General features: G+C 70.8%; 25 protein-coding genes. 16 read left to right on the top strand and 9 right to left on the bottom strand.

Annotation, left to right across the window (positions count from 1 at the left end; genetic code table 11):
* The 6 genes from D7V88_RS04290 to D7V88_RS04265 form a co-directional block, all read left to right on the top strand.
* Positions 1-2,049: OmpA family protein (locus D7V88_RS04290; protein WP_504813514.1), on the top strand; the 2,049-nt coding region annotated here is incomplete at its 5' end.
* Positions 2,046-3,224, top strand: coding sequence for a FecR family protein (locus D7V88_RS04285; protein ID WP_244237977.1), 1,179 nt, complete (start codon positions 2,046-2,048; stop codon positions 3,222-3,224). The genes D7V88_RS04290 and D7V88_RS04285, both read left to right, overlap by 4 nt.
* Position 3,225: 1 nt before the next feature.
* Positions 3,226-4,680 carry a CHASE2 domain-containing protein gene (locus D7V88_RS04280; RefSeq protein ID WP_120539307.1) on the top strand — a complete coding sequence of 485 codons (1,455 nt, stop codon included), beginning with the start codon at positions 3,226-3,228 and terminating at the stop codon, positions 4,678-4,680.
* 174 nt (positions 4,681-4,854) lie between these two features.
* The gene (locus D7V88_RS04275) at positions 4,855-6,675 is read left to right on the top strand and encodes a GGDEF domain-containing response regulator (protein ID WP_244237976.1); all 1,821 of its coding nucleotides are present in this window, start codon (positions 4,855-4,857) and stop codon (positions 6,673-6,675) included.
* A gap of 174 nt (positions 6,676-6,849) precedes the next feature.
* Positions 6,850-7,470, top strand: a complete 621-nt coding sequence (locus D7V88_RS04270) for a hypothetical protein (protein WP_120539305.1) — start codon at positions 6,850-6,852, stop codon at positions 7,468-7,470.
* Between the two features lie 116 nt (positions 7,471-7,586).
* The gene (locus D7V88_RS04265) at positions 7,587-8,621 is read left to right on the top strand and encodes an LLM class flavin-dependent oxidoreductase (protein ID WP_120539304.1); all 1,035 of its coding nucleotides are present in this window, start codon (positions 7,587-7,589) and stop codon (positions 8,619-8,621) included.
* Here the strand turns inward: D7V88_RS04265 and D7V88_RS04260 are convergent.
* The 3 genes from D7V88_RS04260 to D7V88_RS04250 all read right to left on the bottom strand — a co-directional run bounded on the left by D7V88_RS04260 (position 8,572) and on the right by D7V88_RS04250 (position 10,979).
* Complete coding sequence (locus D7V88_RS04260; RefSeq protein ID WP_147448607.1) at positions 8,572-9,087, bottom strand: DUF6232 family protein; 516 nt, start codon at positions 9,085-9,087, stop codon at positions 8,572-8,574. The two genes, D7V88_RS04265 and D7V88_RS04260, sit on opposite strands and share 50 nt — an antisense overlap.
* Positions 9,080-9,445, bottom strand: coding sequence for a DNA-binding response regulator (locus tag D7V88_RS04255; RefSeq protein WP_120539302.1), 366 nt, complete (start codon positions 9,443-9,445; stop codon positions 9,080-9,082). Before D7V88_RS04255 ends, D7V88_RS04260 begins: the two co-directional genes overlap by 8 nt.
* 142 nt (positions 9,446-9,587) lie before the next feature.
* The gene (locus D7V88_RS04250) at positions 9,588-10,979 is read right to left on the bottom strand and encodes a sensor histidine kinase (RefSeq protein ID WP_158624990.1); all 1,392 of its coding nucleotides are present in this window, start codon (positions 10,977-10,979) and stop codon (positions 9,588-9,590) included.
* Positions 10,980-11,161: 182 nt separating this feature from the next.
* Between D7V88_RS04250 and D7V88_RS04245 the strand changes: the two genes are divergently transcribed.
* Positions 11,162-12,121 (top strand): M48 family metallopeptidase, encoded by a 960-nt coding sequence (locus tag D7V88_RS04245; protein WP_120539300.1) that lies wholly within the window; start codon positions 11,162-11,164, stop codon positions 12,119-12,121.
* An 84-nt stretch (positions 12,122-12,205) separates the two neighbouring features.
* On the top strand, positions 12,206-14,005 hold the full coding sequence (locus D7V88_RS04240) for an SLC13 family permease (protein WP_120539299.1): 1,800 nt from the start codon (positions 12,206-12,208) through the stop codon (positions 14,003-14,005).
* Positions 14,006-14,056: 51 nt separating this feature from the next.
* On the opposite strand, the gene D7V88_RS04235 is transcribed toward D7V88_RS04240, so the two are convergent.
* The 3 genes from D7V88_RS04235 to D7V88_RS04225 are packed head-to-tail and all read right to left on the bottom strand — an operon-like array spanning position 14,057 to position 18,150.
* Complete coding sequence (locus tag D7V88_RS04235; protein ID WP_244237975.1) at positions 14,057-14,626, bottom strand: HEAT repeat domain-containing protein; 570 nt, start codon at positions 14,624-14,626, stop codon at positions 14,057-14,059.
* 40 nt (positions 14,627-14,666) lie between these two features.
* Positions 14,667-16,040, bottom strand: coding sequence for a sigma-54-dependent transcriptional regulator (locus tag D7V88_RS04230; RefSeq protein ID WP_120539298.1), 1,374 nt, complete (start codon positions 16,038-16,040; stop codon positions 14,667-14,669).
* Positions 16,018-18,150 carry a two-component system sensor histidine kinase NtrB gene (locus tag D7V88_RS04225; protein ID WP_120539297.1) on the bottom strand — a complete coding sequence of 711 codons (2,133 nt, stop codon included), beginning with the start codon at positions 18,148-18,150 and terminating at the stop codon, positions 16,018-16,020. Before D7V88_RS04225 ends, D7V88_RS04230 begins: the two co-directional genes overlap by 23 nt.
* 200 nt (positions 18,151-18,350) lie before the next feature.
* Between D7V88_RS04225 and D7V88_RS04220 the strand changes: the two genes are divergently transcribed.
* From D7V88_RS04220 to D7V88_RS04200, 5 genes are read left to right on the top strand one after another with little or no spacing between them, the layout of a single operon-like run.
* On the top strand, positions 18,351-19,034 hold the full coding sequence (locus D7V88_RS04220; protein WP_120539296.1) for a TetR/AcrR family transcriptional regulator: 684 nt from the start codon (positions 18,351-18,353) through the stop codon (positions 19,032-19,034).
* Entirely contained in the window at positions 19,031-19,831 is an 801-nt protein-coding gene (locus tag D7V88_RS04215; RefSeq protein ID WP_120539295.1) for a CoA transferase subunit A, read from the top strand. Before D7V88_RS04220 ends, D7V88_RS04215 begins: the two co-directional genes overlap by 4 nt.
* Positions 19,828-20,577 (top strand): CoA-transferase subunit beta, encoded by a 750-nt coding sequence (locus D7V88_RS04210; protein WP_120539294.1) that lies wholly within the window; start codon positions 19,828-19,830, stop codon positions 20,575-20,577. Before D7V88_RS04215 ends, D7V88_RS04210 begins: the two co-directional genes overlap by 4 nt.
* 44 nt (positions 20,578-20,621) lie before the next feature.
* Positions 20,622-21,659, top strand: coding sequence for an alcohol dehydrogenase catalytic domain-containing protein (locus D7V88_RS04205; protein WP_120539293.1), 1,038 nt, complete (start codon positions 20,622-20,624; stop codon positions 21,657-21,659).
* A 40-nt stretch (positions 21,660-21,699) separates the two neighbouring features.
* Positions 21,700-22,953 carry a hydroxymethylglutaryl-CoA synthase family protein gene (locus tag D7V88_RS04200; RefSeq protein ID WP_120539292.1) on the top strand — a complete coding sequence of 418 codons (1,254 nt, stop codon included), beginning with the start codon at positions 21,700-21,702 and terminating at the stop codon, positions 22,951-22,953.
* A gap of 73 nt (positions 22,954-23,026) precedes the next feature.
* On the opposite strand, the gene D7V88_RS04195 is transcribed toward D7V88_RS04200, so the two are convergent.
* Positions 23,027-23,545 carry a hypothetical protein gene (locus tag D7V88_RS04195; RefSeq protein ID WP_244237974.1) on the bottom strand — a complete coding sequence of 173 codons (519 nt, stop codon included), beginning with the start codon at positions 23,543-23,545 and terminating at the stop codon, positions 23,027-23,029.
* A 336-nt stretch (positions 23,546-23,881) separates the two neighbouring features.
* Between D7V88_RS04195 and D7V88_RS04190 the strand changes: the two genes are divergently transcribed.
* On the top strand, positions 23,882-25,114 hold the full coding sequence (locus D7V88_RS04190; protein ID WP_120539291.1) for a methyltransferase domain-containing protein: 1,233 nt from the start codon (positions 23,882-23,884) through the stop codon (positions 25,112-25,114).
* 7 nt (positions 25,115-25,121) lie between these two features.
* Here D7V88_RS04190 and D7V88_RS04185 read toward each other — a convergent pair whose 3' ends face one another.
* Entirely contained in the window at positions 25,122-26,144 is a 1,023-nt protein-coding gene (locus D7V88_RS04185; RefSeq protein WP_120539290.1) for an isopenicillin N synthase family dioxygenase, read from the bottom strand.
* 848 nt (positions 26,145-26,992) lie between these two features.
* Here D7V88_RS04185 and D7V88_RS04175 point away from each other — a divergent pair.
* Entirely contained in the window at positions 26,993-28,048 is a 1,056-nt protein-coding gene (locus D7V88_RS04175; RefSeq protein WP_120539309.1) for an oxidoreductase, read from the top strand.
* 10 nt (positions 28,049-28,058) lie between these two features.
* Here D7V88_RS04175 and D7V88_RS04170 read toward each other — a convergent pair whose 3' ends face one another.
* Complete coding sequence (locus D7V88_RS04170) at positions 28,059-28,514, bottom strand: GNAT family N-acetyltransferase (protein ID WP_158624989.1); 456 nt, start codon at positions 28,512-28,514, stop codon at positions 28,059-28,061.
* Between the two features lie 292 nt (positions 28,515-28,806).
* Between D7V88_RS04170 and D7V88_RS04165 the strand changes: the two genes are divergently transcribed.
* Positions 28,807-52,288, top strand: a 23,482-nt coding sequence (locus tag D7V88_RS04165; RefSeq protein WP_244237973.1) for a non-ribosomal peptide synthase/polyketide synthase, incomplete at its 3' end; no start/stop codon positions are given.

Genomic DNA, 52,288 nt, shown 5'->3' with positions numbered 1-52,288 from the left:
GTCCATGTGATTCGGATCCGTTTCGTTCGTGTCGCGCGCGACCCCGACAGCGACAATGGCGGCCACCTGGACGGCGAGCTGGACGCGAACGCCCATGGCGCGCGCGACACGAACGAAACGGATCCGAATCACATGGACAGCGAGCAGGGCGGAGTCCGCGGCGGCATCGACATGAAGCGCGGCACCGGGCCGCTCGACGCCTCCGTGTCCCCTCCGGGTGGCTCGACGGGGAAAGACCGCGACCTGCGTCCGCGGGCCATGCCGTCCCTCGGACAGCGGCGCCCTGCCCTTCCGGGCCCAGGCCTGGCACTGATGGTGGCGGTGGGCCTGGCGCTGGGCGCGGCGTCGCGGGCGGACGCGCAGCCCACGGTGTCGCAGGCCATCGACGTGCAGCAGTACAAGCCGGGGCCGGGTGCCTACGACGTGCTCGGGCTGAACAGCGCGCGCGTCGCGCCGCACAAGACGTGGAACGTGGGCGCGTCGCTCAACTACGCGCACCAGCCGCTCAACTTCTACGACCCTCGCGAGGACGCGTTCGTCTACCACATCGTGGAGCGGCAGCTCTCCCTGGACCTGATGGGCGCGGTGTCCCTCTTCGACCGGTTGGAGATCGGCGTGGTGCTGCCGGTGACGACCACGGGTTCGGAGCCCGCGGGCGCCGTGTCGGAGTCGTTCGCCAACGGCGTGGGCAAGACGGGCCTGGGCGACCTGCGCGTGGTGCCCAAGCTGGCGCTGCTGTCGCGGGGCTCGCTGAACCTCGCGGTGCTGGCACCCTTCACCCTGCCCACGGCGGGCGGTTCGAACTTCCTGGGCTCGGACGGGCTCACCTTCCAGCCGCGCATCGCCGGTGAGTGGGCCACATCCCATCTGCGGCTGCTCGCCAACGTGGGCGTCAACCTTCGTCAGACGGAACAGCTTCGCAACCTGCGCGTGGGCAACGAGTTCGCGTTCGGCGTGGGCGCGGAGGTGCCGGTGACACAGGCGCTGTCCGCCCAGGCCACGCTCGCGGGCGCGGTGGGCCTGAAGGAGTCCAACACGGAGGAGGTCCCCCTGGAGGTCCTGGGCGCGGTGAAGTACCGCTTCGCCAACGGGTTCGCCGCGCATGTGGGCGCCGGCCCTGGCCTGACGCGCGGCTACGGCACGCCCGCCTTCCGCATCCTCGCGGGGCTGACCTTCACGCCCGGAGGCCCAAAGCCCGCGCCCACCTGCGCGCTGGGCCCGGAAGATTTCGACGGCTTCCAGGACGACGACGGCTGCCTGGATCCCGACGACGACCGCGACGGCATCCCCGACGTGAACGATGTCTGCCCCATGGATCCGGAGACGGTGAACGGCTACCGCGACGACGACGGCTGCCCGGACTCGCTGCCGGAGGTGAAGGCCCCGGAGGATGCCGCCACGCCCGCGAACGCGCCCCCGCCCGCGCTCAGCCTGCCGCCCGCGCCCGTGGATACGGATGGCGATGGCATTCCGGACACGGAGGACCGCTGCCCGACGGCGCCGGAGGACGTGGATGGCTTCGAGGACGAGGACGGTTGCCCGGATCCGGACAACGACCGCGACGGCATCCCGGACGCGAAGGATCAATGCCCGCTGGAGGCGGAGGTCATCAACGGCGTGAAGGACGACGACGGGTGCCCGGACAAGGGCGAGTCCAAGGTGCGCCTGGAAGGCTCGCGCATCGTCATCCTGGACAAGGTGTACTTCGCCACCGGCAAGGACGTCATCCTGCCGAAGTCCTTCCCGCTGTTGCAGCAGGTGGTGTCCATCCTCCGGACGCATCCGGAGCTGGAGCGGGTGCGTGTGGAAGGCCACACCGACAGCCAGGGCGACGACGCGAAGAACCTGGACCTGTCGCAGCGGCGCGCGAACAACGTGCGCGACTGGCTGATGAAGGGCGGCATCTCCGGCATGCGCCTGGAGGCGGTGGGCTTCGGTGAGTCGAAGCCGGTGGACACCAATGACACGCCGCTCGGCCGGGAGAACAACCGGCGCGTGGAATTCAACATCGTGAAGACCGCCGACACGGCGGAAGGAGTGGCGCCGTGAGGGCAAGCACCCCGTCGTTGATGCTGACCCTGACGCTGTTGGCGTCCCCCGTCGTGGGCTTCGCCGCGGAGGCGGACGGCCCCTGCGGGGGCCTGAGGTTCGACAACGGGCGGCTCGTGACGGGGCGCATCCTGGAGCCCCAGGGCGCCCAGACCGAGGCGTGCCTGCGCGAGGTGGCGGAGGCCGTGAAGGCCCGTCCCGCCATCCGGAGCCTCACCGTGGCCGCGAAGCTGCCGGACGCGCAGCGCCTGGAGGGTCAGGGGCTCGCCTGGGCGAAGGCGGCGGCGGAGGTGCTGGTGACGGCGGGGATTCCGCGCACGCGGGTGTCCTTCGTGGCGCCCCCGGGCATCCCCAACGCGCCGGGCCAGTTGCAGCTCGCGTACGTGGAGCGCCCCACCCAGCCGGCGGTGGCGAGGCTGCGCACGGCCAGTGGACAGGTGTCGGCGGGACCGGGGGACACGGCGCTGCGCTCTCGCCTCGCGGGTGACTCGCTGTACGCGGGCGAGCTCGTGACGACGGGGAAGAACGGCCGCGCGGAGCTGGCGCTGGCGGACGGCAGCGGCGTGTTCCTGTCGCCGGAGAGCGCGGTGCGGCTGGGCACGCTGGAGTTGACGGCGGAGCGCCAGCGCAAGGTGCTGTTGGACCTGGTGCGCGGCACGGTGGAGACAGAGGCGGCGCCCGGAGGCCGGGGCTCCGTCTTCGAGGTGCGCACGCGCGGCGCGGTGGCCGGCGTGCGGGGCACGCGCTTCCGCGTGGTGCAGCAGGAGGACGGCACCAGTCGCGTGGAGACGCTGGAGGGCAAGGTGGCCCTGGGCGTGGACGCGGCGTCGGTGGACGTGGGCGCGGGCTACGGTTCGCGGGCGAAGCCTGCCCAGCCGCCGGAAGCGCCCCGGGCCCTGCTGGCGGCCCCGACGCTGGAGCAGCCTCGCGGGGGCGTGTACCCGACGGTGCCCGCGCTCGTCTGGAAGGCGGTCGCCGGGGCGAAGGTCTACCGGGTGGAGGTGGCGTCCTCGGCGGACTTCGCGGGCGACGTGAGGGTCCAGGAGTCGGCCACGCCGACGTTGGCCGGGGCGGCGCCGGGCCCGGGCAAATGGTTCTGGCGGGTGCTGGCGGTGGACGCGGACGGCTTCGTAGGCTACCCCTCGAAGATCTTCAGCTTCGACATCCCTGGATGAGATGAGCCCACCTGCCCGAGGTCCCCTGCCCCTGCTGTCCTCTCCCGCGGTGCTGCGGGGACTGGGGGCTGGCGTAGGCCTGCTGCTCGCGGTGGGCTCGGCGGTGATGGGTGGCGCGCCCGGCCTGGGCGAGCGCGCCCTGTATGACTTCGCGGTGAGCCGCCTGTTGTCGCCCCTGCCCACCACGGCGGACCTGGTGCTGGTGGAGGTGGACGACCGCGCGCTCGCGGCGCTGGGCGAGCGCTGGCCGCTGTCGCGCGCCACCTGGGCCCGGGCCTTCCAGGCGCTGGCGGCGCAGCGCCCCTCCGCGGTGGTGGTGGACATCCTCTTCGACCAACCCGAGTCGCGCGACGCGCTGGACCTGGGCGAGGACGTGCTGGAGCGCCTGCGCACGTCGGGGCTCGCGGATCTGCCCGAGGGCTCGAAGCTGGTCTCCGAGCTGGAAGCGCGGATGCATGCACAGGACGGGGATGCTCGGCTCGCGGAGACCTTCTCCGGGATGGGCACCGTCGTCCTGGGCAGCATGGCGCTGACGGACGAGGGCGGTTCGATTCCCCACGAAGGGGACACCCTGGCCCCGGTGGCCCTGCCCGCGGAAGGCCTGCGGTTGAAGGCGAAGGGGCTGACCACGAACCTGGCGCCGCTGCGGATGACGGCCTGGGGCAGTGGGACGCTGAACGTGCTGGTGGACGCGGACGGCGTCATCCGGCGCTACCCCTACGCGGTGGAGGTGGGCGGGCGCGCGTGGCCGTCGCTCGCGCTGGCGACCGCGCTGCGCCTGTGGCCAGAGCGGTCCGAAGCGCTATTGCGCGTGGCGTCCACCGACGACGGGGCGCCCCTGATGCGGCTGCCTTCGCCAGACTGGTTGCCTCGCGTGAGCCTGGCGGACGTGCTGCTGGCGAGGCCCTCCTCGGTGGGGCTGGACCTGGCCCTGCGCGACAAGGCCGTCTTCGTGGGTGTCACCGCCACCGGGTTGCATGGCCAGAGCACCCTGCCCGGCCAGCTCGCGGTGCCGGGCGTGGAGATCCACGCGTTCGCGATGGACAACCTGCGCTCCGGACGCGTGCTGCGCTCCTCCGGGCGGGCGGCACTCACGGGCGTACTGGAGACGGCGCTGGTGCTGGCACTGCTCCTGTGGCGGCGGGGACGCGCGCGAACCATGGGCGCGGTGGTGGGTCAGGCCGCGCTGCTCCTCGTCGCGCACACGGCCTTCGTGGGCTGGCTGCTGGCGGACATCGGCTGGGTGGTGCCGCTGCTGCCCGGAGTCATCGGGCTCGCGCTGGTGACGCTCGCGGAGTCGGTGGCGCGCACCGAGGACCTGCAAAGGCAGCGCGGCGCCCTCAAGCGCCTCTTCGGACGCTTCCCGAGCGAGGCCTCCGTCCCGCCTCCGGGTGGAACGAAGGTGGCCGAGGGCGAGGAGTCCTCGCGCTCCCTCCCGGGGGATTCGCGGAGGTAGTGCTTTTCGGAAGGTGCGTCCATCCCGGGAGCAGCAACGAACCCGGCGCGATGAGCGTACCCCCGCCGTACCGGGTAAGCCGGACGCACGCCTGCCACCGGAGCTCACGTCCCTGGAAAGCGTGCACGCGGGCCTGCCCGGACGGAGAGGCCCTGGTACGCAAGGGGGGCAGGCATGGCAGCATGGTTGTGGACCATGCCGCGCTACGCACTCATCGCCGAACCGGACTCCCACCGCGCCACGGCGCTGCTCGCGCTCGCGACCCAGGAAGGGCTGGAGGGCGTGGTCGCGCGCGACGGCGCGGAGGCCCAGGAGTGGGTGCGGCAGCGCGGGGCCCCGACGCTGCTGGTGACGGACCTGGCGCTGCCGAGAGTGGACGGGTTCGCGCTGCTGGCGTGGCTGCGGGGACGCTCGGACGCGGGCGGCATGGCGGTGGTGGTGGTGACTGCCTTCGACGAACTGCGCGTGCGCGCGTGGCAGTTGAAGGACGCGCTGGGCATCCACGCGCTCCTGAGCCGGCGCGCGGGCCCGGACGCGATGCGCGACGGCGTCCGACGCGCGCTCGCGGGCCAGCTCGCCGGGGGCGGTCTGCTGGAGTCCAGCGCCGAGGAGGAGAAGCAGCGCCTGGCGCGCATCGATGAGCTGGAGCTGGTGGATCCCGGTCCGCCCGATGCGCGGTTGCAGGACCTGGTCTCCGAAGTGGCCCAGGCGTTCGGCGTCCCCGTCGCGCTCCTCACGCTGGTGCTGGGCGACCGCCAGTGGTTCAAGGCCCACGTGGGCCTCACGGGGTCGCTGGCCCGGGACCGGGGCACGCCGCGCGACTGGGCCTTCTGCCACCACGTGGTGCAGGGCCGCGAGGCCATGGTGGTGCCGGACGCCACGCGCCACCCGGTGTTCCGCGACAACCCGCTGGTCCGCGACGGCATCGTCGGCAGCTACGCGGGCGCCCCGCTCATCACCGCCAGTGGCGACGTGCTGGGCTCGCTGTGTGTCATCGACACGCGGCCGTTGATGCTGGGCCCGGAGGACCTCGCGGCGCTGCGCGAGCTCGCGGGCCGCGTGGCGCAGAGCCTGGAGTCCACCACGGCCAACCACCGGCCCCGTACGCCTCCGTCGCGCACGGGGAGCCAGTCGGAACCGGTGCTCACGGAGGCCAGCGCCCTGGCCCTGGTGCGTGAAGCGGCGCGCGCCCTGGACGTGCCGGTGCTGGTGGTGGCGCCGGGCCGCAAGCCCTACGCCGCCAACGCGGCGCTCGCGGAGCTGATGGGGCTGCCCGAGGAGCGGCTGTCGGGCATGTCCTTCGATTCGCTGTGCCAGCACGTGGCCAGCCTGAGCGCGGATCCAGGCGGCACGCTGCGACAACTGGACCTGGCGGCGGAGGCCTCGCGCGGACTGCACCTGACGCTCACGCTGGAGCGGCCCCGGCCGCGCGTGGTGCGCTGGGTGGCGCGACCCTTCGTGGTGCCCGGTGGCGTCGCGCAACTGCTGTCGCTGATGGACCTGCGCGTCGGCTCCGACGGGAAGGCGGAGCGCGAGGGCCTGCTGCGCCAGGACGCGCTCACCGGCCTGGACACCCGACGCGTGGGCGAGGAGCGGCTGTCCAAGGAGATTGGCCGCTGCCGCCGTGAAGGCCTGCCCTTCAGCCTGGTGCTGGTGGACCTGGTGGAGCTGGGCGCGCTGAACCGCACGCGCGGCTTCGACGCCGGTGATGTCGCCCTGAGGGAGCTGGCCCGGCGCGCGGACGGACTGTGTCCCCCGCCGGGGTTCGCGGTGCGATGGACCGGGGACACGTTCCTGCTCGCGCTGCCCGGAGCGGACGCGGTGGGCGCGGAGGCGGTGCGCCAGCAGTTCCACGATGTGCCCGGCGTGCCCGAGCGCGTCTCCGTCGCCGTGACGGTGCAGGGTGAAGAGGATCCGCACGGCACACTGTCCCGGGCCCACGCAGCGCTCGCCCGCGCGAAGCCGGACCGGAGCCCGGGCCCCGGGCGCGACTGACGCGCGCACCGCGTTCCCCCCCGGCCCCGGAGGATGTGCGCGGTTGAAGGTCTGTCTCCCGCGCGCCACTGCGCTGGCCTCGCGACCCGGCTTGTCCCACGGGTTTGCGCTGACGAACCTGGACTCCCTGCTTCCTCGGAATACCTCCGACGAAGTCCCACATCGGGGGAGCCCATGAAGAAGCACCTGAAGCGCCGTCCGTCGTTCCGGGCGCGATTGCTGCTCAGCGCGGTCGCGGGCTTTGCCATGGGAGGCTTTCTCGAAGCGAGCGCGGCCCCTACCGATTCCCCAGTGACGCCTCCGGCCCCGCCGCGGACACCGGGCCCGACGGTGGTGGTGTGCCTGGAGGGGAATCCCGTCGGTGGCAACACTCAGACGACGTACACGCCAGGGCTCACCCGCACGCCCCGGCCCGTCACGGTCGCCACCACCGGCCATTTCGACTGCACGCTGTTGTTGGGAGGGCCGGTCGGCTCACCGACGCTGGCCGCGACCGGACCGGCCCCCGGCGGCGCCTGTGGCCTTCCGCTGGACCCGGGCCCCACCCAGACGACGCTGACGTGGGGGCCGAACGAGACCTCCACCCTGAAGATGAGCGCGCAGAAGGTGGAGGTCCAGGGACCGCGCACCGTGCAGACCTTCACCGGCGTCGTCTCCGCGGGCAGGTTCTCCGGCGCGAACGTGGTCCGGACCGTGACCTACGTCACCGCCGACCTGGAGGCCGGCTGCGCCTCACCCACGGGCCTGACGAGCACCCGGGGGGCCGCCACGCTGCTCTTCGTCAAGCTCTTCTAATCGGACGGCCAGCCCCCGCCAGCACGCTCGGGGGCCGTCGGATGCGTCAATGGCGTGAAAGTCACGAAGGCCCCGGCTATCGAAGGGCTGCTTTTTCCGCCACCGGGACCCCGACGATGATTCCCTTCTCCGTACTCGACCTGTCGCCCGTCATCGCTGGGGGCGACCCCGGGCTCGCCCTGCGCTGCACCCTGGACCTGGCCCGCCACGCGGAGGACTGGGGCTACCAGCGCTTCTGGCTGGCGGAGCACCACAACATGACGGGCATCGCGAGCGCGGCCACGTCGGTGGTCATCGGGCACGTGGCGGGGGGCACGTCCAGGATTCGCGTGGGCGCGGGCGGCATCATGCTGCCCAACCACGCGCCGCTCGTCATCGCGGAGCAGTTCGGCACCCTGGAGACGCTCTACCCCGGCCGCATCGACCTGGGGCTGGGCCGCGCGCCCGGCACGGACCAGCGCACGTCGCACGCGCTGCGCCGCAGCCTGATGGGCTCCGCGGACACCTTCCCGCAGGACGTGGTGGAGCTGCAGGGCTACTTCAAGGACCCCACGCCGGGCCAGGCCGTGCGCGCGGTGCCGGGCGCGGGCCTCCACGTGCCGCTGTGGCTTCTGGGCTCCAGCACCTTCAGCGCGCAACTGGCCGCCGCCATGGGCCTGCCCTTCGCCTTCGCGTCGCACTTCGCGCCCGCGCAGATGATGAGCGCCCTGCACCTGTACCGCACCCAGTTCCGCCCGTCGGACGTGCTGAAGAAGCCGTACGCGATGATTGGCGTCAACGTCTTCGCGGCGGACACGGACGCGGAGGGCCAGCGCCTCTTCACCTCGCTGCTCCAGGCCTTCATCAACCTGCGCCGGGGCCGTCCGGGCCCGCTGCTGCCGCCGGTGGACAGCATGGACGGTCAGCTCAACGAGATGGAGCTGGCGGAGATCGAACACATGCTGGCGTGCACCGTGGTGGGCTCCCCCGCCAGCGTGCGCGAGGGGCTCCAGGACCTCATCGCCCAGACGGGCGCGGACGAGCTGATGGTGACCGCGCAGATCCACGACCACGCCGCGCGGCTGCGCTCCTTCGAAATCGTCGCCCAGGTGCGCGACAGCCTCACGCGTGCGGACGCGCCTGCCGCACCGTCCCCGCAAGCCGCGCGATGAGCTGGGCATCGCGGCTGCCGAACACGCGCCGCGTTCCGCCCGGCAGGCCCAGCACCAGGTAGTGCTTCTCCTCCACCAGCAGCAGCGCGGCGATGGAGGAGAAGAGGCCCAGCGCGGTGAGGGCGAGCCCCACCTCGTAGGCGCCCTGCATCGCCGTGACGGTGACGGACAGCCAGGACAGCAGGGGCAGCCCCACCGCCCCGCCCAGGCCCACCGCGAGCAGGTAGGGCCACAGCTTCGGCGTGCGGCGCACCGTGTCCACCTGCCGCACGTCTCTCAGCGCCCAGGCCCGGCCGCCCACGAGCAGCCGCTCGCGGGTGACGCGCACCTGGCCCGCCTGGAAGAGCGACGGCTCCCCCGCGTCCACGGCTTCCGGAGGAGACGCCGGCCGGCGCTGCTCGACTTCACGTTCACGGACGGGGACGACGGGGTGCAGCACGGTGACGACGGCCATTGGTTCACCCATGGGTGGTCTCCAACGAGGGAAATTGTGTGCGCAGGACGGTGCGCAGCTCTTCGAGCGGACGGCCCAGCGCGAAACATGCACGGGCCCCCTGACACAGGGCGCGGGACACCAGGCGCTCATCCGCGAAGGGCAGCAGGACGAGGATGGGCACGGCGGCGGCGCAGGCCCGGGCGCGCGTCAGCACCGGGAGGATGGCCTCCCCGCGCTCCACGTGCGCCAGCACCAGGTCCGGCCGAGCCGCGTCCGCCGCGTCGAGGAACAGGGCGATGCCCAGGTCGCCCAGCACGTCCGCCAGCAACGATGCCAGGGACTCATCCGCACCGAGCAGCAAGGCCCGGGTTGTGCGCAGGGACGCCACGTCCCCACACCACAGCAACGTTCATGCCGGCACCACCGTCCCCGGGGGCCGACGAGTGATCACCTTCCGACCGTGGCAATCCGCCAGCACGGTGTGGCGGATTGCCAGAGCGGCCCGCCAGCGCCCCGCGGGCGGGGGCTCCCTAGTGTCGTTGAACGGACTCTGGGGCGGGGGGTGACGGGGCCGTGTCCCAGGAGGAGCCGGCGCGCGGAAGCTCGAACCAGAACGTGCTCCCGGCCCCCCGCTCGGACCTGACGCCAACGCCGCCCCCGTGCCCTTCCGCGAGCTTCTTGACGGTCGCGAGGCCCAACCCGAGCCCCTCGGCGACGCCTCCGTGCGCGCGGAAGTACGGTTCGAACAGCGAGGGCAGGTTCTCCGGGGCGATTCCCGGGCCCGTGTCGTGGATGTCCGTGCGAATCATGCCGCCCTCCTCCACCACCCGGAGGGTGATGCGGCGGGTGGACGAATCCCCCATGTACTTGATGGCGTTGCGGACCAGGTTGCCGACCAGGCTCAGGTAGACCCCGGTGCTGCACGCGACGAGGACCGGGGGAATCGGCTCGCAATGAAGCTCGATGCCGGCCTGCTCCGCCTCCGCCTCGAAGCCGACCAGCAGATCCGAAATCACGGCCCTGGGTTCGCTCCGGGCTCCTGGGTCCGGCCTCGCGCCGGAGCGCGCGAAGTCGAGGAGCGCGCCCGTGATGGCGTCCGCGCGGGACAGGCTCCGGATGATGCGCTGGATGGGTGCGCGGGCTGATTCATCCGGACTCTTGCGCACCGCGAGTTCGGCGGACAACCGGGCCGAGGACAGCGGGTTGCGGATGTCGTGCGCGACGCGGCCCGCGAACTGCTCCATCTCCTCGGCGCGCGTTTCGAGAAACTGCGTGTGCTCGTCAGCGAGCGCTCGCCGGGCCTGGAGCTCACGATGGAGCAGCCACGCCACGACCCCGGCCAGGATGCCGCAGAGCGCGTTGAGGCCCGTCGCGAGGCCCAATGTCTGCCGTCGGGTCTCCCGGATGCGCTCCGCCAGCTCCCGGCCGCGGACCGCGTTGTATTCGATGGCGCGCGTGACGTCCTCCAGGAGGCGCCGGCCCGGCGGGTCCACCTCCTGGTCGAACAGCGGTCCCCTTCCGGCCTCCGGGTTCGCCTCCGCGACGGTGCGCGTGCGAGTGACGGCGTTGTCGAAGCGCAGCCAGGACTCCTGGATGTCCATCCGCACCGCCTCTTCGCCGGGGAAGGCCGTCAGCGCCATGTACCCGCTGAGGCCCCGCCGGGCCTGGGCCAGGGCCTGGTCCAGGTCCCGTCCCAGGTCGGGCCGACGCTGGGGCTCATTGATGAACCGCGCGAGCAGCAGTTCGACCTCCAGGACCGACCTGCGAACGATCGCCAGGTGTTCGATGCTCGGCGCCGAGTTGTAGATGATGTCCTCGGACAGCTCGCCCACCGCGGAGGAGGAGCGCTGCACGACGAGGCTCGTCGCGAAGAAGCTCCCCACGACGGCGGCGAAGGCGAGGACGAGCATCTTCCAGGACACGTAGGTCCTGCGTGGCTGAGAAGAAGGCATCTTCTTGCGATGGGTCCGCCTGGTGCGCACGTCAAGCCGTCAGGCCTTCCGGGTCCTGAAGCAGCCCTGCGCCCGCCTGGCTGGGATGAGGCGCGGCGCGCGGGGTGTTGCCCCTGGAATGTCGCCATCCATCCCCACCGCCAGGAAGGAGCATGCCCATGTGGATTTCCTCCGCCATCGCTTCACTCACGGCCTGGTTGCTGTGCGGGATGCTCCTGGCCGGGTTCGGCCGCTGGCTCTTCACGCGCATGGGCGCCTTCGTGCTTCGCAGCCATGGCGCGCGCCGGCTCCACTTCGAGGAGGCACCCCGGCTGTACACGTTGCTGTCCCACCTCAGCATCGCCGCGAGGCTTCCCGCGCCCCGCCTCTACGTGGTGCGGCGCGAGCAGCCCAACGCCTTCTCCCTGGGCGCGGGCCCCCGGGCCGCCCACCTCATCCTGACGAGCGCCGCGCTCGACGAGCTGGATGAGGCGGAGCTCTGCGCCCTGGTCGCGCACGAGCTCGCGCACATCGCCCGGGGCCACACGCGCCGGGCCACGCTCGTCGCCGCGCTGGTCGCGATGACGGAGCGCTGCGCGACGCGCGCCGGGTGGCGTGGGCGCACGCCAGGCCTTTCCTCCCGGCTCATCAGGAGCGTGAGGCGGCTCGGGACGCCGCTTGAGCGGGACTTCGTCGCCGACCGGGTCGCCGCCCGGCTCCTGGGGGAAGCGCAGGACCTCGCGACGCTGCTGGACCGGCTGAAGGCGCATGCCTCGTGGAGTGGACCTGGCGTGCTGGCCGACGCGGGCCTCCCGTTCACGGCGCCCGCCGGGGAGGAGGCCGCCGGAAGTGTCCTCGACGAGCGCATCCACCGACTCCAGCGGGTGGCGGACGCCCAGCACGCGCGGCGCGCGAAGCCCATCCTCCGGCGCTTCCTCCACCGAGGCTCCCGCTTCCATCCTCGCGTGGAAGCCCCCGGGAGGAGGGCGCGAGTCCATCCGTTGAGAGGCAAGCGGCTCGCCCGCCTGGATGGCGGTTCGCGCTCGGGGCCCGGATTGCCTCCGAGCAGTCCCGGGGGCACTCGCCCTCCTGTCCGGCCCCACGGTCCTCCGGCCGCTCCCTACCTGAGCTGAGTCAGACAGACGTCCGCCTGACGCATCCCGGGGACGGGGGCCCGAAGCATTGCTCCCACTCCCACTTCCCTCCACCTTCCAGTCATGACGGTGACAATCGCGCTGGGCGTGGTGGTGGTCGCCATCGTCCTGCTCTCCATCGACCGCATTCCCACGGAGGTGAGCTCGCTCGCCATCGTCGTGCTGCTGGTGCTGAGCGGGCTGCTGACGCCTCGCGAGGCCCTCTCCGGGTTCTCGAACGAGACCGTCGTCTTCATCTTCGCGCTCCTGGCGCTGACCCAGGGGCTGAGCGCGACGGGGGTGATGCAGCTCGTGGGCCGGCGGCTGCTCTTCTTCGCGCGGTTCAGCCCGCGGGCCTTCATCGTCATGCTGCTGGCGGCCGTCTGCGCCTTCTCCTCCGTCGCCTCGAACACGGCGGTGACGGCGGCGTTCCTCCCCGTCGCGACGGCTTCCTCCGCGCAGGCGAAGGTGGCCTCGCGCAGGCTGCTGATGCCCCTGGCGTTCAGCTCCATGTTGGGGGGAACCATCTTCCTGTTTGGCACGTCCACCAACCTCGTCGTCAGCTCGGCGATGGAGCAGTGGGGGCTGGGACGCATTGGCTTCACCGAGCTCACGCCAGTGGGGCTTCCCCTCGCCATCATCGGCATCGGCGCGACGCTGCTGCTCATGCGGTGGCTGCTGCCCCCGCGCGAAGGTGACCCGGTCGCGGGAGCGCCGCCCCTGCGGGAATACGTGACGGAGGCGGTGCTCACGCCCGGCTCCCGGCTCGTGGGCAAGCCGCTGCGCCATCTCACGGAGGGGCTGGGGGTCCCGGTGCGGGGCGTCGTGCGCGAGGGGATCATGCGCCCTCCCGCCCCCCAGGAACTGCTCGAATCCCAGGAGCACCTCATCATCGCCGGCAGCCTGGACGACATCCTGCGGGTGAAGGACCTGCGCAGCATCGGGCTCAGCGCCGACCTGCGGATTCCCGAGGACTCCCGTCAGGCGCATGCCCTCACGGAGGTGTCGGTGCCGCCCACGTCGGCCCTGGCGGGCAGGTCCCTGGGGGACATCCGCTTCGCGCAGCGCTATGGGCTCGTGGCGCTGGCCATCCACCGCCACCCCACGCTGCAGGGCTCCCACCATCACCTGAACCTGATGGGGAGCCTGGCCGGCGGGGACGCCCTGAAGAACATCCCGTTGTCGGTGGGCGACCTGCTGCTGGTCGGCGGGCCGGAGCAGCGGATCCGGGAGCTCGCGCGGGAAGAGGAGCTGACCGTGCTCGGCAGCGTGGACTACCAGCGACCGCGCTACCGGCGCGCCCTGCTCGCCGTGCTCATCTTCGCTGTCACGGTGGTCGTCGCGGGACTGCGCATCACCTCCCCCGCCATCGCGGGACTGGCCGGGCTGTTGCTCATGATGGCGACAGGCTGCGTCGATACACGCTCGGTCTTTCGCGTGGACTGGCGGGTCATCATCATGATTGGCGCGCTGCTGGCCCTGGGGCTGGCGGTGGAGAAGAGCGGCGCGGGAGAGTTCATGGCGCGCGCGGTGCTGCCCCTCGCAGGTGTCGTGGGACCGCGCGGGGTGCTCTGCGTGATCATGGGCGCCACCGTCCTGCTCTCCATCCCGATGAGCAACCAGGCCGCGGCGCTGGTCATGCTGCCCGTGGCCATCCATTCCGCGATGGACATGGGGCTCGACCCGAGGGCGTTCGCGCTGGGGACGTGCCTGGCGGCGTCGTGTTCGTTCCTCACGCCCCTGGAGCCCTCCGCCGCGCTCGTGTACGGGCCCGGGCGCTACCGCTTCGTCGACTTCCTCCGGGTGGGCACACCCCTCACGGTGTTGATGCTCGTGTTGCTGACGTTCGCGGTGCCGCTCGTGTGGCCGTTCACGCGCAGTTAAGGCGCTGGCGACGGCTCACGACGATGGAAGGCCGCGCATCCTCGTGGGAGGTCAACACCCGTTCTTGAGGCGCATCCGGTGCAGCCCTTCGAGCATCTCGATGGCCCTGGAGGCTTCGTCGCTCACGGTCCCCACCCAGCCAGGAACCGGGGTCCGGTCCTCGCGCATCTCCTGGAGTACCGGGATGAGCGGCGGATGCCCTGTCGAGCCCAGGGCGTGGACTGCGCAGTAGCGGACCTCGGGCGAGGGATCCTTCAGGGCGTCGCGCAGCGCATGGACCGCCGCTTCGAACTCCCGCGAGTCCGTCCTCACCGACATGAACATGTAGGAGAGCCCCTCTGCGGCTTGCCCCCGCACCTTGGGAGCCTCCTGCAGGTCCGCGAGGATGTGGATCATGAGGTCCCACGTCCCGAGATCGCCATGCCAGCAAAGGGCGTAGAGAAGGCCCTGCCGCGCCTCCACACGGCGCTCCGCCTCAAGCAACTTGAGCAGCGTCGCGGTGGTCGAACAGTCGGAGGACAGGAGCTTCGATGCTTCAACGATGGCGCCGAGATCCGACCCCACGATGTCCTTCAGTGCGGCTTCACGCTGCGCTTGCGACAACGGTGCACGCTCATTCAAGTCCGCATCCCCCCTTTGACAATCCAAGCCACGCCTCACATCAGGTCGACCGCTCCCGCTCGCGGCGGTGGATGGTGGACACGTCGATGCCCAGCAGTTCCGCCGCGCGGGTCTTGTTGCCGCCGCAGTGCTGCACCATCCAGTGGATGTATTCACCCTCCAGCCGGCGCAGGGGCCACACGCCCTCCTGCGCCAGGGCGAGCGGATTCGCTTCCGGCTCCGGAATGGGCGCATGGGGCCGCAGGTCGTCCAGCTCCACCGTCTCCCGGGGCACCAGCACGACCAGCCGCTCGACCAGGTTCTCCAGCTCGCGAACGTTGCCCGGCCAGGGCATGGCGCCCAGCGCGGCCACCACCTCCGGTGACAGCGCCGTCACGCGTGAGCGCGGATTGCGGGCCCGGGAGCGCGCGGTGAAGTGCTCCACCAGTTGGGGAATGTCCTCCCGCCGCTCCTTCAGCGAAGGCACCCGCAGCGTGACGACGTTGAGCCGGTAGAACAGGTCCGCGCGGAAGCGGCCCTCCCGAACGCGCGCCTCCAGATCCTGGTGCGTCGCCGCCACCACGCGCACGTCCACCGTGCGGTGCGCGTCGGAGCCCACCGCGCGCACCTCGCCGTCCTCCAAGATGCGCAACAACCGCGCCTGGAGCTCCGTGGGCATGTCGCCAATCTCATCCAGGAACAGCGTGCCCCCGTGCGCCTCCACGAACAGGCCACGCCGCACCGACGTGGCCCCCGTGAAGGCACCCTTCACATGGCCGAACAACTCGCTCTCCAACAGCGGCCCCGGCAGCGCGGTGCAGTTGACGGCCACGAACGGACCGGGCGCGCGAGGCCCCTGGAAGTGCAGCGCGCGGGCCACCAGCTCCTTGCCACTGCCACTCTCACCGCGCAGCAGCACCGGCGCCGCCGCGTGCGCCACCCGGTCGATGAGTTCATACATCCCGCGCATGGGCGCGCTCCGGCCCACCAGCGCGCCCAGGCCGGAGCGCTCCTGCGACGCCTGCTTCAGCGCCCGGTGCTCCGCGCGCAGCCGGCGGTCCTCCAGCGCGCGGCCCAGATACAGCCGCACCTCGTCCAGGCGGAAGGGCTTGGTGAAGTAGTGGTAGGCGCCCCGGCGCATCGCCTCCACCGCGCTCTCCACGCCACCGAAGGCCGTCATCAGCAGCACCGGCAGCTCCGGATCCACCGCGCGCGCGGCGGCCAGCACGTCCAGGCCGTCCACCTTCTCCATGCGCAAATCCGTCAGCACCGCGTCGTACACGCGCGAGCGGATGAGCGTCAGCGCCTCCTCGCCGCCGGTGGCCAGGTCCACCGTCCAGCCCGCGTCGGCCAGCGGCTCCTGGAGCATGCGCCCCATCTCCACGTGGTCATCGACGACCAGGATGCGTGCGTCAGCCGGCTTGTCGTTCGGCATGTCGTTCCTCGGGCGCGGCACGCGCCACCGGCCACAGCACGGTGACGCGGGTGCCCTGCCCCGGCGTGCTCTCCAGCTCCACCCGGCCCCCGTGGTTGCGCACCACGTGGGCCACCATCGTCAACCCCAGCCCCGTGCCCTGTCCCCGCTTCTTCGTGGTGAAGAAGGGGTCGAACACCTGGTTGAGGCGCTCCTTCGGAATCCCGCACCCGTCGTCGCGCACGGTGAGCGCCACCAGTCCCCAGGCGCCCTCCTCCGGGCCCACCAGCGCGGAGGCGGACACCTCCACCTTGCCGCCCTCGCTGCACGCATCACACGCGTTGAGCGTGAGGTTGAGCAGCACCTGCTGGAGCTGATCCGCGTCCGCCGCCAGCGCCGGCACCGACTCCGGCACATCCAGCGTCAGCGACACCTGCCGCCGCTCCGCCTCCACGCGCAGCAGCTCATGCACGCTCCGGGCGAGCGGCTCCAGCGCCACCGGCCGCACCATCGCGGGCTGGAGGCGGGAGAAGTCCAGCAACTGGCGCAGCGTGCGGCTCACCCGATCAATCTGTTCGATGATGACGCCCACACCCGGCCCCTGCGGATGCGACGGGCCCAGCTTCCCCTGCACGTACTCCGCCCGTCCGCGCACCACCCCCAGCGGCGTCCCAATCTCATGCGCGATGCCCGCGGCGAGCACGCCCACCGTGGCCAGCTTCTCCGCGCGCAGCAGCTTCGACTCCAGCGCGCGCACGTCGCTCAGGTCCTCCACCACCAGGAGCGCCCGGACCTCTTCCTCCGGGTCCCCGGACGACAGCGGCACCGCGTGCAGGTTGTACGTGCCCTCCTCGCCGAAGAGCGCCAGCGGCTCGCCCAGCAGGCTCAGGGGCCGGTCCTCGCGGCCCGCGGACGCCACCAGCGCGGAGAGCCGCTCCAGCACCGGCTCCGGAGCCCCGGGGAACGCGGCCGAAAGCGGTGACCCGGTGACGTTGCCGGGCACGCGGGAGCGCAGCGCCTGATTGACGGCGCGGATCCGCCCGTCCGCCGTCAGCGCGAGGACGCCCGTGGGGATGTGGTCCAATATCTTTCGCGTCTGATCATGCAGCGCGGCGAGCTGCGCCGCATGCCGCCGGCTCTCCCGCAGCGCCACCGCTCGCCGCCGGGCCAGCACCACGTACACCGCGAAGGCCACCAGGAAGAACGCCACCAGCCCGCCCGCACCCAACAGCCGCACCACCAGCGACTGCTCATGCGAACGCAGCGCCGCCGTGGACACCAGCGTCGCCACCGCCCAATGGCTGCCACCGCGCATGCGGATGGGCGTGTAGACGGCCACCACCTCCGCGCGTCCCAACCCCAGCCGCTCCGCCTCCTGTTCGGACAGGGGCAGCATGCCGCGCGCCCCGGCCTTCAACCGCGACACGAGGAACGCGAAGCCGGGCACGCCCGCGTCCTTCTGCGCCACGCGGCCGAACCACTCCGCGAGCCCCGCGTCGCTCGCGGGCGTGGGCTGCCCGTGCGTGCCGACGAGCAGCAGCCGCGCCTCCAGGTCCGACGTGACGATGCGCAGCGGTGCGAAGAAGGACTCCGTGTCCACCAGCACCGCCACCGCGCCCTCGGGCTTGCCGTCCGTCGCGGGCAACGCCGTGGCGAGGATGCGCAACCAGCCGCCGTTCGCCGCGTCCAGGATGGGCGACGTGGTCAGGTCGCCAGGAGGCCGCAGCAGCGCGCGCCGCGCCGTCTCTCCCATCTCCGACACCAGCCCCTCGCGCGACACCTTCGAATCCGGACGCCGGTCCAACAACAACAGCCGCTCCACGCCGTCGCCGTCGTAGGCCGCGATGGCCTTGTACTGCCCCACCGCCTCCAGGAGCGCGCGCAGCTCCCTCCGGTGCTCCGCGAGGCTCCCCGGCTGGGACATCAACTCGCCAGCGAACCGCAGGTTCTTGCCCACCTCCTCCAGCGAGTCGGTGACGCCCCCCACGGCCTCGTCCAACTGCTTCTGCCGGTCCCCCGCGAACTGCTCCACCAGGGCGGTTCGGCTGCGCTTCACCAGCGTCCAGACCCCCACCCCCACGCTGGCCAGCGCGGCGCACAACAGCAGGATGGGCAGGAGGGTGGACCGCATGGACGCCCCCGTAACCTAACCTGACAAGTCGTCCCAAGTCCTTGTTTACAGGGCCTTTTGTCCCACCTGCCCTCCAGTACTTGCCCGTTGACGAAGCGCGTCGGCCAGTGCTACCTACCGGTCGGTAGGCAGTGGTGACCTACCGGTCGGTAGGTGGTCCATCCCGACGAAGGCGTCGGACGCCGACAAGGAGAGCACGCGTGACACCCACGGGGCGCAAACCGGACGAGGGCGAGCGGTACCGGACCATCCTGGAGACGGCGGCCCGGCTCATCTGCGAGCGGGGTTACGAGGGCACGTCGATGCAGGAGATCGCCGCCGCGTGCCGCATGACGAAGGCGGGGCTCTACCACCACATCCAGAACAAGGAGCAGTTGCTCTTCGCCATCATGAACTACGGCATGGACGTGTTCGAGGAGCAGGTCCTCGCGCCCGTGCAGGACGTGGTGGACCCCGTCGAGCGCCTGCGCCAGTGCATGCGCCACAACATCCACCTGGTGACGAGCGGCCGCAGCAAGGAGGTCATCATCATCCTCCACGAGCACGCCACGCTCACGGGTGAGCCCAGGGAGTTCATCGACCGGCGCAAGAAGCGCTACGTGCGCTTCCTGGAGGGCGCGTTCGCGGACGCGAGCCGCCAGGGCCTGCTGCCCGGTGTGGACCCCACGGTCGCGGCCTTCTCGTTCCTGGGCATGGTCCTCTGGGTCTACAAGTGGTTCAAGCCGGACGGCCGCCTGACGGAGGAACAGATCGCCGACGGCATGGTGGCGATGATCCTCCCGGGCCTCTCCGCGCCCGCCGCGTCCACGCCGTCATCCGATGCGAATGCTTCGGCGCCGCTGCGCATGGTGCCGCGCGCCGCTTCCGGGGAGGAGCCCCAGTGAACCGCGCCCGGTGGTGTTCCCTGACGGAGGCCGTGGCCTCCATTCCCAACGGCGCGTGGGTCGCGGCCGGAGGGTTCATGCTGGGCCGTGCGCCCATGGCGCTGGTGCTGGAGCTCGTCGCGCAGGAGAAGCGCGACCTGCAGCTCATCTCCCTGCCCAACCCGTTGCCGGCGGAGTTCCTGGTGGCGGGCGGGTGCCTCAAGCGGGTGGAGTTCCCTTTCGGCGCGCTGGTGCTGGAGAACCGGGTGCGTCCCCTGCCCTGCCTGAAGCGCGCGATTGAAGCGGGCGACATCGCCTGGCGCGAGCACGACGGCTACCGCGTGGTGCAGCGGCTGCGCGCGGCGTCCATGGGGCTGCCGTTCATCCCCGCGCCGGACGCGGACGTGTCGGAGCTGGCGGAGGTGGACGCGCCTCGCACGGTGGAGGATCCGTTCACCGGCCGCCGCGTGCCGGTGGAGCCCGCGTTCTACCCGGACGTGGCCGTCATCCACGCGCAGGCGGCGGACGACAAGGGCAACCTCTACATCGAGGACCCCACCACGGACCTGCTCGTGGCGGGCGCGGCGAAGCGCGTGGTGGCCACGGTGGAGGAGCGCGTGCCGAAGCTGTCGCGCGTCACCATCCCCGGCTTCCAGGTGGAGCGCGTGGTGCTCGCTCCCGGCGGCGCACTGCCCACGGGCTGTCTGGGCAAGTACCCGCACGACGACGCGATGCTGGCCGCCTACCTGGCCGCGGCCGAGGCAGGGCAGGCGCGGGAGTTCCTCATGTCGCTGCGCGCGACGCGGAGCGCGGCATGACGGCGACGACGATGCTGGACGCGACGCCCGCGGAGACGGTGGTGTCGCTGCTCGCGCGGGAGATTGAAGACGGCGCGGTGGTGGCCACCGGCGTGGCGTCCCCGCTGGTCATCCTGGCCATTGCCGTGGCGCGGGCCACGCATGCGCCGGGCCTGACGTATCTGGCGTGCGTGGGTTCGTTGGATCCGGACCTGCCGGAGCTGTACCCGTCGTCGGAGGATCTGCGCTACCTGAACGGTCGCTCCGCGGAGGTGAGCATCGCGGACCTGTTCGACCATGCGCGGCGTGGCCGGGTGGACACGGTGTTCTTCGGCGCGGCGGAGGTGGACCCGGCGGGCCGCACCAACATGACGGCGTCGGGCAGCATGGAGAAGCCTCGCACCAAGTTCCCCGGGGTCGCGGGTGCCGCCACGCTGCGCCAGTGGGTGAAGAACCCGGTGCTGCTGGTGCCGCGTCAGTCGCGCCGCAACCTGGTGCCGCAGGTCCAGGTGGCCACGACCCGGGACCCCAGCCGTCCGGTGCGGCTCATCTCCGATCTGGGCACGTTTGAACTGGGCGGCCCTCGTGGCGCCCGGCTGTTGTCGCGGCACCCCTGGGCGTCGGTGGAAGGCATCACCGAGCGCACGGGCTTCGAGTTCGCGGTGCCGGATGCCCTGCCCGTCACCTCCCTTCCGGACGCGCGCACGGTGACAGCCATCCGCGCGTTGGATCCCCACAACCTCCGCGACGCGCTCGTCGGGAGCTGAAGTCCTTCACACCCTTGAGTTCGCAACACGGAAAGAGGCACCGCATGGAGGCTGTCGTTCTTCGCCAGTTCGGGAATGCCGAGAACCTGCGTCTGGAGACCGTGCCGGTGCCCCGGCCGGGCAAGGGCGAGGTGTTGCTGCGCGTGCACGCGTGCGGCGTCTGCTACCACGACGTCATCAACCGCCGGGGCAACCTGCCCCGCACGCACGTCCCCGCCATCCTGGGCCATGAGGCCGCGGGCGAGGTGGTGGAGGTAGGCCCGGACACGCCGGGGTGGAAGGTGGGAGACCGCGCGGCCACCCTTCAGCGCATGTCCTGCGGCGAGTGTGCCCTGTGCCTCGCGGGCCGCAACAGCCTGTGCAAGACGGACAACCGCTTCTTCGGCGAGGAGCTGCAAGGCGGCTACGCGCAGTTCATGGTCGCGCCCGTGCGAGGCCTGGGCCGCGTGCCGGCAAGCCTGCCCTGGGCGGTGGCGGCGACGGTGTGCTGCACGCTGGGCACCGCCGTGCACACCCTCCGCACGCGGGCCAAGGTGCGGGCCGGTGAGACGGTGTTGATTACCGGTGCGAGCGGCGGCGTGGGCCTGGCGGCCGTGCAGTTGGCGAAGGCGGATGGGGCGCGCGTCATCGCCATCACCTCCGGCGAGGCGAAGGTGGCGGCGCTGAAGGAGGCCGGCGCGGACGAGGTGATTGTCTCGCGCGGGCTGGACTTCGGTTCGGAGGCGCGCAAGCGCACGTCCGGCAACGGCGTGGACGTGGCGGTGGAGATCGTCGGCAGCGCGACCTTCGACCAGACGCTCAAGTCGATGGCGCCGGGTGGCCGCGTGGTGGTGGTGGGCAACCTGGAGTCGGGGGTGGTGAACCTGAACCCGGGCCTGGTCATCGTGAAGGAGCTGGAGATTCTTGGCGCCTACGCGACGACGCGCGAGGAGCTGGACGAATCGCTGCGGCTGACGGCGGCCGGGTTGGTGCGTCCCTTCGTGTCGGAGGAGGTGGCGCTGGCGGATGCGGGGCGCGCGCACTTCCGGTTGGAGAACCGCGAGGTGGCGGGCCGGCTGGTGCTGGTGCCGCCCGAGGCGTGAGTCATTCGGATTCGCAGCAACTGGACTTGAGGAGTTCCCCATGAAGAAGCGGGTTGGAATCGAAGCGCTGGCCGTGGCGGTGCCCCGGCGGTACGTGGACATCGAGGACCTGGCGCGCGCGCGCGGCGTGGACCCCGCGAAGTTCACGGCGGGCCTGGGCGCGAAGGAGATGGCGGTCAACGACCCCGGTGAGGACTCGGTGTCGCTGGCGGCCACGGCGGCGGCGCGGCTCATCCAGCAGCAGTCCGTGGATACGTCCAAGATTGGCATGCTGGTGGTGGGCACCGAAACGGGCGTGGACCACTCGAAGCCCATCGCGTCGCACGTGCACGGCCTGCTGAAGTTGCCGCGCTCCATGCGCACGTTCGATTCGCAGCACGCCTGCTACGGCGGCACCGCGGGCCTGATGGCGGCGGTGGAGTGGATTGCCTCCGGCGCCGGTGCGGGACGCACGGCGCTGGTGGTGTGCACGGACATCGCGCGCTATGGCCTGAAGACGGCGGGCGAGCCCACCCAGGGTGGCGGCGCGGTGGCGCTGCTGGTGTCGGAGACGCCGGACCTGCTGGCGATGGACGTGGGGCTCAACGGCGTGTGCACGTCGGACGTGTACGACTTCTGGCGGCCGGTGGGTCGCCGCGAAGCGCTGGTGGACGGGCACTACTCCATCACCTGCTACCTGGACGCGATGGCCGGGGCGTACCGGGGCTGGCGTCAGCGCGCGATGGAGCAGGGGCTGGTGCGTTGGGATTCCAAGCTGCCCAGTGAGCAGTTGTCGCGCATCCTGTACCACGTGCCCTTCTGCAAGATGGCGCGCAAGGCGCACGCGCAGGTGCGGCTGTGCGACCTGGAGGACGCGACGGACCCCGGGCCGGCCACGCCCGAGGCGCGCGACGAGGCGGCGAAGTCCCAGGCCAGCTACGACGCGCAGGTGGCGAAGTCGCTGGGGTTGAATGCGCGCGTGGGCAACGTCTACACGGCGTCGTTGTACCTGGCGCTCGCGGGGCAGTTGCACGCGGAGGGCGCGGCGCTGGCGAACCAGCGCATCGGCCTGCTGTCCTACGGCAGCGGCTGCTGCGCGGAGTTCTACTCCGGCGTGGTGGGTGAGAAGGCGGCGGAGCGGATGGCGCGCGCGGACCTGGACTCCGTGCTGGCGAAGCGCGAGCGCGTGTCGGTGGAGGAGTACGAGCGGCTGATGAACCTGCCGTACGACGCGCCGGAAGCCATCGCGCCGGAGCCGGGCACGTTCCGGCTGGCGGAGATCGTCGAGCACCGCCGCAAGTACGCGGGCGCGTAGTTCGGGACGGGTTGGGTTGGATTCACGGGCGATGCGCGCGGACAGCGTGCATCGCCCGTTTGTCTTGGGAGGACTACTTGCAGACTCTGCAACCGAGGCCACAGGACGTGGAGATGGTGCAGCAATAGCCGGGACTCGGCGTGCAGCAATACTTCCACTTCCCACAGGTGATGCAGCACGTGATCCCCTGCTCGTCAGGGGAAGGCGCCGCCAGCGGGTTCACGTCCAGGGGGCGCTCGTCGATGGTCGTCACCGACACGCTGAAGGAAGCCCGGAGCCCCCTGTGGACCTGGCCGTCTGCCCGGGCCTCGATGACTTCGATGGGCGAGGCCGAATCCAGATCATAGTCATTGTAGATCTTGTAACGAACGGCGTCGGGCCCGATGACCTCCGGCACGATGCGATAGGACAGCTTCAGCGCCTCATTGGTGGCATGCAGCGCCTGCCCATCCACGGCACGCATGACAGCGCTCTCGCCCGCTTCGTCATACACGGTCATGTGGATGATCTTCTTGTCGATGGCGGCATCCGCGTTGCCAACCACGAAGAACAACGAAACCAAGCCCACGAGATTCGCGATAGCCCTGAGCATACACAGACTCCTTGATATGCAGTCATGCGTTCACGACCGGATGACCGTTCCCCGTCTGGGGACCCTGAAACCATGCATCCCCACCGACATGGATTCCAAGGCTCTCCGACCATCCCGGTTTGACTTGTGCTTCATGGGAGACGATGACTGGCTTTCATTGTCTGCTGGCGTTCGCGTCCCTGCCCGGCGGGCCTACGAACCCGTGGAGCCAAGACGATGTCGGTCCCTCTCTGCTGTGCACACCCGACAAATCTGGAATAGTATGCCAGAACCGCGAGGCCGGCTCTCCCTGAACCGCAAGGGGGGCTCCACCGCGTACGTCCTTCTCACACAGCCATGTCCACGCCCCACGCTTCCCTGAATCCCTCCACGCCCGCGCTGCTCACCCGTTCGTCCGGTCCCTTCGGCACCTGCATGGTGACGACGCGGGCGGTGGCGGCGGGCGAAGTGCTCCTCGTCATGGAGGGCAGCCGGGTCCGCGCTCCCGGTCGGGACACGCTCCAGGTGGGCGTGGATCAACACCTCGCGACGCCGGATGCCCCCTGGCGCTTCATCAACCACGCCTGCGAACCGACGGCCCTGTTCGACCCCGGCTCCGACACGCAGCCGCCCCGGTTCACCGCGCGGAGGGCCCTGGCGGCCGGTCAGGAAGTCACCTTCAACTACCTGACCTCCGAGTGGCACCTGGTGGCGCCCTTCCCCTGTGGCTGTGGCGCGGCCACCTGCGTCGGCTGGGTGCGGGGCGCCCGCTACCTCACCGCGGCCCAGCGCGACACCTGGCGCCTGGAATTGCTGCCGCACATCCAGCAGCAACTCCAGCCCCCTCCCGAATCTCCCCCTTGGTACCGCGACGCCTTCTCCATCACCGATGACGTCTGGTACCTGCCGCTCGACGCCACCGCGGCCACGGAGGTGGAGCAGGCCCTGTGCCTGATGGAGCTGAAACCCGGCGCCAGTGTCCTGGACGTGTGCTGCGGGCACGGTCGCCATGCAATTGAGCTGGCCCGACGTGGCCTGAGCGTCACCGGCCTGGACCTGTCCTCCGAACGTCTGGGCATGGCCCGCGAACGCGCCGGCCGCGCGAGCGTGGATATCACCTGGGTGCAGTCGGACATGCGCAGCATCCCCAGCCGGGGCCATGACGCCGCCATCGTGCTCTCCACGTCCTTCGGCTTCCTGGAGAACGACGCGGCCCACCTGGAGGCGCTGCGCTCCATCCGCGACACCCTGGTCCCCGGCGGTCAGCTCCTCATCGAGGTCGACAACCGCGACCACGCCCTGCGCCAGCCTCCTCGCCAGTGGGGTGAATCCGAGACCCTGCTCTGGTGGAAGGAGGACCGCTTCGAGCCGCGCACCAGCCGCAACCACCGCCACTCCAAGGGACGCGACCCCAGGACGGGCAAGGCGTACGAACAGCACATCCACTACCGCCTGTTCTCCGCGCACGAGCTGCTCGGCCTGCTCGAACAGGCGGGCCTGCGGGAGGACGGTCTCTGGGGGAACCTGGACGGCCAGCCCTTCACCCTGGACAGCCCGTCCCTGGTCATCCGCGCTCGGCGGCGCGACTGAGCCGGGCCTACAAAACCTCCGCGCGCAGGTCCGGGAACACCTTGCCCACCTTGCCGAGCAGATAGTCCCCATACGTGCCCCGGAACGCATGCACGCTCTGCCGGTCCCACCGCTCCGCCTGGTCATCCGCGCCGGCGTCGCGCAGCGCCGGTGAATCAATGGCGTGGATCTGCGCCTTCCAGTCCGGGTCGAAGAAGAAGGGCAATGACAGACGGTCGCGGCCCGCGCGGTTGAGCACCCGGTGCGGCGTGGAGCGATACACGCCCCGGGTCATCCGGTCGAGCATGTCCCCGATGTTGCAAACGAACGTGCCCTCCACCGGCGGCGCGTCCATCCACCGCACCTGCCCGTCCTGGCGCGACTTCACCTGGAGCCCGCCCGCGTCGTCCTGCTTCAGGATGGTGAGCACGCCGTAGTCGGTGTGCTCGCCCACGCCCCACACCGGCAGCCCCTCCCCGTCCACCTCCGGGCCCGGCGGGTAGTTGAAGATGCGGAACAGCACCGTGGGATCCGTCATGTAACGCGTGGCGAAGAAGTCCTCCTCCAACTCCAGGCTGAGCGCGAGGCCAGACATCAGCGCGTGCCCCAGGGACGTCAATGCCTCCATGTACTCAAGCACCGCGCCGCCCAGGCCCGCCGGTTCCCGGGGGAACAGGTTCGGGCCGTGCAGCGGCGTGCCGGCGAGGACTCGCGGATCCTCCGGTGACAACTCCGTACCGAAGTACAGGCCCTCCTTGCGGTCCGGACGGCCCGACGTGAGCTCGCCGCCCACGGGGAAGAAGCCCCGCCACGCCCGGCCTCCCAATGCCATGCGCACGGACTGCTTCTCCGCCTCCGACCGCGCGAAGAACTCCCGCGCCAGGGACTCCAGCCGGGCCTGGAGCCCCACGTCCACGCCGTGCCCGGTGACGTAGAAGAACCCGTTGTGCCGACACGCGACGCCCATCCTCGCGGCGACTTCGCGGCGGGCCGCGAGGCTCGACGTGGCGTCGATGAGGGCTCGGACGTCGATGACGGGCACGGTGTCCATGGGGGCTTCCTCCTCCGGGGGGCGGACGACGCGCCGACTCTAACGCGTCGCAGGCAGCCCGGGGGTCGGGAAGCCTCCGCGCATCAGGACGCGGCGGGACCCGCGTCCGAAGCGCCCGCGTCAGCAGTACCCGCGTCAGCAGTGCCCGAATCGGCAGTGCCCGCGTCAGCAGTGCCAGTGCCCGAGTCGGCGGCACCTGCGTCTGAAATACCTGCGTCTGCGGGATCGTACTCCGTCCGGATGGTGCAGGAGCCATCACAGTGAGCATCGCACTCGACCCGGGTGCAGCCTCCATGGGTGGCAGTGCACCCCGTGGGCGCAGCACAGTTCTTACCCGTGCATCCCCCCGTGCAGACGACCTTCCCGATTCCCATGGCCATGGGGGCCAATGAGCCACCCGAGACGGCTTGCGACGTGAGCGCGGGCTCCACAGAGAATCGCAAGGACGAAATCCTCTGCCCATTCACATGCTCTTCCGTGGGCAGGCCGATGGGCGTCCGTTTCGCGCCCTTGAGAAGTCGCGCGACCTCGGGATCGGTCGCGTCAATCATGGTGCAGTGACTCGCCGCCTCCTTTGTCGCGGTTTCTATTCCGGGAGGGGAACCCGCTTCATCACCACAGCCGAACAGCGTGGTGACGAGCAGTCCGACGACCACCCCACGGATGCATGCGTGCTTTTGAGTCTTCATGTGTCAATACCCCCTCAAAGTGAAGACATGACTCTAGATGCGGCTTTTTCCTGTTTATGGCTGTATTTCTGTGTTTGATTCAAAACTGTTGGCTGGACGACAGCGGCGCGGCGCGAAGGGACGTCCGCGCCAGCGCCATTTCCCGCTAACGTGCCGCGCATGGCTTCTGCTCCCGCCCCCGGTTCCGTGTTGCGTGTGGGTCTCCTCGGCTATGGCCTGTCCGGCTCGCGCTTCCATGGGCCGCTGGTGGCCGCGGAGCCCGCCTTCACGCTGGCCGCCGTCGCGTCGCGCCGCGCCGACGTCGTGGCGCGCGACTGGCCGGGCGTCCGGACGGGCACGGTGGACTCCCTGCTGTCGGATCCGGACCTGCACGTGCTCGTCGTCTGCACGCCCAATGACAGCCACGCGTCACTCGCCGAACAGGCCCTGCGCGCGGGCAAGCACGTGGTGGTGGAGAAGCCCTTCGCGCTGGATGCGGACGAAGCGCTCCGGCTGGACGGGCTCGCGAAGGAGCGCGGCCTGTGCCTCACCGTGTTCCACAACCGTCGGTGGGACGGCGACTTCCTCACCGTGCGCCAGCTCCTGAGCCAGGGACGGCTGGGGACGCTCTACAGCCTGGAGAGCCACTTCGACCGCTTCCGTCCGGAGGTGAAGGCGCGCTGGAAGGAACAGGATGTGCCCGGCGGCGGCACGCTGTGGGACCTGGGCTCGCACCTCGTCGATCAAACCGTGCAGCTCTTCGGCGTGCCGGAGTCGGTGGGCGCGGACCTGGGCCGGCAGCGCCCCGGCGCACAGGGCACCGATTGGTTCCATCTGGTGTTGCGGTATGGCGCGCTGCGCGTGCTCCTGCACTCGGGTTCGGTGGTGCATGCGCCGTGGCCCCGCTTCGTGTTGCAGGGGGACCGGGATGCCTACGTGAAGTCCGGCCTGGATCCGCAGGAGTGTCAGCTTGAAGCAGGCCTGCGCCCCGGCCACCCGGACTTTGGCAGCGAGCCTCCTGCGAACCACGGCCGGCTGCTGACCTCCGGGGAGACCGTGCCCACCGCGCCCGGCGACTACGGCCACTTCTACCGCCAGCTTGCCGCCGCCATCCTGCACGGCGCCCCGGTGCCGGTGTCCGCGCTGAGCGCGAGCCAGACCGTGCGCGTCCTCCAGGCCGCCCTCCAGAGTGACGCGGAAGGCCGGCGCATCACCCTCACCCTGCCCCGGGACTGACCCCCCCGGGCTAGAGCGCCTTCTCCAGCACCAGGAACGTGGGCGATGCGTAGCCCGCGTGCGTGCCGTGGGAATGGAAGGCGTAGCCCTGGCTCGCGTACCACGCGTGGTGCGACGTCAGCGCGAGCCGCACCGACAGGCGCACCCGCGTGTGTCCCAGCTCGCGCGTTCGGGCCTCCACCGCGCGCATGAGCTGGAGCGACAACCCCCGGCCCCGGAAGGCCGGCAGCACCGCGAGCCGATCCAGGTAGACGTGGTCCTCCTTTGGATGGAAGAACACGCAGCCTTGCGGCAGTCCGTCCGCTTCCACCACGAAGGCCCCGCCGTCCCGCAGCTCCCGCGTCACCACGGCTTCTGTCTTGTCGTGCGCGCTGGATGGCGGATCCAGGCGTCCCCGGTACTCCTCGAACGCTTCGCGCAACACGCGCGACAGGAGGCCCGCGTCACCGGACGTCGCTTCGCGCATCGTGAAAGGGGCAGCGTCAGGCATCGTCGTCCGACTGCGAAGGGGATGCGCAGGGCGTTCCACCACCACGGTCAAACACCGCTGTCACGGCGCACCCAACACCGGGCGTGGCGCTGAATTCCCGCGCGGTCCACGCAGCCTCGGGTCCGCTGCGAGCTGACGACCGGGCAGGGACGCAAAACGCTGCCGGGTGTCGGAAGCGCTGTCTACTATCCGCCGCCTCGCAGCCCGGAAACGTGTCGCAGCGCTGCTTCCGAGTGCCCTGCGAAGCCTCCCAAGGAGTCGCAAGCCCATGGCCCCCACCCCTGAGCAGAAGCGCGCGCGGCTCGCGGAACTGTTGCGCGAGAAGCGCCGTCCAGCGCAGCGCGCTCCCGCGTCCTTCGCCCAGGAGCGCATGTGGTTCCAGGAGCGGCTGGCCCCCGGGCAAGCGGGGCTCGACCTCGTCTACTCCGTGCGCTTGTCTGGAAGACTCGACGTGGAGTCGCTGTCGGGGAGCCTGAACGAAGTCGTGCGCCGTCACGCCGCGCTGCGCACCACGTTCGTGGAGCAGGACGGGCGTCCGTGGCAACACGTCGCGCCTTCGCTCGCCGTGCCACTTCCCGTCGAGCCCGTGGAAGACGCCGACGCGGCGTGGCGCCGGCTGCGGGAAGAGGCCCGGGCGCCGTTCCAACTGGAGCAGGGGCCGCTGCTGCGCGCCGCGCTCTTCGCCCTCTCCGACCATGAACACCTGCTGATGCTCAAGCTGCACCACGCCGTCTTCGACGGCTGGTCCATGGGCGTGCTCGTGCACGAACTGGGCGCGGCCTATCGAGCACGGGTCGCGGGCGAAGCCGTGACGCTGCCCGACCTGCCCTTGCAGTACCCGGACTTCTCCTCGTGGCAGCGCGAGACGCTGCGAGGCCCGGCGCTGGAGGCACAGCTCGACTGGTGGCGCACGCAACTGGATGCGCGGGCCGTCCTGTCACTGCCCACCGACCGGCCCCGGGGCGCGCAGGGCGATCCCCGAGGCGCGTCCGTGTCCGCGGTGCTGCCGGTGGAGCTGCTCCAGCGGCTCTCGGCCCTCGCGAAGCAGGAGGGCACCACGCTCTTCACCGTCCTGCTCGCGGGCTTCAAGGTGTTGCTGCTGCGCTACTCCGGACAGGACACGCTCACGGTGGGGACGCCCATCGCGGGGCGTTCGCGCGCCGACCTGGAGCCGCTCATCGGGCTGTTCGTCAACACGCTCGCCCTGCGCACCTCCCTGGAGGGCGACCCGTCCTTCCGCGCGCTCATCGCCCGCGTGCAGGCCACCGCGCTGGGGGCCTTCGCCCACCAGGACGTGCCCTTCGAGAAACTGGTGGAGGTCCTCCAGCCGCCGCGCCACCTGGGCGTCCATCCGTTCTTCCAGGTGATGTTCGCGATGCAGGACGCGCCCCTGCCCCCGGTGCAGCTCCCCGGGCTCTCGCTCGATGCGCGGACCGTCGACAGCGGCTTCGCCCAGTTCGACCTCACCCTCTTCGCCTTCGAGGAGCCAGAGGGACTGCGCCTCTCCGCCGAGTACCGCACCGCGCTCTTCGACGAGGCCACGGTGGCGCGGATGCTGGGCCACCTGCGCACCTTGCTGGAGGACGCTGTCTCCCGTCCGCAAGCGCGCCTGTCGGAGCTGTCCTTGCTGGACGCGGCGGAGCGTCAGCGCGTGCTCCATGCGTGGGACGGGCCTCGCGAGCCGTTTGCCCGCGGGCTGCTGCTGCACCAGTTCGTGGAGTTGCAGGTGGCACGCACGCCCGACGCGGTGGCCGTCACCTTCGAGGGCGAGTCCCTGACCTATGCGCGACTGGATGCGCGCGCCAACCAGCTCGCGTGGCACCTGCGCGAGCTGGGCGTGGGGCCGGAGGTTCGCGTCGGGCTGCTGCTGGAGCGCTCGCTGGAGCTGGTGGTGGCCCTGCTCGCCACGCTGAAGGCCGGAGGAGTCTACGTTCCTTTCGATCCGTCCCTTCCCGCCCAGCGCCTCGCGTGGATGGCGGAGGACGCGCGGCCCGCCGTGTTCCTGGTCCAGGAACGGCTGGTGGCGCGACTGCCGGCCCACGACGGGACGGTGTTCCGGGTGGACTCCCAATGGGAGGAGGTGGAGCGGCAGCCATCCATGACACTGCCCCCGGTGTCGTCCGAGGAGGCGCTGGCCTACGTCATCTTCACCTCCGGCAGCACGGGACGCCCCAAGGGCGCGATGAACGCGCACCCCGGCATCGTCAACCGCCTGCTGTGGATGCAGGGCGCGCATCCGCTGTCGCCCGATGATTCGGTGTTGCAGAAGACGCCCTTCAGCTTCGATGTGTCGCTCTGGGAGTTCTTCTGGCCCCTGATGACAGGCGCGCGCCTGGTGGTGGCACGGCCCGGAGGACACCAGGAGCCGGGCTATCTGGCGGACCTCATCGCCCGGGAGCGCATCACCACCACGCACTTCGTGCCGTCCATGCTCCAGGTGTTCCTGGAGGAGCCCGGCCTGGAGCGCTGTGCCTCCCTGCGCCAGGTGTTGTGCAGCGGGGAAGCCCTGCCGCTGGAGCTGGCGGAGCGATGCCTGGAGCGGCTGCCCACCGTGCGCCTGCACAACCTCTACGGCCCTACCGAGACAGCGGTGGAAGTCACCGCGCATGAGTGCGTGCGCGGCGCACTGGGACGTTCGGTGCCCATCGGCCACCCTGTCGCCAACACGTACCTCCGGTTGCTGGATGCGACCCTGCGGCCGGTGCCCCAGGGCGTTCCCGGAGAGCTGTTCATCGGTGGCGTGCAGGTGGGTCGGGGGTATCTGGGCCGACCGGAGCTGACCGCGGAGCGCTTCGTTCCGGATGCCTACGGCGACACGCCCGGAGCCCGGCTCTACCGCACCGGGGACGTGGCCCGCTGGCTGCCCGACGGCGCCGTCGAGTACCTCGGCCGCACGGACTTCCAGGTGAAGGTGCGCGGGCTGCGCATCGAACTGGGAGAGATTGAAGCCGCGCTGGAACAGCACCCCGCCGTGCGGCAGGCCGTGGTCGTCGCACGCGTGGGCACCACGGCGAGCGACACGCGACTGGTCGCGTACCTCGTCGGCCGTGCGGACGCGGCCCCGGTGGAGACCGGGTCCCTGCGTACGTTCCTCGTAGAGAGGCTTCCCGAGTACATGGTGCCCGCGACCTTCGTCCCGCTGGACGCCCTGCCCCTCACCGCCAGCGGCAAGGTCGACCGCAAGGCCCTGCCCGCTCCCGACGCCGCCACGGTCGTCGCCCCGGCGTATGTCGCCCCCCGCTCGCCCACCGAGGAGCGGCTGGCGTCCATCTGGGCGGAGCTGCTGCGCGTCGAACGCGTGGGCGTGCACGACGACTTCTTCGCCCTGGGCGGTCACTCCCTGCTGGCCACGCAGCTCCTGTCGCGGATCCGCGCGGCCTTCCAGTTCGAGCTGCCGCTGCGCGCCGTCTTCAAGTCATCCACGCTCGGAGCACTTGCCTCGGCGGTCGATGCGGGACAGGGACGCTCCACCGCAGACCAGGATCCACCGCTGCGCGCCATCCCCCGCGATGAAGCCGTGCCGCTGTCGTTCGCGCAGCAGCGTCTGTGGTTCCTGGATCAGCTCCAGCCCGGCTCCGTCGCCTACAACCTGCCCGGCTCCGTCCTGCTGGAGGGGGAGCTCCAGGCCGGTGCACTGCGACAGGCACTGGACGCGCTGGTGCAGCGCCATGAGGTCCTGCGCACCACGTTCGCCGCCGGTCCTCACGGTCCGGTCCAGCGCATCGCTTCCGACACAGCATGCCCGTTCGAAGCGGTGGACCTGAGCACGCTCGCGCCCGAGGCACGCGAGGCCCGACTGCGGGAGGTCTTCTCGGAGCAGGCGCGGCGTCCCTTCGACCTGGCGCGGGGCCCGCTCTTCCGCGCGGTGCTGGTGCGCCTGGAGGAGAGGCGGCACGTGCTGCTGGTCCTCACCCACCACATCGCTTCGGATGGCTGGTCCACGGGGATCCTCGTGCGGGAGCTGGTCGCCCTGTACAGCGCGCTGGCTTCCGGACAGACGCCGGCGCTGCCGCCCCTGCCTCTCCAGTACGCCGACTTCGCCGCGTGGCAGCGACAGCGGATGCAAGGGGAGCTGCTCGCGACGCAGCTCGCATGGTGGAAGGAACAGCTCGCCGGGGCACCTCCGTTGTTGAGGCTTCCGACCGACCGGACGCGTCCCGCCGTGCAGACCTTCACGGGGGAACAACTCTCCGTGCGACTGCCAAGGAAGCTGGCGGGCGGAGTGCACGCCGTGGCGAAGCTGGAGGGCGCCACGCCGTTCATGGTGTTGCTGGCCGCGTACCAGCTCCTGCTGTCGCGGTATGCCGGACAGGACGACGTCAGCGTGGGCGCTCCTGTCGCGGGGCGCACCCGTGCGGAGGCCGAAGGGCTCATCGGCTTCTTCGTGAACACGCTGGTGCTGCGGGCCCGCATCGACCCACGCGCTTCGTTCCGGACGCTGCTGGCCCAGGTGCGGGCCACCACGCTGGGCGCCTTCGAACACCAGGATGTCCCCTTCGAGAAGCTGGTGGAGGAGCTTCAGCCCGCACGCGACCCTCGCCACACGCCCTTCTTCCAGGTCACCCTCACGCTCCAGAACGCGCCCACCGCGGAGTGGCGTGCACCGGGGCTCACGCTGCGCGAAGTGCCCTCCCCCTTCACGGCCTCGAAGTACGACTTCAGCCTCATCCTGGAGCCGTCGCAGGACGGCTTCACCGGCAGCCTCCACTACAATCCCGACCTCTTCGACGCGGCCTTCCTCCGGGGCCTGCTCCGCGACTACGCCACGTTGCTCGAAGCACTTCCCGGCCAGCTTGAATCGCCGGTGCAGGACCTGTCGCTGCTGGCGGAGGCGGACCGACGGCGGGTGTTGGAGGACTGGAGTGGGTTCTCGGTCGTCCGGGACTTCTCCGGACAGACCCTTCCCTCGCGCTTCGCCCGGCAGGTCGCACTGGCCCCCGAGGCCGTGGCGTTGGTCTCCGAGGAAGAAGTCATCACGTATGCCCAGCTCGACGCTCGCGCGAATCAGCTCGCGCACCACCTGCGCGCTTCGGGCATCGCCGAGGGCAGCCGCGTCGCGGTGCTCCTGCCCCGGTCGCCGGAGCTCATCGTCTCGTTGCTGGCCGTGCTCAAGGCCGGTGCCGCCTATGTGCCCGTCGATCTGAACGCTCCGCCCGAACGGTGGTCGCTGCTGCTGGAGCAGTCCGGGGCCGCGATGGTCATCACCCTGGAATCGCTCGCGGACGAACTGCCGGCCCTGCTCACGCCGCTGGTGTTGCTGGACGCGGAGTCCTCGCGCCTGGCTTCGCGTCCGGCGTCAGCGTTGGCTGATCAGGGGTTGGTGGGTGACAGCCTCGCCTACGTCCTCTTCACCTCCGGCTCCACCGGCATGCCGAAGGGCGTCTGTGTTCCGCACCGGGCCGTGCTGCGGCTGGTGGTGGACAACGACTTCGTGCGCTTCGGTCCTGGCGAGGTCGTCCTCCAGCTCGCGCCAGCCGCCTTCGATGCCTCCACCCTCGAAATCTGGGGCGCACTGCTCAACGGTGCCCGGCTCGTGCTCGCACCACCGGGAGAGCTGTCCCTCGCGCGCATCGCCGACACCCTGGTCCACCACCGCGTCACCACCCTGTGGCTGACCGCGGCCCTCTTCGAACAGATGGCGGTGCACCATCCGGATTCACTTGCCGGCCTTCCCCAGGTGCTCGCGGGCGGTGACGTGCTTCCCGCCGCACGCGTGCGGGAACACCTGGGGCGGATCGGCCCGGGCGCCGTGCTCATCAACGGCTACGGGCCCACCGAGAACACCACCTTCTCCACCACCCACGCGATGCACACGGGAGACCCGGTGGGTGCCTCGGTGCCCATCGGCCGTCCCCTGCCGCACTCCACCGCGTACGTGTTGGACGCGACGATGCGGCCGGTGCCCCCTGGCATGCCCGGAGAACTGTACGTCGGAGGCGAAGGACTCGCGTGGGGCTACCTGCGTCAGCCCTCCCTCACCGCCGAGCGCTTCCTTCCGCATCCGTTCAGCTCCACGCCAGGAGCGCGCCTCTACCGCACCGGAGACCAGGCCCGGTGGCGGCCGGATGGAACGTTGGAGTTCCTGGGGCGCACCGACTTCCAGGTGAAGCTGCGCGGCTTCCGCATCGAACCGGGCGAAGTCGAAGCAGCGCTGCGCGCCCTGCCGGGCGTGCACGAAGCCGTGGCCGTGGTGCGCGAGGACATCGCGGGAGACAAGCGGCTGGTGGCCTATGTCGTCGGTGAGGCGTTGGAAGCAGCAACCCTGCGCTCCGCACTCCAGCAGCGGCTTCCCGACTACCTGATCCCCGGGGCCTTCGTGGTGCTGGAGGCGCTGCCCCTCAACGCCAACGGCAAGCTGAACCGCTCAGCCCTGCCGGCTCCCGAAGCCCTGGTGTCGGCGGACCGCTTCGTCGCTCCTCGCGATGCGCTCGAGGAACGACTGGCGGGCCTCTTTGGCGAAGTGCTGCACGTGACGCGCGTGGGCATCCACGATGACTTCTTCGAGCTGGGCGGCCATTCGTTGTTGGCCACGCAGGTGGTGTCGCGACTGCGTTCGGCGTTGGGGGTGGAGCTACCGCTGGGGGACCTCTTCGCCGCGCCCACGGTGGAGATGCTCGCCGTCCGCGTCGCGGCATTGCGAGCCCGGGAGGATTCGGCGCCGCGGGTCCCTGCGCTCGTGGCCACGCCTCGCACCGGGCCGGTGCCGCTGTCGTTCGCGCAGCAGCGCCTTTGGTTCCTGGATCAGCTCCAGCCTGGGAGCGCTGTCTACAACGTGCCCGGCCTGCTCGTGCTCGACGGCACCTTGGATGTCCGCGCGCTGGAGCAATCCCTCCAGGCCCTCATCCAGCGTCACGAAGCACTGCGCACCACGTTCGCGTCCGAAGGCGATTCGCCCGTCCAGCGGATCCACTCCGAGGGAACGCTCGCGCTGACCGTCATCGACCTGGAGTCCGTCCCGGAAGACCGTCGCGAGGCGGAAGTGAAGCGGCACTCGAAGCTGGAGGCCACACGGCCCTTCGACCTGGGCACCGGTCCGCTCGTGCGCGCCGTGCTGCTGCGGTTGGAGGCACGACGCCACGTGCTGCTGCTCACGCTGCACCACATCGTGTCCGACGGTTGGTCCATCGGCATCTTCGCGCGCGAGCTGGGCTCGCTGTATCGCGCCTTCGCGGCCGGTCAGCCGGCGACCCTTCCCGCCCTGCCCCTCCAGTACGCCGACTTCGCGCTCTGGCAGCGCCAGTGGTTGCAGGGGGACGTGCTCCAGGCGGAGCTGGACTGGTGGCGTCATCAGCTTGGCGACGCGCCCACATCGCTGGACCTTCCCACCGACAGGCCCCGACCCGCCGTGCAGTCGTTCCGGGGCGCGGCCCTTCCCGTGACGCTGTCGCCGGAGCTGTCCGCGTCCGTGAAGGCGCTGGCATCACGGGAGGGCGCCACACCCTTCATGGTGCTGCTCGCGGGCTTCCAGTTGCTGCTGTCGCGCTACGCCGGACAAGACGACGTGCTCGTGGGCTCCGCCATCGCCAACCGCAACCGCGCGGAGACCGAGGGCCTCATCGGCTTCTTCGTGAACACGCTCGTGCTGAGGGCCCGCATCGACCCGCGCGCTTCGTTCCAGGCGCTTCTGGCCCAGGTGAAGGCGACGACGCTCGCGGCATACGCGCATCAGGACCTACCCTTCGAGAAGCTGGTGGAGGGCATGCAGGGGGCTCGGGACCTGAGCCGTTCGCCGCTCTTCCAGGTGGCCTTCAACCTCCAGAACGCACCAGCAGGGACGCTGGAGCTTCCCGGCCTGCGGCTGGAGTTGCGGAGCGGGGCCATCACCACCGCGAAGTTCGACCTGGACTTCAGCCTCCAGGAACGGGACGGCGCATTCAGCGGCGAACTCCACTTCAGCACCGACCTCTTCGAGCCCTCTACCGTCGACCGGATGGTGACGCACTTCCAGGTGCTGCTCGGAGCGCTCACGTCCCGGCCCGAGGTTCCGGTGTCGAGCCATCCCCTCCTGCAGGGCACCGAGCGTCAGCGCGTGCTGGTGGACTGGAACGCGACGCACCGGCCACTCGCGCCCCATTCCGTTCCGGCGTTGTTCGCGCCCCAGGTCGTGCGCGCACCCGACGCCGTGGCGGTGCAGGCCGATGGACAGTCGCTCACCTGCGCGGCGCTGGAGGCCCGCGCCAACCAGCTTGCACGGCACCTGCTCGCCTCGGGACTGAGGCCGGAAGCTCGCGTCGCGTTGTGCGTGGAGCGGGGGTTGGGGCTGGTGGTGGGGATGCTCGGCATCCTCAAGGCCGGCGGCTGCTACGTGCCCATGGATCCGGCGTATCCGCGCGCCCGTCTCGCGTTCATGTTCGAGGACGCGGGCATCTCCGCAGTGGTGGCGCAGCAGTCCCTCGTGGGTGCGCTTCCCGCCCATGCCCTGCCCACGGTGTGCCTGGACTCCGACGCGGCGGTGCTTGAACGACAGTCGGTCCTTCCGCCCGAGGATGTCGCGGTGGATCCGGAGCAACTGGCCTACGTGCTCTACACGTCGGGCTCCACGGGCACGCCCAAGGGCGTGGGCATCACGCACCAGTCCATCGCGCATCTGGTGCGGGAGACGAGCTCCGTACGGCTGACACCGGACGACTGCATGGTGCAGGCCGGCACGCCGTCGTTCGACCTGGCCACCTTCGAGGTCTGGGGCGCGCTGCTCAATGGCGCGCGGCTGGTCATCCTTCCGCGCGAGGTGACGCTGTCGCCCGCGGAGCTGGCGCGGACCCTGCGCGAGGTCGGCGCCACCACGGCCCTGTTCGCCACGGCGCTGTTCCACACGGTGGCCCGCGAGGTTCCGGACGCCTTCGCCACCATGCGCGTGGTGCTCTTCGCGGGTGAGGCCGCGAACGCGGACGCCGCTCGCGACGTGCTCCGGGCGGGAGCTCCGGGCCGATTGGTGAACCTGTACGGCCCCACGGAGACGACCGTCGGCGTGACCACGCACGACCTCGTGGACCTGCCGGAACACGCCACGTCGTTGCCCATCGGGCGTCCCATGACGCGAGTGCAAACGTATGTCCTGGATGCCCAGGGACAGCCCGTGCCCGTGGGCGTCCCGGGGGAGCTGTACCTGGGCGGTGACGGCCTCGCGCGCGGCTACCTGGGACGCCCCGGGCTGACCGCCGAACGCTTCGTGCCCTCGCCCTTCAGTGACGTGCCCGGAGCCCGGCTCTATCGCACCGGCGACCGCGTGCGCTGGCTGCCGGACGGCACGCTGGACTTCCTGGGCCGCATCGACACGCAGGTGAAGCTGCGCGGCTTCCGCATCGAGTTGAGCGAGGTGGAGGCCGTCCTCCGCCAGCACCCGTCGGTGAAGGCTGCGGTGGCCGGAGTGCTGGACGCTGGCGATCCGCGGCTGGTGGCCTGGTACGTGGCGGCAGCGCCCGTGGAGGCGGCGGTGCTGCGCGCCTTCGTCTCTGAACGGCTGCCCGCGCCCCTGGTGCCTTCCGCCTTCGTGTCGCTGGACGCCCTTCCGCTCACGCCCGTGGGCAAGGTGGACCGCAAGGCGCTGCCTTCTCCGGATGCGCGCTCGGTCGCCACGGGTGCCTCGGCGCCAGAGCACCTGTCGTTCTTCCAGAAGCGCATCGCCGCGCTTTTCCAGGACCTGTTGCGCCTGGAGACGGTGGGACTGCACGATGACTTCTTCGTCATCGGTGGCCACTCGCTCCTGGCCACGCAGCTCATCTCCCGGCTGCGCTCCACGTTCGGGGTGGAGCTACCGCTGCGTGCACTCTTCGAGGCTCCCACCGTCGCGCGACTCACGGACCGGGTGGAAGCTCAGTTGCTCTCGCGCATCACCGGCCCGCGGCTTCCGGCGCTCGTCCCCGTGTCGCGGGACCGGGACCTGCCGCTGTCCTTCGCGCAGCAGCGGCTGTGGGTGGTGGAACAACTGCGTCCCGGCGGCAGTCACTACAACGTCACCTCCGCGCTGCGGCTGGAAGGCGCGTTGGACACCGAGGCCTTGCGACGCGCGCTGGGGCTCGTCGTCGCCCGCCACGAAGCCCTTCGCTCCACGTTCGCGATGAAGGACGGGCAGCCCGTCCAAACAGTGCATCCGGCCTCCGCGTGGGAGTTGCCAGTCACCGACCTGTCGGCCGTGGACGTGGGACGTCGTGAGGAGGAGGCCCGCCGGATTTCCGTGGAGGAAGCCGCGCGGCCGTTCGACCTGGGCCAGGGACCACTCCTTCGCACGCGCCTCCTGCGCCTGGATGAGGGGACGCACCTGCTGCTGCTGTGCATGCACCACATCGTCTCCGACGGTTGGTCCCTGGGTGTGTTGGTGCGGGAGGTGGTGGCGGGCTACGAGGCCTTTGCCTCGGGCCGCACGCCCGTGCTTCCCGTGCTGCCGGTGCAGTACGCCGACTTCGCCGTGTGGCAGCGCTCCTGGCTCCAGGGGGACGTGTTGGCCGAGCAGGTGGCGTGGTGGAAGCAACACCTGTCCGGGGTTCCGCACGTGCTGGAGCTGCCCACCGACAAGGCCCGCCCCGCGCTCCAGTCCACGCGCGGCGCGCTCCTTCCCGTGCACCTGCCTTCGGAGGCGGTCGAGCGGCTGGTGGCGCTGGGCCGGAAGGAAGGCGCGACGCCGTACATGGCGCTGCTCGCGGTGTGGCAGGTGCTGCTGTCGCGCTACTCACGGCAGGAGGAGCTGCTGGTGGGCTCGCCCATCGCGGGCCGTGAATACGGAGAGCTGGAGGGACTGATCGGCTTCTTCGTGAACACGCTGGTGCTGCGGGGACGCGTGCGGCCGGGGGACACGTTCCGGACCCTGCTCGCCCAGGTCCGCGCCACCACGCTCGCGGCGTTCGAGCACCACGGCCTGCCGTTCGAGAAGCTGGTGGAGGAGCTTCAGGTGGAGCGCGACCTGAGCCGCACTCCGCTGGTGCAGGCCGTCTTCGCGCTCCAGAACGCGCCCACCGGCGAACTGAAGGCGCCGGGCCTCACGCTGCGCCCGGTGGCGGTGGACAATGCCACGGCGCGCTTCGACCTGGGCCTGCTGCTCCACGAGGCACCGGACGGCCTGCACGGCGTCCTTGAGTACAACACCGACCTCTTCGAGCGCTCCACCCTGGAGCGATTCGCCGGACACCTGCACACGTTGCTGGACGCGGTCGTCGCCGCTCCGGACGTGACGCTGTCCCGCATGGAGTGGCTCACGCCCGAGGAGCGCCGGCAGGTGGTCACGACGTGGAATGCCACCGTCGTGGACTACCCGCGCGAGTCGAACCTCGCCGAGCACTTCGCGCGGCAGGTCGCGCGACGCCCGGAGTCCATCGCGCTGGAGTTCGGCGACACGCGCCTGACGTATGCACAGCTCGATGCGCGCGCCAATGCGCTGGGTCATGTGCTGCGCTCGCTGGGGGTGGGGCCGGATGCGCTCGTGGCCGTGTGCCTGGAGCGCACCGTGGAGCTCATCGTCACGCTGCTGGCCATCCTCAAGGCCGGAGGCGCGTACGTGCCGCTGGACGCGGCGTATCCAGCGCGGCGGCTGTCGCTCATGGTGGAGGACGCGCCGCCCCTGCTGCTCGTCACCACGCGTTCGCTGCGCTCCACGTTGTCCATTCCGGACGCGGTGCCGTGCCTCTTCGTGGAGGAACAGTCCCTGGAGGGACAGCCCACCACCGCTCCGGAGGTGGCGATCTCCGCGCGCAACCTCGCGTACGTGGACTTCACCTCCGGCAGCACCGGCCGCCCCAAGGGCGTCGCCGTGGAGCACCGGGGCGTGCTGCGCCTGCTGCACGGTGCGTCGTGGGCGAGCTTCACGCCGGACGAGACCTTCCTGCTCATCGCGCCGCTGTCCTTCGACGCCTCCACGCTGGAGATCTGGGGTCCGCTCCTGTCCGGGGGACGGCTCGTCGTCTTCCCACCCGTGCCGCCCACCGACGTGGAGCTGCTGGGGCAAGTGCTGCGACGTCATGGCGTCACGTCGCTCTATCTGTCCGCGGGCCTGTTCGCGCAGGTGGTGGACGTGAAGCTGGAGGTGTTGCGCGGGCTGCGGCAGCTATTCGTGGGAGGGGATGTCCTGTCCCCCACGCATACGCGCCGCGTGGTGGAGACGCTGGGCCTGCCGGTGGTCAACGGCTACGGCCCCACCGAGGCCACCGTCTTCACCTGCTGCCTGCGCATGGACAGCCCCCAGGCCGCGCGAGGCGACCTGATCCCCATCGGGCCGCCCCTGGCGAACACGCGGGTGTACGTGGTGGACGGCTCGCTCCGGCCCGTGCCCGTGGGCGTTCCGGGTGAGTTGCTCATCGGCGGTGACGGGCTCGCGCGGGGCTACCTCTCCCGCCCGGAGCTGACGGCGGAGCGCTTCCTGCCGGATCCGTTCGCGAGTTCGCCCGGAGAGCGCGTGTACCGCACGGGCGATCTGGTGCGCTGGCGCGCGGACGGGAGCCTGGACTTCCTGGGCCGCATCGACACGCAGGTGAAGGTGCGCGGCCATCGCATCGAACTGTCGGAGGTCGAAGCCGCGCTCAAGGGTTGGCGCCCTGCCCTCGCGGATGCCGCCGTGCTCGTGCGCGAGGATGTCCCGGGCGACAAGCGGCTCGTGGCCTATGTGGTGCCCACGGTCCCCGGGGTGCTGGAGGTCCAGGCCCTGCGCGAACACCTGCGGCAGCGGCTGCCCGAGTACATGGTGCCGACCGCGTTCGTCACGCTGCCCGCCCTGCCCCTGACCCCCAACGGAAAGCTGGACCGGAACGCCCTTCCGGAACCCGACGCTGCGTCCACCGCGCGCAAGGGCCGCTTCGTGGAGCCCGGAAACCCGCTGGAGGATCAGCTCTCCTCCGTCTGGGCCCGGGAGCTGGAAGCCCGCCGCGTCGGCGTCCACGACCATTTTTTTGAGGACCTGGGCGGCACGTCGCTCACCGTGGTGCGCGTCGCCCACCGGCTGCGTGAAACGCTCCAGCGCGATGTGCCCGTCGTCTGGCTCTTCGAACATCCCACCGTCCATGCGCTCGCCCAGCGCCTGGAGCGGGAGGACGCGAAGGCCATCACGCCTCCGGTGGAGAAGCCGACTCCGCGTCCGATGAGCGCGGGCGCGCAAGACATGGGCGCGTCACCGCCGACGCTCGGGACGCTCCCCGCGTCCCAGCCCCTGGCCACGCCGACCACCGCGACGGGTGCATCCGCGCCATCGCCGGAGAAGGCTCCAACGCCCGCGCTGCCTTCGGGCGCCATCGCCATCGTCGGCATGTCCGGGCGGTTCCCGGGCGCTGCGTCGGTGGAGGAGTTCTGGAAGAACCTGCGCGAGGGCGTGGAGTCCATCTCCCGCTTCCAACCCGAGGAACTGGAGCACCAGCCCGGCCTGCCCCCAGGCATCGAGTTGTGGCAGCACCCAGGCTTCGTCCCGGCACAGGGCGTGCTCACGGACATCGACCAGTTCGATCCTTCCTTCTTCGACATGTCCCTGCGAGAGGCGCAGTGGACCGACCCGCAGCAGCGACTGTTCCTCCAGTGTGCCTGGGCCGCGTTGGAGGACGCGGGCATCGACCCCTCGCGCTTCCCGGGCGTCATCTCCCTGTTCGCCGGAGCGAACGAGTCCGGCTACGCGAGCGAAGTGCAGCAGCACATGCCGTTGGACTCGGCGGCCTACTTCGAGCTGTTCGGGACCGCGACGTACCAGAGCCTCGCGACGAAGGTGTCCTACAAGCTGGGGCTCACCGGCGAGAGCATGCTCTTGTACACCGCCTGCTCCACGGGGCTCGTGGCGGTGCACGTCGCCTGTCAGAACCTGCTGACGGGCCTGTCCGACGTGGCGCTCGCGGGGGCGACGCGGCTGTCGGTGCCACAGCGCACCGGCTACGTGCACCAGGAAGGGATGATCTACTCCCCGGACGGCCACTGCCGAGCCTTCGATGCGAAGGGCCAGGGCACCGTCTCTGGCAGTGGCGTGGCCGCCGTGGTGCTCAAGCGCCTGGAAGATGCCGTGCGCGACGGCGACCCCATCCACGCTGTCATCCGCGCCACTGCCGTCAACAACGACGGGCGCAACAAGTCCGGCTTCACCGCGCCCAGCGTGCAGGGACAGGCGGCCGTCATCACCCAGGCGCTGAAGCGCTCGGGCGTGACGCCCCGGGACATCGGGTACGTGGAGACGCACGGCACGGCGACGCCGCTGGGCGATCCGATTGAAGTGGCGGCCCTGACGCGCGCCTACGGCCTGGGGCCCGACCATCAGGGCACCATCGCGCTCGCCTCACTGAAGACGAACGTGGGCCACCTGGACACGGTGGCGGGCATCGCGGGCCTCATCAAGGTCGCGCTGTCGCTGCGCGAGGGGGAGATTCCTCCCAGCCTCCACTTCGAGAACCCGAACCCGCGGATCGACTTCGACGCGGGGCCGTTCTTCGTCAACACCCGATTGCGGCCCTGGCCTCGGGGTGAGACGCCCCGGCGCGCGGCGGTCAGCTCGTTTGGTGTGGGCGGGACGAACGCGCACGCGGTGCTGGAGGAAGCGCCGGTGGCGGCCGTGGGCCCCACTTCGCGCTCGCACCAGCTCTTCGTGCTGTCGGCGCGTTCACCGGAGGCCCTGGGGGAAGCAGCGCTGAAGCTCGCCTCGCATGTGCTCGCGAACCGGGCTCCCGAAGCGTTGGAGGCGGCTTCGCTGAAGCTTGCACAGCAGGTGCTGTCGGCGCGCTCGCCCGAGTCGTTGGAGATGGTGGCGAAGCAGCTCGCGTTGCATGTGCTGTCCGCCCGTTCTCCCGAGGCCCTGGAGGCGTTGTCGTCGCGCTTCTCCGTGCGGACGCCCGGCGCGGAGATGGCGCTCGCGGACGCGGCGTACACCCAGGCCGTCGGACGAAGGGCCTTCGAGTACCGGCGCACGGTGGTGGCACGCGACGCGGAGGACCTGGCGAAGCAACTGCGCAAGTCGGTCACTCCGGTGCGCGTGAAGGACGTGGAGGCGGCCCGTCGCAAGCGGGTGGCCTTCGTCTTCTCCGGACAAGGCAGCCAGCAATGGGGCATGGGACGGGAGCTGTCCGAATCCCTGCCGTCCTTCCGCGCTCACGTCGACACGTGCCTCGCGCTGCTGGACGAACCGCTGCGTGCACGGGTGACAGCGCTGCTGCGTCCGGGGCGGGAGGCCGAAGATTCCTCCGCGCTCGCGGACACCCGCGTCGCCCTGCCCGCGCTCTTCACGGTGCAGGTGGCGCTGGCGCGGCTGTGGCAGGACTGGGGCATCGTCCCCCACGCCGTGCTCGGTCACAGCTTCGGCGAGTACGCCGCCGCGTGTGTCGCGGGGGTCCTCTCCCTGCCAGAAGCACTGCGACTGGCCGTGGTGCGAGGCGAGCTGATGCACCGACTGCCTCCGGGTGCGATGCTCGGCGTGGCCCTGCCGGCGACGGACGTCCAGCCCCTGCTGTCCGGGCGACTGACGCTCGCCGCGAGCAACGCCCCGGACCGGTGCGTCGTCTCCGGACCCGTGGAAGAGGTGGAGCGCTTCCAGTCCCTGTTGCAGCAGCGCAAGGCCGGCGCGGTGCGCATGCCCTCTCCGCATGCCTTCCACTCCGCGGACGTGGAGCCCCTCATGGGAGAACTGGCGCGCGTGGTGGCCACGCTCCAGCGCCAGGAGCCTTCCGTGCGCTACGTCTCCAGCCTCACCGGCGCCATCGCGCGGCCGGGCGAGCTGGCTTCACCCGACTACTGGGCCACGAAGATGCGTCAGCCCGTGCGCTTCACCGACGCGGTGGGCTCGCTCCTGGAAGAAGGGTGCAGCGTGCTGCTGGAGGTGGGGCCCGGACAGGACCTCACCCCGCTGATGCGCGCCTGCCTTGGCGAGGACAGGGAACGGGTGAAGGCGCTCGCTTCGCTGAGAAGGGGCGGGACGACGACGGAGCAGTCGGGCCTCCTCCAGTGCGTGGGCGAACTGTGGACGGCGGGCCTGGAGGTGGACTGGGACGCCTTCTATGCCCATGAGCAGCGGCGCCGGGTGCACCTGCCCACCTATGCATTCCTGCGCAAGCGCTGCTGGGTGGAGCCTCGCGTGCAGGACGGTGCGCCTTCGGTCGCGGAGCATCCTGGACGTCCGCCTGAGGTAGCACAGCCTCCGGGCACGCACCTGACGGCACCGGCCGCATCGCCGCAGGCTCCGGCGAGCCCTGCCTCAGGGAACGTTTCGACCACGGCTCAGGGCGCGCTGCCCGCGGGCCGTGAGGACGCTCCGCGCGGAGAGGTCGAACTCCGGATCGCCACCCTCTGGCGTGAGCGTCTGGGCATGGACTTCGTCGGCCGCGACGACAACTTCCTGGAGCTGGGCGGCAACTCCCTCATGGCCGCGCAGTTGCTCAACCAGCTCCGCGACACCTTCCACGTCCAGGTGCCGCTGGCCGCGCTCTTCGAAGCGCCCACCGTCGCGGGCCTCGCCTCGCGCATCGAGCCCCTGCTCCTCCACGCTCCCGTCGTGGAGCCCACGCGCGAGCTGCCGCTCGTGCCCCGTCCGCGCACCCAGCCCCTGCCGCTCGCCTTCGTCCAGGAGCGCGTCTGGCGCCTGGAGCAGTACCTGCCCGGCCTGTCCGCCTACACGATTCCCTTCGTCCTGCGCCTGGAAGGTCCCGCCGACGTCGCCACCCTGGAGCGCGCCATCCAGGAAGTCGTCCAACGTCACGAAGCCCTGCGCACCACCTACGACGCCGTGGACGGCAGGCCCGTGCAGCGCTTCCACCCCCACGTGCGCATCCCGCTTCCCGTCGTGACGGTGGAGGGCACGCCCGAACAGCGCGAGGAGGCCGCCCTCCAGTTCGCCCGCGAGGACGCCGCTCGGCCCTTCGACCTGGTGCATGGCCCCGTCCTTCGCACCACGCTCGTGCGCCTGCGCGCGGATCTGCACCTGCTGGTCTGCGCCATCCACCACATCGTCTGCGACACGCTCTCCATCTTCCTCTTCCTCCAGGAGGTCGGGCAGCTCTACGCCGCCTTCGTCCAGGGCCAGCCCTCCCCGCTTCCGCCGCTGCCCGTGCAGTACGCGGACTTCGGGGCATGGCAGCGGCAGTCGCTGGCCGAATCGCGCTTCCCTGAACAGGAGCAGTGGTGGCGCCAGCGACTGGCCGGCATGCCGCGCCAGTTGGGCATTCCCACCGACCGACCCCGGCCCGCGAACTGCCCGCTCACCTCCGAACGCAGGGTGTTGGACTTCCCGCCCGAGCTCTCCGACGCCCTGGTCGCCTTCGGCAGGCGCGAGGGCTTCACGTCGTACATGACGGTGCTCGCCGCGTGGAACGCGCTCCTGCATCGGTACACCGGCCAGGCGGACCTCATCGTCGGCACGCCCATCGGCAACCGCACGCGGCCGGAGCTGCTGCCCCTCATCGGCTACGTGGCGCACTCGGCCACCTTCCGCACCCATGTCGGAGACGACCCGAGCTTCCGTGAGCTGCTGCACCGCGTGCGGCGCGAAGTCACCGACGTGCAGTCGCGCCCGGACGTTCCCTTCGAGCTGCTCGTCGAACAGCTCGTTCCCGGCAAGGACATCGGCCGGGACCGCATGGCGGACACGGTCTTCGTCTACCACTCGAACCTGGACATGGGCGGCGACGCGCTGGCGGCCGTCGGGGCCAAGGGCACGCTCATCGAAGTGCCGGGCACGCCCGTGCAATGGGGCGCCACGCTGTCCGACCTGACGCTCATCCTCACCGAGGAGCCCGGGCGCGTGCACGGCGCGCTGGAGTACGCGACAGAGCTGTTCGACGCCTCCACCGCCTGGCGCATGCTGGAGCACCTCCAGGTGCTGCTCGGCGCGGCGCTGGCCCGGCCAGAGACGCCCCTGTCCCGCCTGCCGCTGGCCACGGAGCAGGAGCGCCGTGCGTGGCCCCAACCCCTCGCCACCGCGCAGGCACCGACGCTGCCTGAACTCCTGCGTGAACAAGCACGGCGCCTGCCGGACACCGTGGCCCTGAGCCAGGGTGAACGGACCTGGACGTGGACGGAGCTGGCGAACCGTGCGCATCGGCTCGCCACGCGGCTGCGGGAGCTGGGCCTTTCACCGGGAGAGCCCGTGGCGGTCTGCCTGCGTGCCTCGCCGGAGAAGCTGGCCGCGCTGTGGGGCGTGCTCGAAGCCGGTGGTGCTCCGGTTGCGCTCGGCCCCACGGACCTGGACTCGCTGTCGGCCTATGCCTTGGAAGATGGGACCGTGCCCCGGCTCGTCACGTGGCGGGGCCTGGTCACATCCTGCCCGCTGGATGCTTCGCGGGTCCTCCACGTCGAAGAGGTGCTGGACGTCGCCTCTCTGGTAACGATGGACGGTGGGCCCCCGCCGACCCCGGACTCGCTGGCGTGGTTGCTGCCCATGGGCATGGGCCAGCCCGCGTGGGCGCTGAAGCACGCTTCGCTCGCGGACTTCTTCGCCGGCCTCGATGCGCGGCTTCGCCCGGAACCGGGCACCACCTGGCTTGCCGCCTCCGAGCCCGCTCCCGAGAAGCCCGAACTCGAAGCCCTCTGGGCCCTGTCTCGCGGGCTGCGCATCGTCTTCCCTTCCGAGACCGTCACCTCGCGCCTCGCGCAAGGCAGCGAAGGTGCCGCTCCGTTGCAGTTCAGCCTCTCCTACTTCGCCAACGACGAGGACTCGCTCACCGGGCCCAAGTACGAGCTGTTGATGGAGGGCGCGAAGTTCGCGGATGCGAATGGCTTCTCCGCCGTGTGGACGCCGGAGCGTCACTTCCACTCCTTCGGCGGCCTCTACCCGCAGCCCGCCGTCGTCTCCGCCGCGCTCGCCGCCGTCACGCACACGCTGCGCCTGCGCTCTGGCAGCGTGGTGCTGCCCCTGCATGATCCGCTGCTCGTCGCGGAGCAGTGGTCCGTCGTGGACAACCTGTCGCAGGGTCGCGTCGACGTGTCCGTGGCCACCGGCTGGCACGTCCAGGACTTCACCTTCGCGCCCCAGAACTACGCCGACCGGCGCAACATCCTCCTGCGCCACCTGGAGACCCTGCGCTCCCTCTGGCGCGGCGAGCGGCAGCGACGGCCGGGCGGCAATGGCGTCACCGTGGAGGTGGGCCTGCGTCCGAAGCCGGTGCAGAAGGAGCTGCCCGTGTGGCTCACCGCCACCGCGAACCCGGAGACCTTCCGCCTCGCGGGTGAGCTGGGCGCAGGCGTCCTCACCGGCCTCTTCGCCCACTCGCTGGAGGAGCTGAAGCCGAAGGTGGCCCTCTACCGCGAGGCGTGGCGCCGCAACGGCCATCCCGGCCGGGGCCACATCACGTGCATGCTGCACACGTTCCTCGGTGACGACGAAGCCGAGGTCCTGCGCCAGGTGCGCAAGCCGCTGCTGGCCTACTTCCGAAGCTCCGCGGACATCACCGCGTCGCTGCTCGCGGCCCAGGGGCATCAGGGCGAACTCAACAAGATCTCCAAGGAGGACATCGACGCGCTGCTGGAGCACACCTTCGAGCACCACGCGAAGGGCACCGGCCTCATCGGCACGGTGGACAGCGGCCTTGAACGGCTGCGCGCCGTGCGCGCCTCGGATGTGGATGAGGTGACGTGCCTCATCGACTTCGGATTGGAGACGCCCGTCGTCCTTCAGGGCCTTCGCCGGCTGGCCACGCTGCGCGAACTCCTGGTAGCCGACGAAGTCACCAGGCAGTCGCGCTTGAGAGGCGACCGGGAGACGGGCGTCGGGGAACTGCTCACCCTGGCCCGTCAGTCCGGCGCGGTGCTGGTGAACACCACCGCGCGGCTGGCCCGCTCGCTGGCGGAGCTTCCCGGCGCGCACGAGGCCCTGGCCCCGGTGTCCGCGTGGATGTTGGAGGGTGCTTCGAAAGAGCTGGCCTCCGCGCTCCACCGCGCTTCAGGCGGCACCGTGCTGCTCGCGGGTGAAGCTGGCGAAGGCGGTCTGCTGCCCCGGGCCGCCGGTGAGAAGCTGCCCGCGGACCTCCAGGTCTGGGTGCTCGATTCGGCGGGTGTGCCCGTGCCCGCGGGGGTCGTGGGAGAGCTGGCCCTCGCCGGTCCGGGCCTTCCCGCGTCCCTCTGGAAGGCCCCGGAGGGCGCGTCACGGCAATGGGTGCCGCACCCGCTGCGAACCTCCGCGCGCCTCTACCGCACCGGCCGTCCCGTGCGCCTTCGCGCGGACGGGCACGTCGAGCCCGTGTCCCTGCCCACCTTCAAGCTCCCCGCGCTGCGCCCCGCGTCCAACAGCGGCTCCGCCGACACGCGGCCTGCCTCCGGGGCCAATGCGACAGCGGAGTCCGGAGCCCATCAGGCGATTCCGGGTGCACCGCGCGGCGGGCCGTTGCCGTTGTCCTTCGCCCAGCAACGCCTGTGGTACCTCCAGCAACTGGAGCCGGACAGCACCGCCTACAACAACGCGATCATCTTCCGGCTCACGGGGCCGCTGGATGCTCGGGCGCTCCAGACGGCGCTCGATGCGCTGGTGGAGCGCCACGAAGTCCTGCGCACCACGTACGCCCTCACGAGCACGCATCCCGTGCAGCACATCCACCCCACCGGCATGCTGCCGATGGACCGGGAAGACGTCCCCGGGGACACGGCTGAAGCGCGCGAAGCCGCCATGCTTCGTCGCTGCCAGGCGTACACCGCGACGCCCTTCCACCTGGACACGGGCCCCGTCGCCCGCGCCCTCCTGCTGCGGTTGGGCCCCGACGCGCACGTCCTCCACCTGCTCCTGCACCACGTCGTCTCCGACGCCTGGTGCACCCTGGTCCTGGGACGCGAGCTGCCGGTCCTCTACACCTGCGCCAGCGCGGGCGTGCCGTCCGTCCTTCCGCCGCTGCCGGTGCAATACGCCGACTATGCCGTCTGGCAGCGCGCGTGGCTGACAGGCCCGGTGCTGGAGGAACAGGCGCGCTGGTGGAAGGACCTGCTCCAGGGGGCTCCACCGTTGGAGCTGCCCACCGACCTTCCCCGTCCCGCCATGCAGTCCTACGCGGGCGCGGCCCACCGCTTCCATCTGCCGCGCGAAGTGTCGGAGCCCCTGCTCGCCGTGGGCCGCCGCGAAGGCGCCACGTCCTTCATGGTGCTGATGGCGCTCTTCCAGGCGCTGCTCTCTCGCTACTCCGGTCAGGAGGACTTCGCGGTGGGCACCCCCATCGCCGGCCGCACGCGTCCGGAGGTGGAGGGCCTGCTGGGCTGCTTCGTCAACACGCTCGCCCTGCGCGCGAAGCTCGATGGCGCGCCGAACTTCCGGGAGCTGATTGCCCGCGTGAAGCACCAGGCCCTGGGCGCCTACGCACGGCAGGACATGCCCTTCGAGCGACTGGTGGACGTGCTCCAGGCGCCGCGCGACCTGAGCCGCACGCCGGTCTTCCAGGCGATCCTCAACGTCATCAACGTACCGGAGGCCCAGACGACGGACGGTCAGGGCCTGCGGATTGGTGACGTGGACGTGCCGGTGACGACGTCCAAGTTCGACCTGACGCTGGAGGTCCGGGAACAGCGCGACGGGCTGCTCTGCCGTCTGGAGTACGCCACGGCCCTCTTCGATGAAGCGACGCTGGCGCGGATGGCGGAACACCTGACGGCGCTGGCGAAGGCCGTCACCGCCGCTCCGGATGCACCGGTCGCGGACCTGCCGCTGCTCTCCACGCAAGCGCGTGAACAGGTGCTGCGCGGATGGAATGACACACAGGTGGAGTTCCCGCGCGGCTCAAGCCTCCACCAACTCTTCGAAGCCCAGGCCGAACGCACCCCGGACGCCATCGCGCTCCAATTCGAGGGACAGCAGCTCACGTATGGCCAGCTCGATGCGCGCGCCAACCAGCTCGCGCACCACCTGCGGATCCGGGGCGTGGGTCCGGAGACCCTGGTAGGCGTGTGCCTGGAACGCTCCCTGGAGATGGTCGTCGCCCTCCTCGGCGTCCTGAAGTCTGGCGCCGCCTACGTCCCTCTCGACCCGTCCACTCCGACAGAACGACTCATCGGGATGCTGGAGGACACCGCCGCGCCGGTCCTCCTCATCCAGGAGCGTTTCCGGAACGCACTGCCTGCACACGCGGCGCACGTCATCGCGCTGGACACGGAGTGGGACGCCATCGCGCGGCAGCCCATCAGCCGTCCACGGGCATTGGCTGGCGAGGATGCGCTCGCGTACGTCATCTTCACCTCCGGCAGCACGGGACGTCCCAAGGGCGCGATGAACGCGCACGCGGGGATCGTCAACCGCCTGCGCTGGATGCAGTCGCGGTACGGCCTGACGACCGAAGACACGGTGTTGCAGAAGACGCCCTTCAGCTTCGACGTGTCGGTCTGGGAGTTCTTCTGGCCGTTGATGACGGGGGCGAAGCTCGTGCTCGCGCGGCCCGGAGGCCATCAGGAACCGGACTACCTCACCACGTTGATGGCCCGGGAGGGCGTGACGACGGCGCACTTCGTGCCGTCCATGCTGCGGGCCTTCGTGGAGGAGCCCGGACTGGAGCACCTGACCCGGCTGCGGCAGGTGATGTGCAGCGGCGAAGCCCTGCCCGCGGACCTGGTGCACAAGGCGCAGGCCCGCCTGCCCCACGCCACGCTGCACAACCTCTACGGCCCCACCGAGGCCGCGGTGGACGTGACGTCCTGGGAGTGCCCGCGCGATGACGCCCTGCGCGTCGTGCCCATCGGGCGGCCCGTGGCCAACACGCGGCTGTACGTCCTGGACCGGAGGAACCAACCGGTGCCCGTAGGCATCCCGGGCGAGCTGTTCATCGGAGGCGTACAGGTGGGCCGGGGTTACTGGCGCCGACCCACCCTCACCGCCGAGCGCTTCGTCCCCGACGCCCACGGTGGCACGCCCGGAGCCCGGCTCTACCGCACCGGCGACATCGCCCGGTGGCGCACCGACGGCACGCTGGAGTACCTGGGCCGCGCCGACTTCCAGGTGAAGCTGCGCGGCTTCCGCATCGAACTGGGGGACATCGAGGCCGCGCTCCAGGCCTGGCCAGGAGTCCGCGAGGCCGTGGCCGTCGTGCGCCAGGATTCCGCGGGAGCGCCGCGCCTGGTCGCGTATGTCACGGCCGAAGGTGCCGCGCCCGACACCGCGGCCCTGCGTGCGTTCCTGCACGCGCGGCTGCCCGAATACATGGTGCCCTCCGCGCTTGTCACCCTGGAGGCACTGCCCCTCACGTCCAGCGGCAAGGTGGACCGCAAGGCCCTGCCCACGCCCGATGCACCCACCTCCGTGAAGGGTGAGTCCATCGCCCCGCGAGATGACACCGAGCGCACGCTGGCGGCGATCTTCGCGGAGGTGCTCGGCGTCGAACGTGTCGGTGTCCAGGACAGCTTCTTCGAACTGGGCGGCCATTCGCTGCTCGCGACCCAGGTGGCCGCACGGGTCCGTGCGCAGTTCGGCAAGGAGCTGCCGCTGCGCACGCTCTTCGAGGCCCCGACGGTAGAGGCACTGTCCCGTCGCCTCGTGTCCGCGCTGGAGCAGAAAGCTTCTTCCGCCCCGGCCTCTGGCAGGGCCGCGTTCGCCTCCGAGCCGGAAGACTCGACGGTGAGAGCGTCTTCCGAGCACCGCTCCGGCAGGGCACCATCCCCTTCGGAGCCAGGGCCAGCGTCCGTGCCGAGCACGGTGGCATCGCCGGCCGCGCGGCAGCCGGTCTGGTTCGTGGGACAGCAAGAGCCCGGCTGGCACCACCGACTGGTGCGCTATGCCGACACCACTCCGCACGACGCGCCCAGGGACGTGCCCCCGGCCTCCACGACCGGCATCCCGAAACCGTCCTCGGAGGGAACAGCGGCCCCGGTGCAAGCCCCCCGGGAAGCCACGAACACGGCCGGCCCACCGGAGG

Source organism: Corallococcus terminator, assembly GCF_003611635.1.
Classification (GTDB): Bacteria; Myxococcota; Myxococcia; order Myxococcales; family Myxococcaceae; genus Corallococcus; species Corallococcus terminator.
This window is presented reverse-complemented; position numbering and strand designations above follow the sequence as displayed.

Excerpts from the sequence above, each read along its gene's own strand:
- D7V88_RS04230 (WP_120539298.1), bottom strand. The coding sequence starts at position 16,040 with ATGCCGAACGACAAGCCGGCTGACGCACGCATCCTGGTCGTCGATGAC.
- D7V88_RS04265 (WP_120539304.1), top strand. The coding sequence starts at position 7,587 with ATGATTCCCTTCTCCGTACTCGACCTGTCGCCCGTCATCGCTGGGGGC.
- D7V88_RS04185 (WP_120539290.1), bottom strand. The coding sequence starts at position 26,144 with ATGGACACCGTGCCCGTCATCGACGTCCGAGCCCTCATCGACGCCACG.
- D7V88_RS04175 (WP_120539309.1), top strand. The coding sequence starts at position 26,993 with ATGGCTTCTGCTCCCGCCCCCGGTTCCGTGTTGCGTGTGGGTCTCCTC.
- D7V88_RS04280 (WP_120539307.1), top strand. The coding sequence starts at position 3,226 with ATGAGCCCACCTGCCCGAGGTCCCCTGCCCCTGCTGTCCTCTCCCGCG.
- D7V88_RS04210 (WP_120539294.1), top strand. The coding sequence starts at position 19,828 with ATGACGGCGACGACGATGCTGGACGCGACGCCCGCGGAGACGGTGGTG.
- D7V88_RS04260 (WP_147448607.1), bottom strand. The coding sequence starts at position 9,087 with ATGGGTGAACCAATGGCCGTCGTCACCGTGCTGCACCCCGTCGTCCCC.
- D7V88_RS04190 (WP_120539291.1), top strand. The coding sequence starts at position 23,882 with ATGTCCACGCCCCACGCTTCCCTGAATCCCTCCACGCCCGCGCTGCTC.
- D7V88_RS04240 (WP_120539299.1), top strand. The coding sequence starts at position 12,206 with ATGACGGTGACAATCGCGCTGGGCGTGGTGGTGGTCGCCATCGTCCTG.
- D7V88_RS04200 (WP_120539292.1), top strand. The coding sequence starts at position 21,700 with ATGAAGAAGCGGGTTGGAATCGAAGCGCTGGCCGTGGCGGTGCCCCGG.
- D7V88_RS04170 (WP_158624989.1), bottom strand. The coding sequence starts at position 28,514 with ATGCGCGAAGCGACGTCCGGTGACGCGGGCCTCCTGTCGCGCGTGTTG.
- D7V88_RS04275 (WP_244237976.1), top strand. The coding sequence starts at position 4,855 with ATGGCAGCATGGTTGTGGACCATGCCGCGCTACGCACTCATCGCCGAA.
- D7V88_RS04195 (WP_244237974.1), bottom strand. The coding sequence starts at position 23,545 with ATGCTCAGGGCTATCGCGAATCTCGTGGGCTTGGTTTCGTTGTTCTTC.
- D7V88_RS04225 (WP_120539297.1), bottom strand. The coding sequence starts at position 18,150 with ATGCGGTCCACCCTCCTGCCCATCCTGCTGTTGTGCGCCGCGCTGGCC.
- D7V88_RS04205 (WP_120539293.1), top strand. The coding sequence starts at position 20,622 with ATGGAGGCTGTCGTTCTTCGCCAGTTCGGGAATGCCGAGAACCTGCGT.
- D7V88_RS04270 (WP_120539305.1), top strand. The coding sequence starts at position 6,850 with ATGAAGAAGCACCTGAAGCGCCGTCCGTCGTTCCGGGCGCGATTGCTG.
- D7V88_RS04245 (WP_120539300.1), top strand. The coding sequence starts at position 11,162 with ATGCCCATGTGGATTTCCTCCGCCATCGCTTCACTCACGGCCTGGTTG.